57 protein-coding genes, 1 pseudogene and 1 riboswitch (1 of these 59 cut by a window edge) are annotated in these 54540 nt (G+C 64.6%); of the genes and pseudogenes, 28 read left to right on the plus strand and 30 right to left on the minus strand.

From position 1 onward, the window contains the following. Positions 1–178 precede the first annotated feature (178 nt). The gene (locus tag ACODTB_RS10770) at positions 179–1726 is read left to right on the plus strand and encodes a tetratricopeptide repeat protein (RefSeq protein ID WP_488929315.1); all 1548 of its coding nucleotides are present in this window, start codon (positions 179–181) and stop codon (positions 1724–1726) included. Positions 1727–1781: 55 nt separating this feature from the next. Here ACODTB_RS10770 and ACODTB_RS10775 read toward each other — a convergent pair whose 3' ends face one another. The 12 genes from ACODTB_RS10775 to ACODTB_RS10830 all read right to left on the minus strand — a co-directional run bounded on the left by ACODTB_RS10775 (position 1782) and on the right by ACODTB_RS10830 (position 10775). Continuing rightward, positions 1782–2336 carry a hypothetical protein gene (locus tag ACODTB_RS10775; protein ID WP_488929316.1) on the minus strand — a complete coding sequence of 185 codons (555 nt, stop codon included), beginning with the start codon at positions 2334–2336 and terminating at the stop codon, positions 1782–1784. A 27-nt stretch (positions 2337–2363) separates the two neighbouring features. After that, complete coding sequence (cadR, locus tag ACODTB_RS10780; protein WP_488929317.1) at positions 2364–2816, minus strand: Cd(II)/Pb(II)-responsive transcriptional regulator; 453 nt, start codon at positions 2814–2816, stop codon at positions 2364–2366. Between the two features lie 29 nt (positions 2817–2845). Next, the gene (locus ACODTB_RS10785; RefSeq protein ID WP_488929318.1) at positions 2846–3469 is read right to left on the minus strand and encodes an SCO family protein; all 624 of its coding nucleotides are present in this window, start codon (positions 3467–3469) and stop codon (positions 2846–2848) included. A gap of 5 nt (positions 3470–3474) precedes the next feature. Next, complete coding sequence (locus ACODTB_RS10790; protein WP_488929319.1) at positions 3475–4131, minus strand: DsbA family protein; 657 nt, start codon at positions 4129–4131, stop codon at positions 3475–3477. Further along, a complete protein-coding gene (locus ACODTB_RS10795; protein WP_488929320.1) occupies positions 4128–4580 on the minus strand; it encodes a disulfide bond formation protein B in 453 nt (150 codons plus the stop codon). The genes ACODTB_RS10790 and ACODTB_RS10795 overlap by 4 nt, the downstream gene beginning before the upstream one ends. Continuing rightward, the gene (locus ACODTB_RS10800) at positions 4564–6684 is read right to left on the minus strand and encodes a heavy metal translocating P-type ATPase (RefSeq protein ID WP_488929321.1); all 2121 of its coding nucleotides are present in this window, start codon (positions 6682–6684) and stop codon (positions 4564–4566) included. The genes ACODTB_RS10795 and ACODTB_RS10800 overlap by 17 nt, the downstream gene beginning before the upstream one ends. Then, positions 6681–6917, minus strand: coding sequence for a heavy-metal-associated domain-containing protein (locus tag ACODTB_RS10805; protein WP_488929322.1), 237 nt, complete (start codon positions 6915–6917; stop codon positions 6681–6683). Before ACODTB_RS10805 ends, ACODTB_RS10800 begins: the two co-directional genes overlap by 4 nt. 25 nt (positions 6918–6942) lie before the next feature. Further along, positions 6943–7356, minus strand: coding sequence for a methyltransferase family protein (locus ACODTB_RS10810; RefSeq protein WP_488929323.1), 414 nt, complete (start codon positions 7354–7356; stop codon positions 6943–6945). A 293-nt stretch (positions 7357–7649) separates the two neighbouring features. Beyond that, entirely contained in the window at positions 7650–9119 is a 1470-nt protein-coding gene (locus ACODTB_RS10815) for a ThiF family adenylyltransferase (protein ID WP_488929324.1), read from the minus strand. Further along, on the minus strand, positions 9116–9595 hold the full coding sequence (locus ACODTB_RS10820) for a hypothetical protein (protein ID WP_488929325.1): 480 nt from the start codon (positions 9593–9595) through the stop codon (positions 9116–9118). The genes ACODTB_RS10815 and ACODTB_RS10820 overlap by 4 nt, the downstream gene beginning before the upstream one ends. After that, positions 9592–10071, minus strand: a complete 480-nt coding sequence (locus tag ACODTB_RS10825) for a hypothetical protein (RefSeq protein WP_444691271.1) — start codon at positions 10069–10071, stop codon at positions 9592–9594. Before ACODTB_RS10825 ends, ACODTB_RS10820 begins: the two co-directional genes overlap by 4 nt. After that, a complete protein-coding gene (locus ACODTB_RS10830; protein WP_444687880.1) occupies positions 10068–10775 on the minus strand; it encodes a hypothetical protein in 708 nt (235 codons plus the stop codon). The genes ACODTB_RS10825 and ACODTB_RS10830 overlap by 4 nt, the downstream gene beginning before the upstream one ends. Positions 10776–11226: 451 nt before the next feature. Between ACODTB_RS10830 and ACODTB_RS10835 the strand changes: the two genes are divergently transcribed. Then, positions 11227–11598: a helix-turn-helix domain-containing protein gene (locus tag ACODTB_RS10835; protein ID WP_444687879.1), complete on the plus strand. Its 372-nt coding sequence runs from the start codon at positions 11227–11229 to the stop codon at positions 11596–11598. Further along, entirely contained in the window at positions 11582–12193 is a 612-nt protein-coding gene (locus tag ACODTB_RS10840) for an ImmA/IrrE family metallo-endopeptidase (protein ID WP_444687878.1), read from the plus strand. The genes ACODTB_RS10835 and ACODTB_RS10840 overlap by 17 nt, the downstream gene beginning before the upstream one ends. A 90-nt stretch (positions 12194–12283) precedes the next feature. Here ACODTB_RS10840 and ACODTB_RS10845 read toward each other — a convergent pair whose 3' ends face one another. The 3 genes from ACODTB_RS10845 to ACODTB_RS10855 form a co-directional block, all read right to left on the minus strand. Beyond that, a complete protein-coding gene (locus ACODTB_RS10845; RefSeq protein ID WP_488929326.1) occupies positions 12284–12694 on the minus strand; it encodes a hypothetical protein in 411 nt (136 codons plus the stop codon). A 274-nt stretch (positions 12695–12968) separates the two neighbouring features. Then, positions 12969–13235 carry a BPSL0761 family protein gene (locus tag ACODTB_RS10850; protein WP_488929327.1) on the minus strand — a complete coding sequence of 89 codons (267 nt, stop codon included), beginning with the start codon at positions 13233–13235 and terminating at the stop codon, positions 12969–12971. A 147-nt stretch (positions 13236–13382) separates the two neighbouring features. Beyond that, positions 13383–13802, minus strand: coding sequence for a hypothetical protein (locus tag ACODTB_RS10855; RefSeq protein ID WP_488929328.1), 420 nt, complete (start codon positions 13800–13802; stop codon positions 13383–13385). Between the two features lie 665 nt (positions 13803–14467). Here ACODTB_RS10855 and ACODTB_RS10860 point away from each other — a divergent pair. From ACODTB_RS10860 to ACODTB_RS10895, 8 genes and pseudogenes are all read left to right on the plus strand, one after another. Next, the gene (locus ACODTB_RS10860; protein ID WP_488929329.1) at positions 14468–14728 is read left to right on the plus strand and encodes a helix-turn-helix domain-containing protein; all 261 of its coding nucleotides are present in this window, start codon (positions 14468–14470) and stop codon (positions 14726–14728) included. 83 nt (positions 14729–14811) lie between these two features. Further along, a complete protein-coding gene (locus tag ACODTB_RS10865) occupies positions 14812–15519 on the plus strand; it encodes a hypothetical protein (RefSeq protein ID WP_488929330.1) in 708 nt (235 codons plus the stop codon). A gap of 18 nt (positions 15520–15537) precedes the next feature. Continuing rightward, positions 15538–16197: a DUF2971 domain-containing protein gene (locus ACODTB_RS10870; protein WP_488929331.1), complete on the plus strand. Its 660-nt coding sequence runs from the start codon at positions 15538–15540 to the stop codon at positions 16195–16197. Positions 16198–17271: 1074 nt separating this feature from the next. Further along, positions 17272–17838: an HAD domain-containing protein gene (locus tag ACODTB_RS10875; protein ID WP_488929332.1), complete on the plus strand. Its 567-nt coding sequence runs from the start codon at positions 17272–17274 to the stop codon at positions 17836–17838. Between the two features lie 401 nt (positions 17839–18239). Further along, positions 18240–19574 (plus strand): DNA (cytosine-5-)-methyltransferase, encoded by a 1335-nt coding sequence (dcm, locus tag ACODTB_RS10880; protein ID WP_488929333.1) that lies wholly within the window; start codon positions 18240–18242, stop codon positions 19572–19574. A gap of 88 nt (positions 19575–19662) precedes the next feature. Next, positions 19663–20265: a hypothetical protein gene (locus ACODTB_RS10885; RefSeq protein ID WP_444687868.1), complete on the plus strand. Its 603-nt coding sequence runs from the start codon at positions 19663–19665 to the stop codon at positions 20263–20265. 368 nt (positions 20266–20633) lie between these two features. Continuing rightward, a complete protein-coding gene (locus ACODTB_RS10890; protein WP_444687867.1) occupies positions 20634–21197 on the plus strand; it encodes a hypothetical protein in 564 nt (187 codons plus the stop codon). Positions 21198–21506: 309 nt separating this feature from the next. Then, positions 21507–22106: pseudogene (locus ACODTB_RS10895) on the plus strand (ATP-binding protein); the annotation flags it as partial. Here the strand turns inward: ACODTB_RS10895 and ACODTB_RS10900 are convergent. Beyond that, positions 22090–22395, minus strand: a complete 306-nt coding sequence (locus ACODTB_RS10900; RefSeq protein WP_291120118.1) for a hypothetical protein — start codon at positions 22393–22395, stop codon at positions 22090–22092. The pseudogene ACODTB_RS10895 and the gene ACODTB_RS10900 sit on opposite strands and share 17 nt — an antisense overlap. A 135-nt stretch (positions 22396–22530) precedes the next feature. Here ACODTB_RS10900 and pobA point away from each other — a divergent pair, with 135 nt between their 5' ends. The 6 genes from pobA (at position 22531) to ACODTB_RS10930 (ending at position 30399) form a co-directional block, all read left to right on the plus strand. After that, entirely contained in the window at positions 22531–23709 is a 1179-nt protein-coding gene (gene pobA, locus ACODTB_RS10905; protein ID WP_291120115.1) for a 4-hydroxybenzoate 3-monooxygenase, read from the plus strand. Then, positions 23709–24122, plus strand: coding sequence for a protocatechuate 4,5-dioxygenase subunit alpha (gene ligA / locus ACODTB_RS10910; protein ID WP_291120112.1), 414 nt, complete (start codon positions 23709–23711; stop codon positions 24120–24122). The genes pobA and ligA overlap by 1 nt, the downstream gene beginning before the upstream one ends. Further along, positions 24115–24978: a class III extradiol dioxygenase subunit beta gene (locus ACODTB_RS10915; RefSeq protein WP_291120109.1), complete on the plus strand. Its 864-nt coding sequence runs from the start codon at positions 24115–24117 to the stop codon at positions 24976–24978. The genes ligA and ACODTB_RS10915 overlap by 8 nt, the downstream gene beginning before the upstream one ends. Positions 24979–25028: 50 nt before the next feature. Then, positions 25029–26039 carry a Bug family tripartite tricarboxylate transporter substrate binding protein gene (locus tag ACODTB_RS10920; protein ID WP_291120106.1) on the plus strand — a complete coding sequence of 337 codons (1011 nt, stop codon included), beginning with the start codon at positions 25029–25031 and terminating at the stop codon, positions 26037–26039. Positions 26040–26044: 5 nt separating this feature from the next. After that, on the plus strand, positions 26045–29260 hold the full coding sequence (locus tag ACODTB_RS10925; protein ID WP_291120103.1) for a 4Fe-4S dicluster domain-containing protein: 3216 nt from the start codon (positions 26045–26047) through the stop codon (positions 29258–29260). A gap of 65 nt (positions 29261–29325) precedes the next feature. Beyond that, complete coding sequence (locus tag ACODTB_RS10930; RefSeq protein ID WP_291120100.1) at positions 29326–30399, plus strand: porin; 1074 nt, start codon at positions 29326–29328, stop codon at positions 30397–30399. Positions 30400–30414: 15 nt separating this feature from the next. Here the strand turns inward: ACODTB_RS10930 and ACODTB_RS10935 are convergent, their stop codons facing one another. Next, a complete protein-coding gene (locus ACODTB_RS10935; protein ID WP_291120097.1) occupies positions 30415–31326 on the minus strand; it encodes a LysR family transcriptional regulator in 912 nt (303 codons plus the stop codon). Between the two features lie 158 nt (positions 31327–31484). On the opposite strand from ACODTB_RS10935, the gene ACODTB_RS10940 reads away from it, so the two are divergent. Together ACODTB_RS10940 and ACODTB_RS10945 are read left to right on the plus strand one after the other, a co-directional pair. Next, positions 31485–32924, plus strand: a complete 1440-nt coding sequence (locus ACODTB_RS10940) for an NAD-dependent succinate-semialdehyde dehydrogenase (RefSeq protein ID WP_291120095.1) — start codon at positions 31485–31487, stop codon at positions 32922–32924. A gap of 181 nt (positions 32925–33105) precedes the next feature. Next, on the plus strand, positions 33106–33546 hold the full coding sequence (locus ACODTB_RS10945) for a hypothetical protein (RefSeq protein ID WP_291120093.1): 441 nt from the start codon (positions 33106–33108) through the stop codon (positions 33544–33546). On the opposite strand, the gene ACODTB_RS10950 is transcribed toward ACODTB_RS10945, so the two are convergent. The 5 genes from ACODTB_RS10950 to ACODTB_RS10970 all read right to left on the minus strand — a co-directional run bounded on the left by ACODTB_RS10950 (position 33536) and on the right by ACODTB_RS10970 (position 38936). After that, positions 33536–33934 carry a DoxX family protein gene (locus ACODTB_RS10950; protein WP_291120091.1) on the minus strand — a complete coding sequence of 133 codons (399 nt, stop codon included), beginning with the start codon at positions 33932–33934 and terminating at the stop codon, positions 33536–33538. The two genes, ACODTB_RS10945 and ACODTB_RS10950, sit on opposite strands and share 11 nt — an antisense overlap. A 118-nt stretch (positions 33935–34052) precedes the next feature. Continuing rightward, positions 34053–34277, minus strand: coding sequence for a hypothetical protein (locus ACODTB_RS10955; RefSeq protein WP_291120089.1), 225 nt, complete (start codon positions 34275–34277; stop codon positions 34053–34055). A 12-nt stretch (positions 34278–34289) separates the two neighbouring features. Further along, positions 34290–36986 (minus strand): methionine synthase, encoded by a 2697-nt coding sequence (metH, locus tag ACODTB_RS10960; protein ID WP_291120123.1) that lies wholly within the window; start codon positions 36984–36986, stop codon positions 34290–34292. Between the two features lie 78 nt (positions 36987–37064). After that, positions 37065–37160, minus strand: a riboswitch (S-adenosyl-L-homocysteine riboswitch). 206 nt (positions 37161–37366) lie between these two features. After that, on the minus strand, positions 37367–37876 hold the full coding sequence (locus tag ACODTB_RS10965) for a PIN domain-containing protein (RefSeq protein WP_291120087.1): 510 nt from the start codon (positions 37874–37876) through the stop codon (positions 37367–37369). Next, positions 37857–38936, minus strand: coding sequence for a helix-turn-helix domain-containing protein (locus ACODTB_RS10970; RefSeq protein WP_488929334.1), 1080 nt, complete (start codon positions 38934–38936; stop codon positions 37857–37859). Before ACODTB_RS10970 ends, ACODTB_RS10965 begins: the two co-directional genes overlap by 20 nt. 110 nt (positions 38937–39046) lie before the next feature. Here ACODTB_RS10970 and ACODTB_RS10975 point away from each other — a divergent pair, with 110 nt between their 5' ends. From ACODTB_RS10975 to ACODTB_RS10995, 5 genes are all read left to right on the plus strand, one after another. Continuing rightward, positions 39047–40618 carry a sigma-54 interaction domain-containing protein gene (locus ACODTB_RS10975; protein ID WP_291115151.1) on the plus strand — a complete coding sequence of 524 codons (1572 nt, stop codon included), beginning with the start codon at positions 39047–39049 and terminating at the stop codon, positions 40616–40618. Positions 40619–40822: 204 nt separating this feature from the next. Then, a complete protein-coding gene (locus ACODTB_RS10980; protein WP_291115153.1) occupies positions 40823–41713 on the plus strand; it encodes a sulfurtransferase in 891 nt (296 codons plus the stop codon). A 35-nt stretch (positions 41714–41748) separates the two neighbouring features. Then, a complete protein-coding gene (locus tag ACODTB_RS10985) occupies positions 41749–42324 on the plus strand; it encodes an OsmC family protein (protein WP_291115155.1) in 576 nt (191 codons plus the stop codon). Next, positions 42321–43628 carry an acyl-CoA dehydrogenase family protein gene (locus ACODTB_RS10990; RefSeq protein WP_291115157.1) on the plus strand — a complete coding sequence of 436 codons (1308 nt, stop codon included), beginning with the start codon at positions 42321–42323 and terminating at the stop codon, positions 43626–43628. Before ACODTB_RS10985 ends, ACODTB_RS10990 begins: the two co-directional genes overlap by 4 nt. Continuing rightward, the gene (locus tag ACODTB_RS10995; RefSeq protein WP_291115159.1) at positions 43625–44890 is read left to right on the plus strand and encodes an FAD-dependent oxidoreductase; all 1266 of its coding nucleotides are present in this window, start codon (positions 43625–43627) and stop codon (positions 44888–44890) included. The genes ACODTB_RS10990 and ACODTB_RS10995 overlap by 4 nt, the downstream gene beginning before the upstream one ends. Before the next feature lie 21 nt (positions 44891–44911). Here ACODTB_RS10995 and ACODTB_RS11000 read toward each other — a convergent pair whose 3' ends face one another. Continuing rightward, complete coding sequence (locus ACODTB_RS11000) at positions 44912–45313, minus strand: transcriptional regulator (protein WP_291115161.1); 402 nt, start codon at positions 45311–45313, stop codon at positions 44912–44914. A gap of 102 nt (positions 45314–45415) precedes the next feature. On the opposite strand from ACODTB_RS11000, the gene ACODTB_RS11005 reads away from it, so the two are divergent. Further along, complete coding sequence (locus ACODTB_RS11005; protein ID WP_291115163.1) at positions 45416–46189, plus strand: hypothetical protein; 774 nt, start codon at positions 45416–45418, stop codon at positions 46187–46189. A gap of 6 nt (positions 46190–46195) precedes the next feature. Here ACODTB_RS11005 and ACODTB_RS11010 read toward each other — a convergent pair whose 3' ends face one another. Together ACODTB_RS11010 and ACODTB_RS11015 are read right to left on the minus strand one after the other, a co-directional pair. Next, a complete protein-coding gene (locus tag ACODTB_RS11010; protein ID WP_291115166.1) occupies positions 46196–47242 on the minus strand; it encodes an RNA methyltransferase in 1047 nt (348 codons plus the stop codon). Between the two features lie 24 nt (positions 47243–47266). Further along, entirely contained in the window at positions 47267–48172 is a 906-nt protein-coding gene (locus ACODTB_RS11015) for a LysR family transcriptional regulator (RefSeq protein WP_291115168.1), read from the minus strand. Positions 48173–48259: 87 nt separating this feature from the next. Here ACODTB_RS11015 and ACODTB_RS11020 point away from each other — a divergent pair, with 87 nt between their 5' ends. Both ACODTB_RS11020 and ACODTB_RS11025 read left to right on the plus strand, forming a co-directional pair. After that, positions 48260–49135: a pirin family protein gene (locus ACODTB_RS11020; protein ID WP_488929335.1), complete on the plus strand. Its 876-nt coding sequence runs from the start codon at positions 48260–48262 to the stop codon at positions 49133–49135. 18 nt (positions 49136–49153) lie between these two features. Continuing rightward, a complete protein-coding gene (locus ACODTB_RS11025) occupies positions 49154–50023 on the plus strand; it encodes a pirin family protein (RefSeq protein WP_291115172.1) in 870 nt (289 codons plus the stop codon). A gap of 7 nt (positions 50024–50030) precedes the next feature. Here the strand turns inward: ACODTB_RS11025 and bla are convergent, their stop codons facing one another. After that, positions 50031–50897: a class A beta-lactamase gene (bla, locus tag ACODTB_RS11030; protein WP_291115174.1), complete on the minus strand. Its 867-nt coding sequence runs from the start codon at positions 50895–50897 to the stop codon at positions 50031–50033. Between the two features lie 103 nt (positions 50898–51000). Here bla and ACODTB_RS11035 point away from each other — a divergent pair, with 103 nt between their 5' ends. After that, positions 51001–51864 carry a LysR family transcriptional regulator gene (locus ACODTB_RS11035; protein ID WP_291115176.1) on the plus strand — a complete coding sequence of 288 codons (864 nt, stop codon included), beginning with the start codon at positions 51001–51003 and terminating at the stop codon, positions 51862–51864. A 9-nt stretch (positions 51865–51873) separates the two neighbouring features. Here the strand turns inward: ACODTB_RS11035 and ACODTB_RS11040 are convergent, their stop codons facing one another. From ACODTB_RS11040 to ntrB, 4 genes are all read right to left on the minus strand, one after another. Further along, a complete protein-coding gene (locus tag ACODTB_RS11040; protein ID WP_291115178.1) occupies positions 51874–52341 on the minus strand; it encodes a nuclear transport factor 2 family protein in 468 nt (155 codons plus the stop codon). After that, positions 52341–52784 (minus strand): cyanase, encoded by a 444-nt coding sequence (cynS, locus tag ACODTB_RS11045; protein WP_291115180.1) that lies wholly within the window; start codon positions 52782–52784, stop codon positions 52341–52343. Before cynS ends, ACODTB_RS11040 begins: the two co-directional genes overlap by 1 nt. Positions 52785–52913: 129 nt before the next feature. After that, entirely contained in the window at positions 52914–53786 is an 873-nt protein-coding gene (locus ACODTB_RS11050; RefSeq protein WP_488929336.1) for an ABC transporter ATP-binding protein, read from the minus strand. Continuing rightward, positions 53776–54540 carry the 3' portion of a nitrate ABC transporter permease gene (gene ntrB / locus ACODTB_RS11055; protein ID WP_291115185.1) on the minus strand. 99 nt of this gene lie beyond the right edge of the window, so only the last 765 of its 864 coding nucleotides appear in the window; the start codon falls outside the window, past its right edge; the stop codon is at positions 53776–53778. The genes ACODTB_RS11050 and ntrB overlap by 11 nt, the downstream gene beginning before the upstream one ends.

The following is a 54540-nucleotide window of genomic DNA, read 5'->3' on the forward strand; positions in this document are numbered from 1 at the left end:
GCGGGACATCGATGCTCACACCAACACGACGCGCGTCACGTAACAGCCTCGTGACGCATGCGTAATGAGCACGCCACAGTTTGGAAACCACCTCGTAGATAGATTTCCCGGTGAACGGTCACAAGTGTCCGCAATGGTGCGACATGAGACGCGAGACCATCTAACCGCACGGGAAAGAATGCGACGACAAGACGTACAGCTGCTGACACTTGCGAAGCAAGGCGACCGCGATGCTCTTTGCGAACTCGGGCAACGCTACTTGCTGGGTACTGACGGGTTTTCGCAGTACATCGACCTCGGGCTCAAGTACCTCTCGCATCCCTCTTTAGCGGACTCTGAGCTGTCGGCAAGAATCATCGCTGACGCGCTGCCGCTGAGCGAACTGGTTCGACGGAGTCTTGTGGTTGTGCTTGCATCAGCAGCAAACGGTGGTGCAGCTTCCGCGCGCCTCAAGCTAGGATTTTGGCGCGCGCTGACACATAGAGAGGTGGATTCCGTTCACCGTCTGTGGGGCCAAGCGAGCGCAGACGGATGCCAACATGCGGCAGCAGCAATGAACGCGCTATCGGGCGGCAAAGAAGACTCAATGAAGGTCGCCATGTCTACACTTGCCTCTCTCCCTGAGATAGACGCTAGTGGAACGATGACTCAAGCACTGTCGTCGGCTGTAAAGAGTGGCGACCTGGATATTGCTGCTCGTGTCATGGAATACGCGGTTTCAATGGAAGTGGAACAAACCCCGGAACTCTGTGATGCTGTGTGCATTGCGCTGGTCGCAACCCAAAACCAGCGCATGACGTTGCCGCAGATGGATAGTGGTCGACTGCAGTCGATGCTGGAAGACTGCGTGAAGCGGGGCAACTCATCTGCCGCCTTGGTCTTGGGTCGCGCCCTATGCGGCATCGATTCGGTGTTTGCGTGGTCCGCCAGTTTGACCCCAAAGCGGAACGTCCGTGGCGGAACAGCTCTGCTCTTTCGCGCGGCAGACGCTGGGATTGAGGAGGCGTGGTTGCTCCTCTATCGGGTACACGCGTATGGCCAGGGGTCAGTCGCCAATCCACAAGCTGCCAGATTTTTCCTGGAGAAGGCTGCTTCAAGTGGAGACCCATGCGCGCAGCGTCAACTTGGGGCCTCGATACTGAAGTCGGCGCTCGACATCGAGGCGTTTGAGGCTGGCATGCATTGGATGACGCTGGCAGCGAACCAAGGTGACGCGATTGCACGGAATCTCTTGGGCACGTTCGTGCTTCCAATTCGCGGAGAAAGGAAAAGAGCCTTCGACGCGATTGACACCATCGCTCGTCTGGATCCCGGCGTAGCTCATCGTCTCCGCATAGCAAGAAACTTTGGACTGACTCGAACAGAGGCCATGTGCGTTGACATTGCCTCAGGCTCTAGGCCCTGGGGATTCGTTGTCTCCAAAGATGCCGCTGATGAAAGACTGAGGTCTCGCTTTAGTCGCGCGATTCCAGCTCTTGAAGCAACTTTTTTGGACCATGTTCGTGAGGCTGCTGAGTTCTTCCGACAAACTGGTGAAAGCGGCTCAGTCACGCGGGGTGACCGTCGACTGAGAGAGCACAGGCTCAAGTACGTCCTTGAACTGTGCGACTTTGACGAGTCACTCTTCTTTGCACAGGTGCCAACCGCCACTATCGCAACACTTCGGCAAGGTGCAAGTTGGGCGCACAGTGTCAAGAAAACGCTACGTACTGCTTTGGCCAACTAGGCCGGGAAGCCAGGTTTGGTCGCCATTCGACACATGCTTTGGCACCGGAGCAACTTCAACGATACATCTTCCACAATCCCCACCAAGCCGCTGGTGCGAGGAAGAAGACGCTCGCCATTCCTGGAAAGTAGCCGTAGTTCTCACCCGTGAAGAATGGCAAAACAAAATGCGCTAGCTCGGTGATGCCCATCGCGAAGAAGAACGTTGATGCCAGGTAGTACCCAAACGGTAGCCTTCGCTCTACCAGCCAAGGGATGAGCAGCCACGCGCCAGCGAAGATGTACAAAAGCGTTCCCAACAATGTGCCGCTAGGAGGCGCTGGGACGCCAGTGATTTGTGACAGCGCGGGGAAGAATTCCAGGTGCCGCTCTTCCAGCTTGTGCCCGATGAAGAGCAGCAGAGTTAAAAGGAACGGAGCTCGGATATCGCGGTATGAGGCGTTGGTTGGAACCAGCAACCAGACGACTAGCCCACCAAGGAAGCCGAAAGAAAAGAGAAACGCCGCCACCCAGCCGAGAAGGACGTAGCCCAGCATCAGGACAGCTATGGTGAAAGCAAATGCCGAGACGAGCAACAAAGCTGACTTCTTTTGAATGACGTGCTCGGACATGCTCTTAGACCTTAAGGAGGGACTTCTCTATGACCGTCCAGCCTCCGCGCACATCTCAGTGGCTGAGCAACACGAGGCCCCCTCCTTCGCCGACGCGTCCATAAACGACTCCAGGATGGCACAGGCGTGAGAGGCGTCACCGTCGCAGCGGGCGCGTAGTGAGCGCAGCTGCTTGTCGAGCTCTCGCAGCGCGCTCAGACGACGATGCACATGCTCAATGTGCCGGTCGAGCAGTGTGTCGACCTGTGCGCAGGACTGGTCAGGCGCTGCAGCGTAGTCAAGCAACTGGCGAATTTCGGTCAGAGGGATTTCCAGGGACCGGCATTGCCGGATGAAACGCAGGCGCTCAAGATGGTGTGCGGCGTACAGTCTGTGGTTGGAAGACTCTCGCATAGGCGCCTCCAGCAGACCTTCGCGCTCATAGAACCGGACGGTCTGGACATCGCACTCTGCCTTGGCAGCAAGTTCGCCGATTTTCATGGTGCTGGCTCCGTCATGGGGGTGGCACGTCAACCCCGGTCGTGTTCCATCAGCGTGCGCAAGTCATTGGCCACTTGCTCAGCGCTTTGCTCGTGGCGCAGCGCCAGACGCAAGCGCCCTTGCGTGTCGAGCACGTAAGTCAACGCCGTATGGTCCATTGTGTACGAGTCACCCGCAGGCACCTTGGAGAAGTGAATCTTGTACTCCTTGGCCATGTCGGTGGTGGCCTGCACGTCTCCGCGAAGCGCAATGAAACTTGGATCAAACGCGGCTGTGTAGTCACGCAGGATTTGAGCGGTGTCACGCTCCGGGTCGACGGAAACCAGAACCACCTTCACCCGCTTGGCATCTTCGCCAAGCAGCTTCTGCACCTCCACAGCCCGCCCAAGGGCAGTTGGACAGACATCGGGGCATTGCGTGAAGCCGAAGAACATCAGAACGTACTCGCCCTTGAACGATTCCAGGGTGCGGATGCGACCTTCCGTGTCGGGCAGCGAGAAGTTGCGACCGAAGTCGGCGCCCGTGAGGTCGATGCCGGTGTAGCTCGGAGGCTTCTTGCCGCAGCCAGCCAATGCAAGCGCGGCACCACCGAGGGTGGCCACCAGGTACGTACGTCGGTTGAACAGGGTCGATTTCAAAAAGGGTGAATTCATGTCGTCTATCGCTTGTTTTCTACTTCTGCCTTGACCATGTCCAGCAGCACTCGTGGGTCTGGGCTTGGCAAGGGTTTACCGTTCACAAAGAAGGTGGGCGTGGCTCGAACGCCCACGGCCTTCACATCGGCCATGTCCTTCTCAAGCATCTTTTCAGCCGAACCAGCGGCCGCGTGCGCACGAGCACGTTCGATGTCGAGACCACCCGCCCGGGCGTACTCCCAGGCGCGCCCGATGGCGTTCACGCTGTGGCTGGCCCACACAGGTTGCGCCTCCAACAGTGCCTCCATCACAGGCTGGTACCGGCCCTGGTCTCGCGCAGCCTCGAGGATTTGGACTCCGACCACGGATGCTTCGCGGTGAAACGGCGTGTACCGAATCACCAGGCGCACGTCCTTGGGATATGCGGCAAGAATCTGCTTCACGTACGGGTAGAAGGCCCGGCAGGCCTCACAGGCGGGGTCGAAGAACTCCACGATGGTGACCGGCGCCCTTTCCGGCCCCATGATGGGAGAGTGGTCTCGGACGAGGATGCCGAGCTGGGCTTGAGCTTGTTCGAAGGCCCGCTCGCGCTCGTGGCGTTGATAGAGGAAGACTGCCGCTGCGAATGCTGCGATGGCCACGACGGCGGTGATGAGAACGATGTTGGTGCGGCGATTCATTTGTGGGCCTTCGAGCGGACAAGCAGCATCAGCAGGGCAATGGCACCAAAGGCCAGGGCCGCGAGCATCGGCAAGGGCAGACTGCCCAGGATGGTCATGTCGGCGCTGGTGCAGGAGACGCCCTGGCTGCAGGGCGTGATGCGTTCAGGAATCAGGCCCGTGTAGAGCAGGCTGTGAAACAGCGCCACGCCAAAGCCTGTCAGAGCCAAGGGCAGCGCGTAGCGCCAGGCGGAGGCGTCAGAGCGCAAGCTCGCCACGCCCAGCACGATGGCCAGCGGGAACATGAAGGCACGCTGGAACCAGCACAGGTTGCATGGCGCCTGGCCCATGACCTCTCCCACGAACAGCACGGCGAGGGAGGCTATCAGGGCGACCAGCCAGGCGGCGAACAGCGCAAGCCAGTATGGTTTGGCTGCCTCTGGCGCTGCAACTTCAGTCAACTGAGGCATCGCGGTTCCTGATGAGGCGGGAAGAGTTGGCCAGGATGCCGATGTCAGGGATGGACTGCAGGGCCGCCGCATAAATCGGTGGCAGCAGGCCAAACGCGGCCAAGGACAGGCCGACCAGGTTGTACAGCGCGGTGAAGCCGATGTTGACCCGCACCACACCCATGGTCCGGCGCGCGATGTGCACCGACTCGGCGACCAGGTGCCAATCCTCGCGCATCAGCACGATGTGGGCAGCTTCCATCGCCACGTCGGTGCCGCCGCCCATGGCAATGCCCACGTCGGCCTGGGCGAGTGCCGGCGCGTCGTTCACACCGTCACCCACCATCACGACCTTGTGTCCTTGGGCCTGAAACTCCTTGACAATGCGAATCTTGTCCTCGGGCAGCAGGCCGGCACGGTAACCCAGACCCAAAGGTCCTGCAATGGCCGCTGCCGTTCGCTCGTTGTCACCGGTCAGCAGCTCGATGCGGCTGATGCCCGATGCCCGAACTGCCGCGAGAGCGTCGGCCACTTCCGGACGCAAGGTGTCTTGCGCGGCGAGGATGCCCGCAATTTGACCGTCCACCACGACGTACAGGAGGGTTTTTCCTTCAGCTTCGAGGCGCCTGGCGACGTCTTGCGCGGCCACCGGTTCTTCCCCCGCAATGAACATCCGCTGATTGCCCACCTCCACGGTCTTGCCTTCGACCACCGCACGCACGCCACGGCCCGGCATGGCGGCAAAACGACCCGGTTCGCTCAGCGCGATGGAGCGACTCTCGGCCAGCCCACGCACGGCCTCGGCCAGCGGGTGCTCCGAATGGCGTTCGGCGGTGGCCGCCAGGTACAGCAACTGACCCTCATCCAGCGAACCGAGCGTCACCACATCGGTGATGCGCGGCTTGCCTGTGGTCAGCGTCCCGGTCTTGTCGACCACCATCACATCGCATGCCACCAACGCCTCAATGACCTTGCCGCCCTTGATGAGCAAGCCCTGCCGCGCTGCGGCACCCACGGACGCCATCATGGCAATGGGCGTGGCCAGCGCGAAGGAGCACGAGCAAGCCACCACCAGGACAGCGACAGTGGCCAGGATGTTGCCGCTGAGCAGCCAGGTGAGCAGCGCAATGCCGGCCACCACGGGCAGGTACCAGGCGCTGAATTTGTCGGCCACGCGCTGAACCTTGCCGCGATTGGCCTCAGCGTCCTCGACGAGCTGCAGCGCCCGGCCGAAGGTGGTGTCGCGCCCGATGCGGTCGGCTCGCAGCTTGAGGTGCCCCAGCTTGGCCAGTGTGGCCGCGAAGACCTTGTCGCCCGGTTCGGCCTCGACCGGCATGCTCTCGCCGGTGATGGCGGCCTGGTCGAAGGTGGCTTGGCCTTCAATCACCGTGCCATCGACGGGAACGCGCTCGCCGGGGCGCACGACCACGACGTCACCCGGCACTACCGTTTCGATGGCTACCTCTTGTTCGATGCCATTGCGCAGCACGCGGGCCGTCTCCGGCACCAGGGCCGTCATCTCCTTGAGCAGTTTTCGCGCTCGCTCGCTGGTGAAGCGTTCGGTGAACTCGCCCACCCGCATGAAGAAGACGACGATGGCGGCTGTCGCCCACTGGCCGATGGCCAAGGCGGCAACCGCGCCCACCGTCATCAGTGTGTGGCTCGTGATTTCTCGGCGCAGCGCGCTGCGCAGCACGTCCATGAAGATGGGATAGCCAAACGCCAGGACAGCCGCGAGGCCGGCCCACCAAGGTACACGGGCCGTGATGGCATCGAACAGTCCCAGGCCTTCGCCCATCACCACCACGAACAGGATGGCACCGAACAGGATGCCGAGGGTGGCGAAGAGTTGGCGTTGCAGGGCCTTGGCCTGCAGCACATGGGACGGCTCAGCGTCAGCCGAGGCGGCAACCGGTTGCGGTACGGAGAAGCCCACCTTCTCGATGGTGGCGCGCAGTGCATCAGGAGTCGCCAAGCCGTTGTCGAACTGAATGACCGCCTTCTCTGCATTGAGCAGCACGTCCGCGTTCTGCACGCCTGGCACCTTCATCAGTGCGCGCTGCGCCTTGCGGGCGCAAGCGGCACAGTCCATGCCGGCAACCGGCAACTCAAGCGTTTGAATCATGGCTGCGCGGCGGGAACGTCGAATCCGGCCTCCTCGATGGCGGTGACCAGCGCCTCGCGGGTCACGCGTGCCGGGTCGATTTGAGCCACTACGTTGGCAGACTCAAGAGAGACTTGGACTTCGGAGACACCGGGCAAGGCGCGAACGGCCTTGTCAACGCTGCGCACGCATCCACCGCAGTCCATGCCGCTAACCGGCAGCGTGAGGGTTTGGAGGTTCTGGCTTGGAGACATGGTGGTCCTTGATAGGTGGATGGATTCAGAGCCAACGGCGGACGCTGGCGGTGTAGGAGTCGAAGTCGGCGCCGAAGCGTGCACGCAAGGCTGTCTCTTCGGGCTTGATTTGCAGCTCGTTGAGGTAGAACACAAACACCGGCAGCAAGACAAATGCGGTCAGCTTGCCGAGGTACAGCGCGAGTGCGAGGAGCACCAGCAGGAAGCCCAGGTACATGGGGTTGCGGGTGTATCGGTAGACGCCGACGACGACCAGTGAGGACGCCGCAGCGGGCGTGCGGGGGTCGACCGTCGTGTGGGACTGGCGGAAAACGACCACGCCTGCGAGGCAAATGGCCAGACCAATGCCCGCGATGGCGGCTGAAAGCGCTTCCTGGCCTTGGCTCAGTCTCGGCAGGAGCATCCCGGCAGGCAAAGCCCACATGAGCACAGCAATCATCCCCGCCAACGCTAGAGGCGGGACTTTCAGGGCCCAGGCACTGGAGCCTGAAGAGTGGGGTTGATTGCTTGTTGCCATCGTCGCATTCCTGTATGCAACGATGCTAAAACCTGTAGTAGGTACAGGTACAAGCTGTGGGGTTGTCACTTCGGATGAGCGGCGCAGCGACCTTCGGAGCCAACAAGTGTGCGGTTCAACCCTCTTTTCGTGCCATCAGCGGACTCCGCATTCGGCAAGCCGAGCCCGTTGCACAACCGCCGCGTGATCGGTTTGCCGGTATTTGCCATTTGCCACTAATCCTGGGCGGGCGTGTCCTGGAGCAACTCGGCCGCAGTGCAGCGCACACAACGAAGGTGCCGCCGCTGCGGACTCATCATGAGGGGCGATGGTATTTTGAACACATGTTGATTCCAGCCCTCACTGATATCAGCACTCAACTGAACATCGCGCAATAGCATGATGAATCCGGCAACACCGGCCAAGAGCGAAGAGAAAGAGAACGGCACATCGACGGCGCCCTTAGCATCGTCTCGAAGAACCCGACCTGTTGCACAAAGCACGGGCAAGACAGAGCGCAAGGGTTCACCCTGTATGCGCTCGAGAGGTATGCCCTTTTCTGTTGAGACCTTGAGCGCCTCCTGAGCAGTGAGCTCCCGAGATGAGGAAAGCAGTTCGCGAACGACTTCTGGATTCAATCCCGTATGCCTGTGGAACCTTGCCACCTCATCCATTGGGTTGTCGACAGGTTCAGGGTAGGCGCAAAAGAGGCATCCGCGTCCTTGGCCTGGAACATACTGTCCTGCGCCGATGTAGCTCTCGCTCGTCCACATATTGATAGTGCGTTTCGGGCACTTCAATGCAGCCTGTCGACGAGCCTCTTCGGAGTCCAAGCCGGTGACAACGCGCTCGAGGGGTCGCTTGTAACCTTGGTCTCGGCAATAGGTGTTCATATCCTTGCTGTGAGGCGTCACTGTCAGCTGCGCGTGCCCGCGCAAACGCTCCGCGATTGCCTCGACCTTTGACGTCCCCGCGCTCCCCGGTCTCATAAAGGCATAACGCTGACCATTGCCCGACCCGTAGCTGTCGCTGTCGACGAGGTTCAAGTCCCCGGTAACCTTCCTGGGCCATTTCTCCAGCAGCCAGGCCATCCCGTGGGTTACGGCACCAACACCAAACACATGCGTTTCCCCAAAGTCCATGTCCGCGAGCTCGAGACCCCGCGCATTGAACAGTTCTCGCACATCAGTCGACCAGTTGCCCAAGGGCTTTGCTCCGTAACCCGCAAGCTCGCTCTCAAAGCAGATTCGAAAGACTTGCGCTGCGGCAAGACCCGCAGCGAACGCAGGCCCAACGGGGTTCAAGCTATCTCCACATGCGGCGCTTTCACCAAACGCCACGTGCCAGCCATCGGCCCCCACTTGGATGGAGGGCGAAGCTGCTTGGGGCGCGGGCACCCCGATACTCACCACCATGTCATACGGCGGCTCCCAAGCCACACGCAGCCCGTTTGTAGGAGCACCGCCAGAACGCGCGGCCTCTTCGCTGACGCTTAAGGCGACTTCAGCTTGCTCACCGCTGAAGTCAAGGTTGGGCCAGAGCCTCCCTAGCGTGTCCGAGAGCACGGTGGCAAGAAGCATGGCGCTTGGGGGTGTGCTGGCAGAAGGCAACGTGATTGCGATGCGTTTCCCGGACAACATGGCGACCAGTTTGTCACTGCCGAATAGCGCCACCAGGGCTTGGCGATTTTTTTCAGTCGCGCTCATGAGTAAACCAACCTATCCCGCGCTTCGACCGTTGACCACAACCGCCAGTCATCCTCTTCGCGTTCGTAAACATTGGCACCTTCGCCCAGTTGAAGTCCAAAGCGACCGTAGTGCGGAACGATGATGCTCAGGGCTCCGACATGACGGACGACTTCCCATTGACGGTCAAGACGGGACATTCGCACATCAGCACCAGGGTGGGTATGCAGCTGAATAACGCTGCGCCTCCCCGCTTTGAAGTTTTCGAGCTGGATCCGCTGTAGCTCACTGCCAGCGATGTGCACCCATACGCCATCGGCTTCGAATCCAGGCGTCTGTGCAGGCACGATGCAGCCGTCTACTGTCAAGTTCTGGACATGCTGGTTAGCAACGTGTGCGGCAGACCAGATGGCAAAGACCTCGTGCGCACCCACGAGAAATGCCTTCTCCGTCTGGCCTATGACGTCCAGGCTCAGTTTCCACTTTTGAATCTTCATGCTAGTGATACCCCTGGCTTGTTGAGGTCGACCTGAAGTTGGATGACGAGTTGCAGCACACTCAATCTGCCGCTCTCACGAACGGAGGCCCATGAAGTGTCCTGATGGCTGCTGTGGTCGTGATACTCCCTCCAGCCTAGAAAGCAGAACCATGGCCACGGTCGCTGGTCTTCCTTGCTAGCGTGAAAACCAAGGCCGACAGGAATCTGCTGGCGTCCAGACAACATGCGCTCTCCAGACGGCGTTACCCACCAACCGCCCACCGGTCGGTACGGGTAATCCGTACCGTCTACACGAAGCCGGATGGTCCGCCCTTGGGCCGGCCAATCCAGGTCTACGTCTAGATACGGGAACGCGTAGTCGGCAAGGCGAACCCCCACCGATGCATACTGTTCCCGACCAGTGAGCAGCGGCCGTATCGTCATCTCAAAACTGGCTTTGGCCAGCGCGGGATGGACGATGGCCACCGCGCTCATCCGCCGCCGCCGTTTTTCTTGGTAATCGACAGCACATGCCCGTCACGCACACCCGCTGCCTTCAGCGTTGCGTTTACGTCGAGCGGGCTCGTCCCCAGATTGCCGTCGACCATGTCGAACTCATGTGCATTGGGCCGGTCACGCGGGGGCAAGCTCTGGCGAATGGCCCGCAATACGGTCAAAGCTGCAGGGAAGCGCCGCACCTTGGCTTCTCCATCCAAGAGAACGGTGACCTCGTAGACGCGGTCTTCTTCCATGCGAGGCACAGAGATGAAGTCGTCTTGCGGCTGAAGCACCACACGGTCCGTGGGCAGCAGCAACTCGTCGGCCAGACCATCCAGGTCAAGCCAGATGTCTTGCTCTCCACCCCCTGCCCATGTCAAGAGCTCAGCAACAGAGGCCTTGCCTTGCCGCCCGCCGCCGTAAGCGGTCAGAGGCTGTTCGTTAAGCGTTGCACCGATGGGATTGCGCATCACCGGGTTGTCGGGAAGCTGCGGACTTCCATCGCCGACACTGAAACGCTCGCCGCCGCGAAGCACGATGATGTCGGTGGGGTTGATGGCGATATCGACGTCACCGTCGATTTCGAACACCAACTGCTGGGGCGGGACAACGCTCGCCAGGTCGATAAGTTCCTGGCCGCGTTTCGCACCAGGTTGGGTTTCCAGCTTGTCGCCGGCGATGTGGATATCGATTGCCTTCATGGCATTTCCTTTTCAAGATAAGACTTTTTGCTGACGGAGAAAGACTCCGCCACCTTCAAGGCCTTTATCTGGATGGGTTGACGCCTGGGCTGGACTCGATGACACTAGCGGCTACCACACCGGGCTCGTGTTTCACGCGTCCAACTCAGGGGGTCTATCCAACCAGGTTAGACCCCTTGTTTCATTTCAGCTTCTTCATCTTTTTCCTTTCTGGCGCCTAGGCGCCTTTTTTGTGCCGCAACTTTAGCCATTGACCATATTGGCTCTGCTCGACAGCGTCAACCACATGGATGCTATCCAAAACCGCGTATTTAGTCAAAGCATGTTGTTTTTGCAAACTCAAGAGTCATCATTGTTGACTTTGTCACGCAACTTGCGGCACAAATGTCAAAGATGTTGACATTCTGGTGCGGTGCACATAGAATTTTTTTAACTTTCGGAGAAGCAGCACGTGATTGACGAGACGCGCCTCTACCGGCTGGTTGGCGAACGCCTACGCAAGCTGCGTGAGGATTTCGAAATGCCCGAAGGGCGCATGACCCAAGCAGGTCTTGCTGCGCTAGTAAATTTGGAGCGAACATCCATCACCAATATTGAGAAAGGTGTGCAGAAGGTGAGTCTGCACGCCCTCTACGGGATCTGTGACGCGCTCCAAGCCAATGTTGCCGATGTCCTTCCGTCTCCCTCAGAGGTGGAGCGCGAGAAGGCTCTTCCTGAACGTACCGCGTTGGAGTACGGGGGACGGACGTATACCGCTCCCCCAAAAGCCCTTCAAAGAATTTCAGCCATCCTAGACTTGGACGACGATGACACGCAACCGTAACCCGGCACAGATAGAACGCTTGGCCCAAGATGTACTTCGGCAGGCCGGCGCGTTAACAATACCGACGGATGTCGACAAGGTCGTAGAAAGTTTGAGGGTGCGTGTGCACGAAGAGGACATGGAATCAGATGTCTCTGGAGTGCTCATCATCAAGGGGGACCAGCGGCATGTCCTGGTGAACAAGGAACATCCATCCAATCGCAAGCGGTTCACGGTTGCTCATGAGCTCGGTCATTTGGTGCTCCACGACGATGAAGCCGAACGAGATGAGAGTGGCAATCGGATGTTCATCGACCGGCAGATTCGGGTCTATCAACGAGTTGGCGAGCCAAGCTCTGCGGTCTACAAGCAAGAAGGCTCAATGACTGATGTCTGGCAAGAAAGAGAAGCCAATGCGTTTGCAGCTTGCCTTCTGATGCCCGCACATCACGTCACACGCGCCGCGCTCGAGAGAGATTTGTTCGACGAGCTTTCGGTCGCGTCGCTCGCCAAGAGCTTTGGGGTGAGCGAGCAAGCGATGTCTATCCGGCTCCAGCAGCTCAAATTGGTTTCTCCCGACCTGGGCTCATCGGACGACGACGCATCAGGTGCGTAGGCGTGTTTGACTGCACGCTGCAGTAATTTGGAACTGCAGGTGTCATTCACACTCGCAGGACCGCTTCTTTGAAGACTCCAAGAATGGGGTTCACGCCCTCATCTTTGCCCAGGTAGTGGTTTTTGCGTGCAAAGCGAACTCGCGCTTCGTGGCTCCAATCTTCCCTTTACGCGTCCAGGTGTCACCTGAAGGAAGCTTGTAGGTCACGCCGACTTCGGGTGCATTGCCTTCGCAGTCCAAATCGGCGCGCTCCTTTTTGGATGTGCGTCGCGAGCCTCCAACGAGGTCAGCCAGCGTGTCCTCCATTTCAGAACTACGCATCATCTTCAGCAGGTGAATGACAGCGTCCTTCTTGGTTCGACCCATGTGCTTCAGCTTGTCTGAGAGAAAGCTCATGGTGCTCTCAAACTCTCTGGTGCTTTGCTCTTCAGCCTGCCGTATCAACGAGGCAGCCATTTCGCGCAGCTCCGCTGCACTCATGTTGGATGTGTCAGTCTTCATGGTTAGATTCACTATAGCAAACGACTTCCTGTCGGCCTCCGTGCCTTGAGCTTAAGTGCAGTCCCAAGTTCGCACCCGAGGCATTCTCACGTTGTATCAACGATTTTGAGAATTCTCAAATTCATTGATACAACGTGAGCAGATTTCGCAAGTCGCTCCCTTGGCACCAGGGTTGGGCCAATCTGGAAGTCTCCTTCTGGTGCTGCGACCGCAAGGCGTCAGATGTGACTGCTAGAAGCTGGCTAGTCGTGGCGACATCAGGCTCACTTGATGCTTAAGAGCCACCCTGGCTTCCATCAATGACCCCACGAACAGTCGCCGAGCCACTCAAGCGGCTAAATGGGGGCACTGGCCCGAAGATTTCGGGATGCGCTTGATGTGCAAGCTCAATGTCCGCATAAGTCGGGTAGTGACGCAGCAGGGCGGCGGCTTCATCTCGCAGCGAGACGGGTACCTGTGCCGAATCCTTGGAACTGGCCAGTCGTTGCAGCATCTCTCTCGTGAGCAACAAGGCGCGGGTTCTCTCAAAGGGTACTGTCATCGCTCACTTCCGAAGTGTGCCCATCTCGTCTGCGCACGGCGCATAGCTCAGGCAGGTGGTGGGGGCGAAATGGCGGCGGTATGTGCACGCGGCGCCTCGTTCATGACACTTTCCGTCCCGCCCACTCGATTGGAGATGACGGTGTTGTCATTTGCGTCCGAGCAAGCGACGCACGCGCGAGTGAGATGACATCTCTCCTCTCGGAGGTGCGATTGGTGCGCTTCCAATCGGCTCGCCTTGGGCAGGGGCGAACTCGGTTGGAATTCGAGCGACAACCCACAGCACTTCGGCATCTGAGAGTCCCCATTGGACCTTCTTGCGCTTTACTGCAGCGACGACTTGCGCTCTTGTGACTGTTTTCCCCCCGGCCGCAGCTTCCCGCTGTTTGCGGGCAAAGTAGTCTTCAAGCTGATTCAGAAGGTCGAGGCACGCCGCCTGACGGATGGTGTCGACCGGGCTGTTTTCGACGTAGACGCCCCCTATCAAGCTCGTCAGGACTTTGGGCGACGTACCAGCCATCGACGCGAGCGGCTTTGGATGCTCAGGGTTGGCGGGCGGCTTTTTCATGGCGGTGTAGTTGGGCTTCAAAGACCATCAAAGGCACGCAACAGGCTTCGAGGCGAGACCATTACGAAATGGGAAAGACCTTGCGCACTACATCCAGCAGCGGTGCCCCATGGGAAATGCTCCCGCCAGCGACCTGCACCATCAGCCCTGACTCAAATCGATACAGCAGGCGGTCTCTAGTGCCCACCTGACTGACTTCCACCACCTTTTGGAAAGTGTGGCCTGAACCAAATATCGACGGCTCTCGTATGTACGCGTAGATGTGAGCCCACTCACTGGCGGTTCGGGCGTAAATGTCGCGCGCTACCCAGAAGTCCGTTGCGATTTGTCGCTTGACCTCGAAACGAGTTCCCTCGGCGTTCGTGGATACCGCGCACTCCACCATGAAGAAGACATCGCCTGGCACCTCGACGGTCGACCAGTAGCGCGAACCACGAACAGGGCGCTCAGGCTCACGCGAGTCTCGCTCCCTCGTCCGTAGCACCTGGTTCGTTACAGCGTCCATCAATGAGTGTTCATTTTAAAGAATATGAACATTATAGGGTTCAAAAAACGAAAAATGAACACTTCTCGTGATTGGAGGGTTCAAAGGTAAATTCCAGCGCTAACGGACACGCCTTTGAGTCGAGTAAGGCGTGCGTTGCCTAAAGGAAGCTCGTTCGAACATGGAGTTGGCTAAAGCGCTTGGTGTCGCCGTCGAGGAGCGTCGTCTGACCCTTGATATCAGCCAAGGCGACCTAGCCACGGCTACAGGTCTTCACAGGAACTTTGTAGGCCGCGTAGAGCGAGGCGAGGTGACTGTCTCCGTTGACACCTTAGGCAAGTTGGCGAACGCCTTGATGTGCCCTGTGGACCATCTATGGGCGGCTGCAGAGCGCATCAGCAAAGCAGCTGGTGACGCTCCCACTTCACAGCGTCCGGGCTGAGTCTCTGCCCGTCGTACGAGCCAGAGTTTGAGGCCGCTTGCAGCTCACTGAGCTCCCCGTGCACACTGGTTCGAAGAGGTGCTATGGACGCAGCTGAAAAACTGGCGCATGAGTTTCTAGTCGAAGAAGGGCGCAGTTCGATTTGCTATGAGCCCAACGGCACCTCCACCTATCCCGACTTCAGCGTTGAAGGAAACGTAGCAGTCGAAGTACGCCGACTCGACCAGCATCACTTGAATGATGGCGTGGCCGAGGACCTGCAGGATGCCGCATACCGCGTGCGGCACAGGATGGAGAAGCTCTGCGAGGAGCTCGGCGAAGGTGATGGAACAAGCTGGTTTGTCTGCTACCGCTTCTCACGCCCTGTGCCGCCATGGAAAGTCCTGATTCCAAAACTCAAGGCGGCAATGCTCGACTTCAAGGCGTTGAATTTCAAAACGAATCGCTTGCTCTACGAGGACTCGCACTTTGAGCTTGAAGTCATTGCCGCGTCAGACCGACTGGCGTCATTCTTCCGTCTTGGAGGCATGCTCGACAAGCAGTCGGGAGGCTTCGTCGTCGCTGAGTTCATTCAAAACATCGAGCGCTGCGCCGTAGAGAAAGCAAAGAAGAGGGCTCGGTGCCCCGTTGACTACATGGAGAGCTGGCTGGTTTTGGTGAACACCACGGGAATGAAGCTCGACGCACGTGACAAAGCGCAGCTGATGGAGAACATCAAGCGGCCTGCGCAATGGGATAGGGTTGTCATCATGCGGGCTATGGCCACCGATGAGAAATGGTTCGAGCTTTAGCCACGAGCGAGTCTAGCAATGCAGGTCTATCACTTCACCTCGGCCGTCCACGCGCTCTCCAACATAGAGAAGCGCAGAGTGAAGATTGCAGAGCTTTCCAAGCTCAACGACCCTTTTGAGTGGGCAGCTCCGGCTCTTCATAGTAAGGAAGACCGTTGGGCCATGAGAGCCACCAAAGAGGCAATGGGGCAGAAGGTCGGCATTGTTTGCTTCAGCGCAAACTGGAGAAATCCGGTGCAATGGAGCCACTACGCGGAGCATCATCGAGGAATCTGCCTGGGCTTCGAAGTGGCAGACGAGCATCTAACGCCCATCACCTACCAAGCAGATAGGCCCGAAATCAAAAGTCTCGCGGCGATGCGACGCGCTGGCAACCTCTCTGAAGACTGGCTGCAAAGAATGATTTGCATCAAGTTTGAGCACTGGGCGTACGAAGAAGAACATCGAGTGTTTGTGCAGCTTGACCAGGCGACCAAGGATGGGGGTATGTACTTCAAGAAGTTTGACCAAGACATGAGGCTGAACAAGGTCATCGTGGGTCCAGCGTCACCTGTCACTCGAGCTCAACTAAGTGAAGCGTTGGGGTCGCTTAGTCAGGAAGTGGAAGCAATGAAGGCTCGACTCGCCTTCAAGACCTTCGAGGTTTGCCAACAGCTGAATGTGAAGCAGTGGAGCTAGGGCTGTCGCGCACTGGAAAGAATAGCCGCCGGGAGCCTACGCCGGCGGACCGCAACCACTTGATTCCCTGGCCCAGACCTTCAGAATGTGCCAATTAGCACCATAGGGAGCGCCGAGACAATTAGGAGGAGTTCACGTGAACGGCCCCATCGACTATGACAAGCTCCCTGCAGATGTCCTCAACATGCTTGAGCAGTACCGAAGGACCTTGAATCAAATGCGTGTGCTCGACGCCCGGGCACCGCAGTACGAGGACTTTGCCAGGCGCTCAAGGAGGCTTGCCAGTGGCCTTGAACTCCGTGGAGTGCACACTAATGCGCTCTTGCACGACCGACATTGGGCACAAGTAGTGGTGCCAGGCTCGACAGTGGAACCATGACCTTGGAGGTCGCGAGTCCTGTGCTCTGACCATTGCCCATACGACGCGGCATTGCGCCAGGAAAAGGTTGTGGTCCAGCACCTCTACGGGTAGTTGGCGGAGGCTCGTAAGAGTGGTTTGGCAAGCAAACTGGCGGATTGTCTGGCGGATGTACCCAGGGGGTTTCAATGCCTTTAAGTCATTGATTTTGCGCAAACTTTACTGCTTCCACGCCGTGGACGATGACGTGCTTGGCACGAGTTTTGGCGGATTGTTTGGCGGATGTGGATGAAGTGCGTGGCGAAGGCCAAGGACCTTGCCAGAGATGCAGCAGCGGACTGCTCTCCCTCCTGCGCTCGTTGAGTGACTCAGTCTCGGCACGAAGGTCGACTTGAGCGGTGAGCCTTGAGCCAGGACTAGCTGGCCAGCAGCCAAGCGACCGACCTATACGGCATATTGCATTGAATTGTGAGACAGCTGGGCGGAGTTAAGTCGTGTTTTGAGACGCGCATGCAGCTTGGGTGTTGCCGCTTAGTTTTTTGAGGCAGGTCAGGCCCAAATGCCTCTAGCCCGCGAGCTTCCACTTGAGCTACGACCGTACAGCGTGAGAAATCTGAATACTAGAAAATTGGCTAGTTGACCTAGCTTGTAAGGCGATGCAGGCTCGGCGGGAAATGCAGCGTCGAAGTCAACCTGTATCGTCCCAACCAGTTTCCATGTCAAACAGCAAAACCGCCTCGCCACGAACTGTTTCGTCCCGCCCGTTGCTGTTCTTGGACCTTGATGACGTGCTATGCCTTAACGCACCGTACGGAGGCTATGACGTCATTGTTGAGCCTCACCCGGAGGACCTCTGGGAAAAGTTGTTCACGCAAGGTGCCGTCGATACCTTGCTGGCAGCTATTGAAGAACATCGACCGCGCGTGGTGCTCACGACAAGCTGGCTTCGGATGCTAGATAGGTCAGGCTTTGAGAAAGTCTTTCAAGCAACTGGGCTTCGACAACTATCCGAGTGCTTCCACGAGCACTGGGACGCTCCCCAGAACAGGGGGGAAACGCGGCTGGGCGCTATCGAGCGCTGGCTGTTGAACCATCATAGAGACGAGCCATTCGTGGTCTTGGACGACACGTTGTCAGGGACGGGATTGGCGGGCTCGCGAATCGACCTCATGGGATGCCTTGTTTTGTGCGACGTCAACGTCGGGTTGCACACAGGTCACGTAGAGGCCATCCGTCGGGCTCTACAAGGACGCTGGATATCCCGACGGTCTTCATCACGCTAGCTCCATCGCTGCCTTGATGCAGCAAAGCAGCGAGTTGACAAGGAGCTGTCAACCTACACCCCCAATTTCGGTCAAGTCAGTCGTCAGAGGTGCTCTTGACTTCGGCATCACTGGCCTAGCCCAAACCTAGCAGTCACGCCTAGAAAAGCTGGCAATCGCCGACCGTAGATTTAACCCGCAGCTATGGCGCATTTGAGAAGACCAGATTTTTGAGTATTGCCCTGTGGACTTGGATGTTTGTTCAAGACCGCCGACAAAAGCAAAGCCTTTCAGCATTGCGATTGACGAAAGGCTAAACCCAATTCGCTGAACCGCTGCACGGGAGGTTTGAACCGTGCGACTTCGCATGACCGACCCGTGCGGAGTCGGTTTTGCGACAGTCAGTTTCTGCACCTCTGCGGGTGCTTGAGTTCTTTGCAGGCGTAGGTGGTTTCCGTGGTGGTCTTGAAGGCTTTCCTGGCCTTGACGAGGCAGGGTCTGGGCAGCGGCAGTTTCAAGTAGTCTGGTCGAATCAGTTCGAGCCATCCACAAAACGACAACACGCGTCAGAGGTGTACGCCGCCCGTTGGGGTTCTGAGGGTCACCTCAATGAGGACATCAACCACGTATTAGCAAGCTCTGAGAAGTTCTCGCAACTCCTTGCCACCAATGCAGACGTGCTAGTCGGCGGCTTTCCCTGTCAAGACTATTCCGTGGCGAAATCTGCCAGTGCGACCGCCGGAATCGAGGGCAAGAAAGGGGTTCTTTGGTGGTCAATCCACGAGACGCTACGGCGGCACTTGGAGGCTGGACAGCCCATCAAGCATGTCATCCTGGAGAACGTAGACCGTCTGCTTAAAAGTCCCACGGCATGCCGTGGTCGGGACTTCGCCATCATCCTGGCTTCGCTTGGCCAATTGGGCTATGCCGTCGAGTGGCAGGTCGTCAACGCCGCTGACTACGGCTTTCCACAGCGTCGGCGACGGGTTTTCATCGTGGCGCATCACTACAGCACGGGCGCATACAGGACCATCGCCGACGCCAACGTCGGCAGCTCAACGTTTCTGTTGAGTGACCACATACCTTGGGACTTTGCCGAAAGCGTGCTTAAGGCTGCTCTACCGTGGGAGACGAAAAGCGCCTTGACCGCTTTTAGCCTGCCTGCTGACCCCCTTGAGGCCCAGGGTAGCTACACCAGTCTCGCTAACGGCGACACGCGATTCTTGACATCAGGCGTTTACATCAACGGCGAGGTAGCGACTTTGGAGACGAGTGCTCGGGTACCGGATGCCGCCAATGGTCAAGGCGCGTTCCCAGTTCGCACTCTGGGTGATGTGGTGAAGGCAACAGGCGAAAAAAGCATTCCTGCTGAGTACTTCATTTCGCCTGAGGAGATTTCCAAGTGGTCCTTTCTCAAAGGCGGGAAGTCTCTAAAGCGCACTTCGCGCACAGGCCATGAATACATCTACTCCGAGGGTGCCATGTCCTTCCCGGACCCGCTGGACAGGCCGGCGCGGACCATCATCACTGCGGAAGGCGGCAGCGCCGCGTCACGATTCAAGCACGTAGTTCAGGCAAACGATGGCCGACTCCGTCGCCTTCTGCCCGAAGAGCTCGAAACACTCAACGGATTCCCGCGAGGCTTCACCGCTCTTGATGGCGTTTCAGACACCAAGCGCGCGTTCTTTATGGGCAACGCTTTGGTCACCGGCATCGTGAAGCGGATTGGCGATGCTCTGGCGGCAGCCGTGCATTGACCAGCCGAGCATCTCGTGAAATTTAAAAGCTGTTTGCTACAAGTAGTTCATGGCCCTTGTAGCGGCCAGTCATGTAAGGAAAACGATAGTGAAGACCAAATCTCTGAGAAAAGAACACCTTGCTCCTGATGAGCGATTTATCAGTAGGGTTAGCCTGCTAAACCCTTTAGAGCTTGATGATGAGACTCGTAGCGGGCTGACCACTGCGCCTCATCTACCCATCTTGGATATTCCTATCTTCGAGCCCGTGACTCAACCGGGGTTTCGCATCGGCCTCATGGCCATCGACGGTTGCGACGTTCTGTTCTTCGACGTGCAGATGGGCAGGAACTACTACTGCAACGTCGCCAATCCAGGTGACCCAGAGGTCTACAACGCGATGATGGCCTGGCATAAGGCCGGCTTCATGCGCGCGAGACTGAAGGGTTCAGACGGTTTCAATCAGATTGGACGTGACCCCTTCGAGATGAACCCGGTGCTGGAGAAAGCGTATCGCGACAGCTCAGCCAAGGAGGGTCATCTGCTCGACTTCCAGGAGCGTTTTCATACGTTGCTGGAGCACGGAGCTCTGGAAGCGGTGGTGGGAGCTCGAACGAGGCAAACCTTCGCAAACATCAGCGTAGGGTTTTTGCAGACCAAGCACACGGACCCTGCGATGCCCGAAGTTGCTCTGAATCATCACATCACCTAACGCAACCTGCGGCCTCGCCGAGGCCGCAATAGATTCATACCACAGGGAGGCCATAGCCTCCCCTTTTCATTTCAACCACTTCTACGGACGGTTGCGGGACTCGACATCTCCCAAGAACAGCAAGTCTAAAACGTGTAGCTGTACAGAGATGCTGGGCAACTGGCAACACCTCAACAAATCTGAGCTTCACGACAATGACTTCGCCTTCCCCTCACACTCCTACAGAACGCAACGTCCCAATCAAGTTTCCAGCGAGCAGCATCCCGGGTCTTGCACGAGTCCGGACACTTACCCGTCGCGCATTCACCAAACAATGGCCCACTCGGCATCTCGCTCTCTGCCCACCAGCTCACGGCGCAGTTGCCCCTATGGAAATGCTGCAGTCTCCGGATTTGTTTGAGGACACAGCGCGGTCCGCACTGGTGGTTTTCCTTCCGAACGACTTCGAGCCGCACCTTGAGCATCTTGTTCTTCAGCCTCCGCAATTGCGCGTTCACGAACTGGTAGGACTTCGAACTTGCGAGGTGTACTTGTCGGTGTCAGCCCTAGCTGCCAGCGGAAAACTTCCCAAGACGTTTTGGATTCGTGCGCCTGACCTCCTAGCGAATCATTTGAACAAATCGCTGGGAGGAAGAAATCTTCGCGTCCCCGTTCTCCTGGTATCAGGACTGCAAGCAGCCGTTTGTCACTGGACCTTCGATTCGGTCTTTATGGAACAGATTCAAGTTGCCATCCGCAACTGCGTGTCTTGGCAATCCCAGGCGAGCGTGACGCAGAAGGAGCGCGCGCTTGAGGTTGCAGAAAAGTATGGTGAACGACCTTGGCTATTCATGCGCTATGACGTCACGAATCTCACGAGACGGTATGCGGTGAACTGGGCTCCAGTCTGCACCCTTAGGGATGAAGGAGCGGTCGAGTATCAGCTTGGCTGAGGCTCACCACCGAAGGGGGCGGAGTTCGTTGTACTGAGCTACGCGGTCTCTGGTGAACAAACGTTTGGCCTGTTTATCGAGGGCATAAAGCCCGCCGTGACACGGCAGCGTTAATTACCCACAGGATAGGAACAGTTTTTTCACAGGTTATCCACAAAATCCGTACCCCCGCGCCCCCAAGGCGGACTCCCTGACGCGCCCGCTTTGCGGGCTTGCCCTACCAATCGTCTTTGAAAACTGCATGAAGAAAGCCCTGTGAGTCAGTTGGCTTGGAAACCCTCGAACTGACAACCAAGTGTGCGTAAGAGCAAACTGCCGGAATTCCCGCGCTCGGCGCTGGAGGCCCTGCGCGAGCCGCTGGAGAGCGGCCACATCCGCATCTCGCGCGCGGCCATGCAGAGCGAATTCCCGGCGCGCTTCCAGCTCATCGGCGCGATGAACCCCTGCCCTTGCGGTTTTCTGGGCCACCCCACGCGCGCCTGCCGCGACACACCCGACCAGATCGCGCGCTACCAGGGCAAGCTCAGCGGCCCGCTGCTCGACCGCATCGACCTGCATGTGGAGGTGCCCGCGCTGGCGCCGGACGACCTGCTGCACGGCGCGGCCGGCGAGCCCAGTGCCGCCGTGCGCGAGCGCGTGCACTTCGCGCGCCAGCGCGCCCAGACCCGCCAGGGCAGCACCAACCAGACCCTGGCCGGGCAGGCGCTGGACGCGCACGTGAACGCCGAACCGGCCGCGCTGAAGTTCCTGCACACCGCCGCCGCGCGCCTGGGCTGGAGCGCGCGCAGCACACACCGCGCCCTGCGCGTGGCGCGCACCATCGCCGACCTGTCGGGCGCGGACGCGGTGGGCACCGCGCACGTGGCGGAGGCGGTGCAGTACCGGCGGGTGCTCAAGAGCGCCGGCTGACCGCGTCGCCCGGCACCGACGCGTTTCGGCGCGCGGCCCGTTCCAGCCGCGCCCGCAACGCGAGGTCGTCCGACGGCATGGCCTCGAGGCAGTAGCGCCACTGCGCCTCCGGCACCGGCGCACCGGACTCCATGGCATCGCACAGGCGCAACACCGCCAGCCTTCGATGGCGAAAGCGGATGCTGCGCTCCAGCAGCGCCATCAGGGCCTCCTGCGCGCGCTGTGGACTCGCCCCGGCGCACGCGGCCTGTTGCTTCATGGCCCGCACGGCCGCTCTGCTTCTGCTCATGCCGGCATTGTGGTTCCGCGTGCGCGTTTCAGGTGATCGCTCGAAGCGATCGCTATAGCGCCGCGCTGACTTGTTGCGGGCGGGGGGTCTTCCTACGATCCGCCCCACTCAACCAGCGCCTTTTTGCACATCACCATGAAAACCCAAGTCGCCATCGTCGGGGCAGGCCCGGCGGGCATGCTGCTTTCGGAAATCCTTCACCACCACGGCATCGACAGCGTCGTCGTGGAACGCCAGAGCCGCGACTACGTCCAGGCGCGCATCCGCGCCGGCGTGCTGGAGCAGACCACCGTGGACATGCTGCGCCAGTACGGCCTCTCGGCGCGCATGGACCAGGAAGGCCATGAGCACGACGGCATGAAGATCGTGTGGGCCGGTCGCAGCGAGTTCTTCATCGACGTGCACAAGCACGTGGGCAAGCGCTTCGTCGCCTACGGCCAGACCAGCATCCAGGAAGACCTGTTCGAAGCGGCCGACCGGCGCAACGCCCACGTGATCTTCAACGCGGCCCAGGTCGCGCTGCACGGTGTCGACACCGATGCGCCCAGCGTCAGCCTGGAGCTCGATGGCCGCCGCGTCACCGTCGAGTGCGACTACATCGCCGGCTGCGATGGTTTCCATGGCGTGTCCCGCCGCGCGATCCCGGCCGACGTGCTGAAGGAGTTCGAGAAGGTCTACCCGTTCGGCTGGCTGGGCATCCTCACGCCGCAACCACCCTTGCCGGACATCGTGTACGCCAACCACCCGCGCGGTTTCGCGCTCGCGTCCATGCGCAGCCCGACGCTGAGCCGCTACTACATCCAGGTGCCGCTGGACACCCACATCGAGGACTGGCCGGACGCGCGCTTCTGGTCCGAGCTCAAGGCGCGTTTTCCGGCCCGCATGGCCGCCTCGATCGTGGAGGGGCCTTCGATCGAGAAGTCCATCGCGCCGCTGCGCAGCTACGTGGCCGAACCCATGAGCTACGGGCGGCTCTTCCTCGCCGGCGACGCGGCGCACATCGTGCCGCCCACGGGCGCCAAGGGCCTCAACCTCGCCTTCTCGGACGTGCACTACCTGAGCCGCGCGCTCGATCACCGCTACCGCACGGGCAGCGCGGACCTGCTGGCCAGCTACAGCGAGACGGCGCTGCGGCGCGTGTGGCACTCCGTGCGCACGTCCTGGTACCTGACCAACCTGCTGCACCGCTTCCCCTCATCGACCGCCTTCGACCAGCGCGCGCAGGAGTATGAGCTGGACTTCCTGAAGTCCTCTCCCAGCGCGCAAGTGGCCCTCGCCGAACAGTACGCCGGCCTAGCTTTGGAAAACACCTGATGACACCCCAGACACGCGACTACCACGACATCCCGGGCACCTACGTGTTCGACGGCACCCACCAGCGCATGGGCTACGGGCTCAACATGTTCTGCAAATCGCTGGACATCGCGGACCAGCGCGACGCCTTCCGCGCCGACCCGCAGGGCTGCCTGGCCCGCTACCCGATGACGCAGGCCCAGCGCGAGGCCGTGCTCCAGCGCGACTGGCTGGCCCTGCTGCGCCTGGGCGGCAACATCTACTACACCTTCAAGCTGGCCATCTTCGACGGCCTGAGCATGCAGCACGTCGGGGCCGCCATGTCGGCCACGCCGACGACGGTCGAGGACTTCCGGCGAATGATGGTGGGCGGCGGCCGCGCGGTCGCGGGCCTTCGCAGCCGGCAACAGAACCGGGAGGCGGCCCATGGCTAAGGTGATTGGCGGCGTGGGCACCTCGCACGTGCCGGCGATCGGCGCCGCGGTCGATGGCGGCAGGACGCAGGAGCCGTACTGGAAGCCGGTGTTCGACGGCATGCAGGCGGCCAAGGACTGGATCGCGCGCACCAAGCCGGACGTCTGCATCGTCGTCTACAACGACCACGCGTCCTGCTTTTCCCTGGCGCTCACGCCCACGTTCGCGCTGGGGGTGGCCGAGCGCTACCAGCCGCACGACGAGGGCTACGGCCCCCGTCCGGTGCCGGTGGTCCAGGGTGCGCCCGAACTGTCCTGGCACCTGGCCGAATCGCTGATCCTGGACGAATTCGACATCACGGTCGTTGCCGAGATGACGGTGGACCATGGCCTGACGGTACCGCTCTCCGTGCTGTTCGGCCAGCCGACGTCCTGGCCCTGCCAGGTGATCCCGCTGTGCGTGAACGTCATCCAGTACCCGCCCCCCACGGGCCGGCGCTGCCTGAAGCTGGGCCAGGCGATCCGCAAAGCCATCGAGGCCTACCCCGCCGACGTGCGGGTGGCCGTGATCGGCACCGGCGGCCTCTCGCACCAGTTGCAGGGCGAGCGGGCCGGCCTGATCAACGCCGAATTCGACAACGCCTGGCTCGACGATTTTGTCGCCGCGCCCGAGCAGGTCGCTCAGAAGGACCACCTCGAACTCCTGCGCGAAGCCGGCTCGGAAGGGCTGGAGTGCGTGATGTGGCTCGTCATGCGCGGGGCCCTTCAAGCCGAGGTCGACGTGGTGCACCGCTTCTATCACGTCCCCGCGTCGAACACGGCCTACGGACTGCTCGTGCTCGAGGACGTGGACCCCCCGCTTCACACCACCGCCTGACGATCCGGCAACGCATCGGATCGCGCCCCCTCACCCCACCAGGAGACCACATGACAACGACATCCCCACGGCCACACCGCTCTCGACTCTCGACCTGGATCGGCCGCCTGGCGGTCTGCGCCGCGCTGCTCCCGGGCGCCCATTCCGCCAGCGCCAACACGCCCGCCGACTGGCCGGGCAAACCGATCCGCCTGATCGTCGGCTTTCCGCCCGGCAGTTCCCCGGATGTGATCGCGCGGGCCCTGGTGCCGGGGCTGACGGAGGCGCTGCGCCAACCCGTGGTGGTGGAGAACAAGTCGGGCGTGACCGGCATGATCGCCGCCGAGGCCGTCGCGCGCGCGCCCAACGACGGCTACACCTTCCTGGTGACCTCCGGCAGCGCGATGTCGATCTCCGTGCACACCCTGCCGCGCCTGCCGATCCAGCCGGACAAGGACCTGATGCCGGTGGCCGCGGCGGCCCGGATCGAACTGTTCCTGGTGTCGGATGCGCGCCTGGGCTTCAACGATTTCCAGGGCTTTCTGGCCTACGCCAAGGCCCACCCCGGCAAGCTGTCCTATGCGACCCCGGGCAATGGCAGCGCGCCGCACGTGGCGGCCGAGATGCTCAAGGAGCAGGCCGGCATCCGGGCCGAGCACGTGCCCTACCGGGGCTCGTCGCCCGCGCTGCAGGACCTGCTGGGCGGTGTCGTGCAGTTCGCCTTCGACCCCGGCATCGCGCTCGAACACATCCGCGCGGGCCGGCTTCACCTGCTGGCGGTCGGCACCACCAAACGCTCACCGCTGTTCCCGGCCACGCCCACCATCCAGGAGCAGGGCCTGGCGGGCTTCGACGCGGGCACCACGCACGGCGTCTACGCCCCCGCCGGCACCTCCGCGGCGATCGTGGCCCGGATGAACGCCGAGATCAACAAGCTGCTGGCCTCGGCCGCGGTGGCGCAACAGATCCGCGCCCTGGGCGCGGAAGCCACGCCCATGAGCCCCGCGGACTTCGGGGCGCAGATCCGGCGCGACAGCGAGCGCTACGGCGCCATCGTCAAAGCCCGCGGCATCAAAGAGTAAACGCCATGCGCCTCTTCTCCCACGACGAACGGCCCGTGCACCTGGGCGCCTACCCCAGCGAACGGCTCAGCCGCCGGGCCGCCGCGCCCGACCTGGACCGCATTCGCGAGACCGGCGTGCTGCGCCCGCCCCGCGAACCCGGGCCCCGTTCCACGCTCGCGTCCTCCATCAGCCGCTTCATGTGCGCGCTCGACCAGGTGCGCGAAGGCGACCGCAACCCGGCCGAGGCGGAGATCCCGTCGAGCCCCCGCGAGCGGGCCGAACACCTCAAGTCCGCCGCCTACTTTCTGGACACCTCGATCGCGGGCGTGTGCCGTCTGGGCGCGGGCGATCTGCTGGCGCAACCGGTGGAACACCCGGACTTCCGCACCGCGACCTACGAGCAATCGGAAACCAAGCTGCGGCTGCGTTTCAACCCCAACGCCGTGCTGCGCCAGATGAAGCGTTCGATGGCCTTGTGCGAGTCGGGCATCGAGCGGCACACGCACGCGCTGGTCCTGATGGTGGAGCACCCTCGCGACCCTTCGAAGGAAGAACCTGGTTCGGACTGGATCGTCGGCATGCAGGCCTGGCGCGCCGCGCTGCGCGCGGCCGAGACGGCGGCGGTCCTGGCCAACTACCTGCGCATCCTCGGCTACGAGGCGCGCAGCCACACCGCCACCACCACCAACGTGAACCTCCTGCGCCTGGCGGTGTCCAGCGGGCTGGCGCGGCTGGAAGGCGACACCGTCGTCAACCCCTTCATCGGCGACCGTTTCGGCCTGGCCGTGGTCACCACGAACCTGGCGCTCGAGCCCGACCAGGCCCTGGCGCCACCGTCGCTTGCCGAACGCTTCCACGCCCAGGGCCCGAGCTGGTGGATCGGCTCGGCGAGCCCGAAGAACGCCTCCAACGCGATCGACTTCCAGGGCCGCCACTACCGCGACAGCCGCTACCCGGTCGAGACGCTCAAGCGGGTCGACGAGACCACCACCTACATCGACGAAGCCCGCATTCCGCGCGTGCCCAAGAGCAGCGAGTTCTTCCTGCGGGCCGCGTTCGGCGACCTGGGCAAGACCACGCAGGACATGTCCAAGGACGGTTATTCGGTCGCCAAGGCGCCCCTGGCCGCGGCGCTGCGCCTGGCGCTGAACGTGTACTCGGTGCTGCAGCGGGGCGAGCCCGCGGCCGAGCAGGCCCCCTACAACGATCCGGCGCACAACGCGGACCTGGTGAAGGCGACGCTGCATTTCCTCGGCGCCGACCTGGCCGGCCTTTCCCGCGCGCCGGCGTGGGTCTGGTACTCGCACCGGCAGGACGGCACCGAAATGCCGGTGGCCCACCCCTTCGCGGCCACCGTGATGATCGACCAGGGCTACGAAACCATGGAAGGCGCCTCGGGCGACGACTGGATCTCCAGCGCCCAATCGATGCGCACCTACATGCGCGCGGGCCTGGTGTGCGGGGTCCTCGGTGACCACCTGCGCAACCTCGGCTTCAGCGCCACGGCCCATTCGGCGGCCGACAGCGACGTCATCCAGACCCCGCTGGTGCTGCTGGCCGGCCTGGGCGAGGTCAGCCGGATCGGCGAGACGATCCTCAACCCGTTCCTGGGTCCGCGCAGCAAGACCGGCGTCATGACCACGGACTTTCCGGTCCAGCCCGACAAACCCATCGACTTCGGCCTGCAGAACTTCTGCGACTCCTGCAACAAGTGCGCGCGCGAGTGCCCATCGGGCGCGATCTCGGCGGGTCCGAAGGTGATGTTCAACGGCTACGAGATCTGGAAAGCCGATGTCGAGAAATGCACGCGCTACCGGATGACCAACCTGGGCGGCGCCATGTGCGGCCGCTGCATGAAGGCCTGCCCCTGGAACCTGCCCGGGCTGGTGCAGGAGAAGCCCTTCCGGTGGGCGGCCATCCACATGCCGGTCGCGGCCCAATGGCTCGCGCGGCTGGACGACGCCCTCGGACGGGGCGGCATCAACGCCAGGAAAAAGTGGTGGTGGGACATCACGAACGATGGCACCGGGCGGATCGTGCAGGCCCAGGAGGTCAACACGCGCGGCCTGAACAAGCACATCCGGTTGAAACACGAAGACCAGACACTGGCGGCCTACCCCGCGCCGCTGGCCCCCCTGCCCCTGCCGATGCCCAGTCCCCTGGACCGCGAGGCCGGCATCGAGGCGTACCGGCAGCTGCTCAGCCCTCAGCAGCACCAGCAGCGCGTCAAGGACGGCGACACCGACAACCTCGTTCCACCCCTGCGCCCGCTGGTCGAGGCGCCGCCCGTGATCGTCGCGCGCATCGGCCGCCGCTGGCAGAGCTCGGCCGACGGCAAGATCGACCTGTTCGAGATCGTGTCGAAAGACGGCCAGCCCCTGCCCGCCTGGGCGGCCGGCGCCCACGTCGACGTCACGGTCACGCCGGAGTACATCCGGCAGTTCAGCCTGGCGGGCAACCCCGCCGAGCGCGGGCACTACCTGCTGGGCATCCTGCGCGAGGACCAGGGCCGGGGGGGCTCTCTCAAGATCCACCAGATGCTGCGGCAGGACACGCCGGTGGTGATCTCGCGGCCCCGCAACCACTTCCCCATCGTGCCGTCGGCCCGGCGGCACGTGCTCATGGCCGGCGGCATCGGCGTCACCCCGCTGATCGCGATGGCGCACGAGCTGCACGCGATGGGCGCCGACTTCGACCTCTACTACAAGTCCAGGACACGGGCCCAGGCCGCGTTCATTCCGGAACTTGAGGCCATGCCCTGGGCCCACAAGGTGCACTTCCACTTCAGCGATGAACGCCGGCTCGACATCGCGGACGTCCTGCGCGATCCGGTGCCGGACAGCCACCTGTACACCTGCGGCCCCTCGGCCTTCATGGACGCGGTGTTCGACACCGCCAGCGCGTTCGGCTGGCCCGAGGAGAGCCTGCACCGGGAGTACTTCTCGGTCCCCGAGGCCCCCGCGCGCGAGCGCCACCCCTTCGTGCTGCGCCTGGCGCGCTCCGCCAGGACCATTCCCGTGACCGCCGAGCAATCGGCGGTTCAGGCGCTCGCCGCCTGCGGGCTGCAGGTGGACGTCAAGTGCAGCGACGGCCTGTGCGGTGTGTGCGCCGTTCCCTATGTCGAAGGCGAGGTGGACCACCGCGACTTCGTGCTGAGCAAGGAACAACGGAAAACCAGGATGGTGCTGTGCTGCTCCCGCGCCGCCGAGGCGGATGCGGAGGTCGTGCTGGATCTGTAACCGGCGGCGCCGCGAGGCGCTGCCATCCGCGCTCGCCCCGAGCGCTTCCCACAGAAGGAGACAACATGAAGAATGGTGTGATCGGCGCGTGCCTGCTCGTGCCGCCCCTCGCGTTCGCCCAGGCCCCGGGCGGCACGTCATCGGTCCAGCTGTATGGGCGCCTGGACGCGTCCGTCAATGCCGTGCGCATGTCCGGCACGGCCGTGGCGGCCCCCCGCAGCCACACGCTGCTGTCCAGCGACACCTCGCGCTGGGGCCTGCGCGGCACGGAGGACCTGGGGGGCGGGCACCAGGCCTTCTTCAAGCTGGAGCAGGGCTTCAACGCCGACACCGGCACCTTGTCCAGCCCCACGCAGGCCTTCAACCGCGAAACCGTGGTGGGCCTGCGCCATGCCACGCTGGGCAGCCTCGCCCTGGGCAGCCAGTTCACGCCCAGCATCGCGATGTCGCTGCGCATCGACCCGTTCCAGCGCTCGAGCATGGGTGCCATGCAGACGCTGTTCCAGCGCGGGGGTGCGGCGGGCAACCTGGGCTATCCGGTTCAATACAACAACGCGATCCAGTACACCTCGCCCACCGTCGGCGGCTTCGTGGGCCGCGTGATGGTGGCGACCAACGAGGACGCCTCACCTTTTGGCCATCCCGCCAGCTATGCCCTGGAGTACGCCCAGGGCGCGCTGTACGTCGGCGCCGTCTACGACCGCCTGAACACCACCGGCGCTTCGGCGGGCCAGCCCGGACGGGCCTCGGTCTCCACCGACACGGTCAGCCTGGGCGCGAGCTACGACTTCCGGGTGGCAAAGCTGTACGGCTACCTCACCAAGTCCGATGTCGATCGATCGTTCGGCATGCGCGGCGGCTCCGTCGGCGTCAAGGTGCCGGTGGGGCCGGGCGAAATCAACGCCACCTACCAGGTGCGCAACGTCGACGACGCCGCCGGCTCGGACGCGCGCCTGTGGGCGGTGCAGTACCTGCAACCCCTGTCCCGGCGCACCTCGGTGTACGTGAGCGTCGCCCACCAGCGCAACGACGGCGCGGCCGCGTTCGGTCTGTGGCCCAGCCGCGCCGACGCGGGCGGCAGCCCGGCTGCGGGCGCCGACGTCCGAGGGGTCCAGATCGGCATGCGCCACGTCTTCTGACCCGGGCGGGAAGGCTCAGGGCCTGACGCCCAGGGCCAGCGCGCGCGCGCACGAGCGGCACATGGCGACGAAGGCCTGGGCCGCTGGCGAGAGCGGGGGCTCGCGGCGGTAGACCACGCTGTTGACATAGCGCGGCACCGCCTCCTGCAGCTGGAGGGTCGCGAGCCCGTCGCCCATGAGACCGCGGTCGATCATCACGGCCGGGATGACGGCCATCCAGTCCGTGCCGCGCACCAGGGCCGCCAGCTGGGTCAGGGACTCGCACGTGGCCGCGATGAGGGGCGCCGGCAACCCGTGCTCGATGTGGTACTGCGTCACCGTGCCACCCGGGCCGCCCGGCGAGCCCAGCAGCACCCATTCGGTCTCGAGCAGCTCGCGGATGGAGTCGGCGCCCGCCAGGGGGTGGTCTTCCCGGGCGATCACGGCCAGATCGCTGCGGAACAGCTCCACGCTCGTCAGGTTCGGTGACACGCCTTCGCCAGGCACCGCCGTGATCGCGAGCTCCACCTTGCCCTGTTGCAACGCGGACTCCAGGTGCTCGTACACCCCGCTGGTCAGGTTCAGCCGCACGTCGGGAAAACGCTTGTGGAAATCCGGCACCACGTGGTGCAGCAGGGTCGCGGTCGGCGTGGGGCCCAGGCCAATGCTGAGGTGACCGCCACTCTTGCCCCGCAGGCGATCGGCATCGCTGAGGATCTGGCGCGACTCGCGATCGACGATCTGCGCGCGCTCGTAGATCTGCCGGCCCTCCGCCGTCAAGGTGATCCCATGGGTCGATCGCACGATCAGCCTCAGCTTCAGCTCGTTCTCAAGCGCCTGGATGCTGGTGGTCAAGCCCGCCTGGGACACGTCGAGCTCTCGCGCGGCTCTGCGAAAACTGCCAAACTCGACAATGGCCAGAAAGGTTCGCAGCTGCTGAAGTGTCATGTCGTGATCACCGCAGGAAGCGGCCCTGGAATTATCGCGGACAAGCGCACGCGATGAGGCTCGAGATTTCCCGCATGCCACCGTGCCCGCGCGACCATTCGACTGCTGTTAAGGTTCCGCCTTTCCCCTCCCCGTCTTCACCGCTTCAGGAGACTTCCTTGACGTACCCCAACACCCAACTCTTCATCCAAGGCCAATGGCGCGATGCCCAAGCGGGCGAGACGCTGGCCGTGTTCAACCCGGCGACCGGCAAGGAAATCGGGCGCGTGGCGCACGCGCGCCAGGCCGATCTGGACCTGGCCCTGGCCGCCGCACAGAAGGGCTTCGAGACCTGGCGCGACACGCCGGCCATCGAGCGTGCCAAGGTGATGCGCGCGGCCGCCGGCCTGATGCGCGAGCGCGCAGGCGCCATCGCCCGCCTGCTCACGCAGGAGCAGGGCAAGCCGCTGGCCGAAGCCAAGGGCGAGGCCATGGCCGCCGCCGACATCCTCGAATGGTTCGCCGACGAAGGCCTGCGCGTCTACGGCCGCATCGTGCCCTCGCGCGGCAACCTGGCCCTGCGCCAGATGGTGCTCAAGGACCCGGTGGGCCCGGTGGCCGCCTTCACGCCCTGGAACTTCCCCATCAACCAGGTCGTGCGCAAGCTCGCGGCGGCGCTGGCCACGGGCTGCTCCATGATCGTCAAGGCGCCCGAAGAAACCCCGGCCGCGCCGGCCGAGCTGGTGCGCGCCTTCGCCGACGCCGGCCTGCCGGCGGGTGTGCTCGGCCTGGTCTACGGCACGCCGTCCGAGATCTCCAGCTACCTGATCGCGCACCCGGTCATCCGCAAGATCACCTTCACCGGCTCCACGCCGGTGGGCAAGCAGCTCGCGGCCATGGCCGGCCAGCACATGAAGCGCGTGACCATGGAGCTGGGCGGGCACGCGCCGGTGATCGTGGCGGAAGACGCCGACGTGGCCCTGGCCGTGAAGACCGCGGGCGGTGCCAAGTTCCGCAACGCAGGCCAGGTCTGCATCTCGCCCACGCGTTTCCTGGTGCACGAGAGCATCGCCAGGGAGTTCTCGGCCGCGCTGGTCAAGCACGCGGCCGGCCTCGCCGTGGGCGACGGCTCGGCCGAGGGCACGCAGATGGGCCCGCTGGCCAACCCGCGCCGCGTCACGGCCATGGCCGAGTTCACCAAGGACGCCGTGGACCGCGGCGCCACGCTGGCCACCGGTGGCGAACGCATCGGCGACGAGGGCAACTTCTGGCGGCCCACCATCCTCACCGACGTGCCGCTCGAAGCCCGTGTGTTCAACGACGAGCCCTTCGGCCCCATGGCCGCCGTGCGCAGCTTCAACACGCTGGACGAAGCCATCGCCGAAGCCAACCGCCTGCCCTACGGCCTGGCCGGCTACGCCTTCACGCGCTCGCTGAAAAATGCCGACCTGCTCGCGCGCCGGGTGGAGGTGGGCATGCTGTGGGTCAACATGCCCGCGATGCCCTCGGCGGAAATGCCCTTCGGCGGCATCAAGGATTCGGGCTACGGCTCCGAAGGTGGCCCGGAGGCCATGGAGGCCTACCTGAACTCGCGCGCCGTGGCGATCATGAACGTCTGATCGCTCGATGCAACGGCCTGGGAACCAGGGTTCCCGGGCCTGCGGGCCGAAACGGGGATGGCGAAACGCAGGCCGATGAACGAGACATCGCCCAAGTTTCTGGCCGCGACGCGTTGGAGTCAGCCGCCTTGAAGCCACATTGAAACGTGCATACTGTCGTGCCAACGTTGCGGAGATGCGTATGGACTTCTTTTCAGGTGTGCTGACCATGCGCCGAAAGCGCAAGGCCGAAGCGAGCATTCAAGCGCTGTTTGAACTGTGCCAACGCCTGGGCATCGATCTGGGTCCTCCGGCGACCCTCGCCCGGCATGCGGTCAAGTTCTCGTGCGACCGCATGCCGGGATTGTTGAATGGGCGCCTCAAGGGCCTGGTTCTCACGACCGCCGTGCTGGTCATTGCGTTCATGCGCAGCGACCAGCCCAGAGCCATGCGGGTGCTCTGTGCCGCGGCCTTGTCCAGAGCCCTGCTGGCGGCGAGCAAGGACGGCACGCTGCACACGCACGCGGATGCAGAGGGCGCGCTGCTGCAGATTGCCCAAGAGCTTATTCGGCAGTTCAACACCCAGCAGAAGACCCAGCTCCAGGCCGTCTCAGGTCGGAGCGCCCCTCAGATCACTTGTTAGGTCCGATGCGGTGCGTGAACGCCACGACCAGCGCGGTCACGAAGAAGAAGGCCTGCAGCTCCAGGCGCCAGCCGCCGGTGTTGGTGAGATCGAACCAGTGGCCCATGTGCGCCAGGCCCACGGCGAAGGCCATGTTGATCGCGATGACCAGGGCCGCCGGCACCACCCACACGCCCGCGAGCAGGAACAGCGGCGCCACGAACTCGCCCAGGTACACGCCATAGGCCAGGAAGCCGGGCAGGCCCTTGGCGACCAGCATGCCTTCGATGCCGCCCACGCCGCCGGTGATCTTGGCCCAGCCGTGCAGCACCATCAGGAGCGCGAGCGTCCAGCGCAACAGGATGACGCCGAGCCGGGGGTGGTTGAAGAGGTTGTTGAGCAGGTTCATGGTGAAAAGGTTTTAAGAAGCCAACATCAAAAAGGGGATGTACGGTAGGCAGAGCCGCCGCCGCATGAGGAGGTTCCCGGCACGCGCCGCCATGGCGCCCGGTGACAGGGTCGGTGACCTACTGGCGCTTCCAGTGTCTGTACCCGCGCCATCCCCACACCGCCAGGCACCCGGCGCCCAGGACCAGCGCCAGCCAGCCCAGGCCCGCCGAGCCCGCGACGATGTCCCGCAGCGCCGGCGACTGGAGGCGGTGGGGCGCGATCAGCACGATCAGGCCAATGGCGGCGAGCAACACGCCTTTCCAAAGCAGGTCGTCGTTGGGGCGTGGGTTCTTCGACGTCATCGTTCTGCGTCCTCACAGGTTCGGCGCGAGCCAGCGCTGCAGCTCGTTGCGCGCCACGGCGCTGCGCTCGGCCAGGTCGTCCACCTGGTCGTCGCCGATCTTGCCGACGTTGAAGTAGGTGCTCTGCGGGTGGGCGAGGTAGAAGCCGCTCACGCTGGCCGCCGGGGTCATGGCCAGGCTCTCGGTCAGGCCCATGCCGATGTCCTCGCACTGCAGCACGTCGAACATCGCGCGCTTGACGGAGTGGTCCGGGCAGGCGGGGTAACCCGGTGCCGGCCGGATGCCCTGGTACTTTTCCTTGATCAGCTCTTCGTTGCTCAGCGCCTCGTCGGCCGCGTAGCCCCAGAGGTCGGTGCGCACGCGGTGGTGCATGCACTCGGCCAGCGCCTCGGCCATGCGGTCGGCCAGGGCCTTGAGCATGATGGCGGAGTAGTCGTCGAGGTCGTCGAGGAACTGCTTTTCCTTCTTCTCCACACCCAGGCCGGCGGTCACGGCGAACATGCCCACGTAGTCGTTGGCTTCGCCCCGGGGCGCGACGAAGTCGGCCAGGCAGCGGCTGGGGCGCATCACACCGTCGATCTCGTGCTTCTCGGCCTGTTGGCGCAGGCCGTGCCAGGTCAGGGCCACGCTGGTGCGGCTCTCGTCGGTGTAGAGCTCGATGTCGTCGTCGTGCACGCTGTTGGCCGGGTACAGGCCCACCACCGCGCTGGCGCTGAGCCAGCGGCCTTCAATGAGGCGCTGCAGCATGCGCTTGCCGTCGCTGAACACGCGCCGCGCCTCTTCGCCCACCACCTCGTCCTTCAGGATCTCGGGGAAGGGGCCGGCGAGGTCCCAGGTCTGGAAGAACGGGGCCCAGTCGATGTACTTGGCGATCTCGTGCAGGTCGAAGTTCTTGAACACGCGCTTGCCGATGAACTTGGGCTTCTGCGGCGTGTAGGCCTTCCAGTCGATCGGCGTCTTGTTCAGGCGCGCGCGCGCCAGCGGCCACAGCGGCACCTGCTTCTTGTTGGCGTGCTGGTGGCGCACGCGCTCGTAGTCGGCATTGACCTCGGCGATGTAGGCCGCAGCCTGGTCGGACAGCAGGCCCTGCGCCACGCTCACGCTGCGCGAGGCGTCGGGCACGTAGACCACCGGGCCGTCGTAGTGCGGCGCGATCTTCACCGCGGTGTGCACGCGGCTGGTGGTGGCGCCACCGATCAGCAGCGGGATGCCCTTGCCGCGGAAGTGCTCGTCCTTCTGCATTTCGCCGGCCACGTACTGCATCTCTTCCAGGCTGGGCGTGATCAGGCCCGAGAGGCCCACGATGTCGGCGCCCTCGGCCTTGGCCATGGCCAGGATCTCGTGGCAGGGCACCATCACGCCCATGTTCACGACCTCGTAGTTGTTGCACTGGAGCACGACGGTGACGATGTTCTTGCCGATGTCGTGCACGTCGCCCTTGACGGTGGCGATCACGATCTTGCCCTTGGGCTTCACGTCGCCGCCGGCCGCCTGCAGGGCCTGCTTCTCGGCTTCGATGTAGGGCAGCAGGTGCGCCACGGCCTGCTTCATCACGCGCGCGCTCTTGACCACCTGCGGGAGGAACATCTTGCCCTGGCCGAACAGGTCGCCGACCACGTTCATGCCGTCCATCAGCGGGCCTTCGATCACATTGAGCGGGCGGCCACCGCCGGCCTCGATCTCGCGCCACATCTCCTCGGTGTCTTCGGTGATGAAGTCGTTGATGCCGCGCACCAGCGCGTGGCTCAGCCGCTCGCGGATCGGCAGCGCGCGCCATTCGTTCTTCTTGCTGTCGTCCTTGGCCGAGCCCTTGGCGCTCTCGGCCACTTCCACCAGGCGTTCACCCGCGTCGGGCCGGCGGTTGAGCACCACGTCTTCCACGCGCTCGCGCAGCTCGGGCTCCAGCTCGTCGTACACGCCCACCATGCCGGCGTTGACGATGCCCATGTCCATGCCCGCCTGGATCGCGTGGTACAGGAACACCGTGTGGATGGCCTCGCGCACCGGATCGTTGCCGCGGAAGCTGAACGACACGTTGGACACGCCGCCGCTGACCTTGGCGCCCGGCAGGTGCTGCTTGATCCAGCGCGTGGCGTTGATGAAGTCCACCGCGTAGTTGTTGTGTTCCTCGATGCCGGTGGCGATGGCGAAGATGTTGGGGTCGAAGATGATGTCTTCGGGCGGGAAGCCCACTTCGTCCACCAGCACGCGGTAGGCGCGCTCGCAGATCTCGACCTTGCGCTCGTAGGTGTCGGCCTGGCCCTTTTCGTCGAAGGCCATCACCACGGCGGCCGCGCCGTAGCGCTTGACCAGGCGCGCCTGGCGCTTGAACTCGTCCAGGCCTTCCTTCATCGAGATGGAGTTGACGACGCCCTTGCCCTGCACGCAGCGCAGGCCGGCCTCGATCACCTCCCACTTGGAGGAGTCCACCATCACCGGCACGCGCGCGATGTCGGGCTCGCCGGCGATCAGGTTGAGGAAACGCACCATGGCGGCCTTGCTGTCGAGCATGGCCTCGTCCATGTTGACGTCGATGATCTGGGCGCCGTTCTCGACCTGCTGGCGCGCCACGGCCAGGGCGTCCTCGAAGCGCCCTTCCAGGATCATGCGGGCGAAGGCCTTGGAGCCGGTGACGTTCGTGCGCTCGCCGACGTTGACAAACAGGCTGCCCGGCTCGATGCGCAGCGGCTCCAGGCCGGAGAGCAGCATGGGCGGCACGGGGGTGGACGACGACGGGGAAGCGGATACGGAGGACATGAGGCTCACCAAGGCAGTTTGCGAAAAACAGACCGGTGAGCGCCGTTTGGGCCTGTTCGCGCCCACTCAAGCCTGACGCACGGTGGGGGCTGAAAGCCCGCCGGCGCTGCAACGCTCCTTGAGAAGCGGGGATTTTAGCGGGTGATGACGCCAAAGCGCGTTATCCATATGTATGGAAATCGCGATTTCTTATGCACGTTCAACACCACGTGCATGCAAAAAGCGCTTTTTGCTCAGAGCAAAAGTTCAAAGGCTGGCACGGGCTCTTCTCGGCGCCGTAGGGTCGCCCCTTTCGCCGCGGCCCCGACGGGCTCGACACGCAGACTTCGCATTCAACGCAGCGCGTTCAACCTGCTTTCCGCTTCGGCCCAAGGCAGCCGACGCTTACCCGACTTCATCCCATCCAGCGCTCTCAATGCCTCATCGACCGACAGCAACTGGTTTTCAACCATGGCACACAGTAGTCCGATCGTGCCCATAACGCTGACCTGCTCCAGGTCCGCGACCGCGCGCAAATTGGCATCCCCCGTCAGCAAGGTGCAAACCTCCTGCTTCGCGAGCGCTAACGCGAGGTAGTCGTTATGACTTGGCTTTGGGCCATTTTTTGCCCGAAGCAAATGATTGTGCTGCCGTGGCAATTGCTCGGCATACGCCACAAAATCACCGCTGACCTCCATGACCAGCAAACCCAAGTCTTCAAGACCCGGGCTACCCGGCTCAATTTCTTCGTAATACAGCAGATCCGGAATGCCGAACTGCATTGGAAGTTGAAAGAGCGTTCCCATCAACGCTCCCGCTTCCATGTCGATCAGGATGTTGGCATCACTGATGAGCAGCCGCATCCGACGACTCCAACTGGCGCTCCTTGTGGAAGCGCATCATCGGGATACCCAGCAGCTCAGCTGCCTTGCCCTCAGAAATGTACTGCTCGGCCAACGCACGGTACACGAGCTGATCAAATAGCCGTGGGTGCTCTTGCGGCAGCGGATCGCCCGGCTCGTTCTTGCGCCAACCCTTCGCCGAAAACCGCTTGAACATCGAAAGATGAGCGGTCTCGGTAATCACGCTGCATTGTTTGGCTCGTTGCAACCATCCAGCCATCGACAAGCCGAACTCGTGTTTGAGTCCATACAGTTCTTGCCATTCCAACGCATGGCGCTGCTGTCCAAGAACATGGCGAACCGCGACACATGGGACCAGAAATGCACCAGCAAACCGATCGCAAGCCTTCTCTTCATCGATGCCTTCCGCCAGTCGACCCTCCAGCAGCAGGTGTCCGAGTTCATGCGCTAGCGTGAACCGCTGCCGATCACCGGGCCAGCGCTTGGAGACGGCCACGACAGGAAATTCACGTCCGTCCTCGGTTCGCGCCGTGGCGGTCAAGCCAGAAAACCCCGGGTTCTCTTCATCAACCACGATGACCAGTAAACCAAGCACCTCGAGGGTGTCCGTAAGGTCGGCAATCGGGTTCATGCCCAGCTGCCAAGCGTTGCGAACCAAGTCCGAGAATGCATCAATCTCGCTCAACGAAACCACACGTTCAGGCAGGCCCGCAGGAGGTGAAAACGCAGGAAACGGCAATTCAGGAAAGGCTCCGAGCAACTCCACACGTTTTTCTACAAGCTCGGCAACCTTGATCTTCAACGCATCCTGCGCCGTCTTGCCAAAAGCCGAAAGCTTGCGGAACTCAGGATGCAGCAGTTCTACCGTGTGCGTGCGAAAGAAATATTCGGTGCGAACCCCACAAGCTTTGGCCAGATTGAGGAGCTGAGACGACGACGGGGTCAAAAAACCCTTTTCATACTTTTGGATAGCGGTGTGCGACACACCCACTTTTTCACCCAAAGCAACAAGGGTGAGGCCTGCCGCCAACCGCGCTTGACGAATGCGATCTGCAATCATGGTGCGTCCTTGGTTGTGGTTTAAAATATCTGAAGATTTTCAGATATTTTAAACCACAACCTGTGGTGGCATACCGAATCCCCGGCGCGATGTTTGCTTGCCCGTCGCCCATGCCCACCAGCCCCAGCGACCTCGACAGCCCCGCGACCGACTGGCACGCCCAGGAGCTGCTGCTCATGCGCGAGGTGATGAAGCTGGTGGGCCGCAGCCTGGCGCCGGCCTTCGTGCTGCGTGAGATGCTGCACCTGATGAGCGAATTGCTGGGCCTGAACCGGGGCCGCATGGTGCTGGCCGGCGAGGCCGCGCCGGGCGAGGCGCGCACGGCCTCGGTGCGCCATGCCTACGGCCTCACGGCCGAGGAAGTGCAGCGCGGCGTGTTCCGCTGGGGCGAGGGCATCACCGGGCGCGTGCTGGCCACCGGCCTGCCGGCCATCGTGCAGGACGTGGACGCCGAACCGCTGTTCCTGTTTCGCACGGTGCCGCGCGAGCGCCTGCCACCGCAGACGGTGGCCTTCATCGCGCTGCCGATCGAGGTCAACGGCGCGACCATCGGTGTGCTGGCCTGCCACCGCATCCGCAGCCGCCAGCGCCACCTGAACGACGACCTGGCCGTGCTGCGCATCCTGGCCACGCTGGCCGGGCAGCTGCTGCGCCTGGAGCAGCTGGTGGCCGAGCAGACGCGCCAGCTGCTGGCGCGCAACGCGGCCCTGGCCCGCGCGCTGGACAGCGCCAGCGCCCGCTACGGCCTGATCGGCCGCTCGCCCGCGCTGCTGCAGGCGCTGGGCGAGCTCGAGCGCGTGTCGCAGTCGCAGGCCACGGTGCTGCTGCTGGGCGAGTCCGGCACCGGCAAGGAGCTGTTCGCGCGCGCGGTGCACCTGGCCAGCGGCCGGCACGACCAGCCTTTCATCAAAGTCAACTGCTCGGCGATCCCCGAGACGCTGTTCGAGTCCGAGCTGTTCGGCTACGAGAAAGGCGCCTTCACCGGCGCGAACACCGCGCGCGCCGGCTGGTTCGAGCAGGCCCACGGCGGCACCATCTTCCTCGACGAGATCGGCGAGCTGCCGCTGGCCATGCAGTCCAAGCTGCTGCGCACGCTGCAGGAAGGCACGCTGGTGCGCCTGGGCGGCACGCGCGAACTCAAGGTGAACGTGCGCCTGGTGGCGGCCACCAACCGCGAGCTCGCGCGCGAGGTGCAGGCCGGGCGCTTCCGGCAGGACCTGTATTACCGGCTCAACGTGATCCCGATCCGCCTGCCCAGCCTGCGCGAGCGCGGCGAGGACGTGCGCGCGCTGGCCCTGCACTTCGTGAACCGCGCCAACCAGGCGCACCAGCGCAACGTGAACCTCGCCCCCGACGCGCTGGCGCGGCTGGAGGCGCACGACTGGCCGGGCAACATCCGCGAGCTGGGCAACCTGATCGAGCGCCTGGTGCTGCTGGCCGACCACACCCTGGTGACGGCCGCCACGCTGGAGCGCTTCATGCCCCAGGCCCTGGGCGCGGCGGCGGCCGCCAGCGAGGCCGAGCCGCTGGTGCGCGACTACCAGAGCGCGCAGTCGCACAGCGCCCAGGCCCTGCTCGACGCGCTGGCCCGGCACCAGGGCAACCAGTCGCGCGCGGCGCAGAGCCTGGGCCTCACGCTGCGGCAGTTCGCGTACCGGTTGCGCAAGGCCGGCCTGCGCTGAAGACCGCGCAATGTGTCGACATTGTGTCGACACATTGAAGATGGCGAGGGGTTTCCGACCTCCGGCGGCCCTTGGCTCAGAAGCAAAAATCGCTTTGGAATCAAAGGCCCAAGTCGACTTTCGGTGTCTCTCACGAAGCTGGCACAACGGTTGCAAAAGACAGCACAGGCAATCCCGCCGGCCCCGTCCTTTCGTGAGGTTTCCATGAGCATCGACGCCACCCTGATCGCCCCCGCCCAGTTGCAGGCCCTGCAGTCGTCCGAACCCGTGGTGGTCATCGACACCCGCGACGCCGAGACCTACGCCGCCGGCCACATCCCCGGTGCGGTCAACCTGCGCGAGGTCTTCACCTACCTGGCCACGTCCACCCCTGAAGGGCTGGATGCCCTCAAGGCCACCTTCGCCGCCGCGCTCGGCGCCGCCGGCCTCTCGGGCAAAGAGACCGCCGTGTTCTACGAAGACGCGATGAACAGCGGCTACGGCCAGTCCTGCCGCGGCTACTACCTGTTGACCTGGCTGGGCTACCCGAAGATCAAGGTGCTCAACGGTGGCTTCAGCGCCTGGAAGGCCTCGGGCCTGCCGGTGTCCACCGAGGCCGCCACGCCCACGCCCGCCACCTTCCCCGAACTGGTCGGCACCGACGTGATGCTCACCCAGGCCGACGTGCAGGCCGCGCTGGGCACCGACACCGTGCTGCTGGACGTGCGCGACGTGGACGAGTGGATCGGCGACAGCTCGTCGCCCTACGGCAAGGACTTTGCGCCCCGCAAGGGCCGCCTGCCCGGCGCGAAATGGGTCGAGTGGTACCGCTTCATGAAGCCGTCCGCACAAGGCCCTGTGTTCAAGACGCCCGACGAGGTGAAGGCCGAGTGCGCCACCGCTGGCATCGCACCCGACGACACCGTCTACCTCTACTGTTTCAAGGGCGCGCGCGCCTCCAACACCTTCCTGGCCCTCAAACAGGCCGGCTTCAGCGACGTGCGCATGTACTTCGGCTCGTGGAACGAGTGGTCGCGCGACGAGAGCCTGCCGATCGAGACCGGCCTGCCGGTGGCGAAGTCGAGCAAGAAGCCCAGCCTCGCCCTCGCGGCCTGAACCACCCACCCCGCTTTTTCAACCCTGGAGACCCCATGTCCGCCACCGACACCCTTGAACCCACCGCCCCCGCCGCGACCGTGAAGGCGCACCTGCGCCCGATCGACGGCGCCGGCCTCGCCGCCTTCGCCGCCAAGGGCAAGGCCAACCCGGCCAGCCGCGGCACCAACAAGGTCCACACCGTGATGGAGGGCCAGTACCGCTCGCTCTCCACCGTGGGCCAGCACGCGCCGGTGGTGGTGGACGAGCCGCTGCACCTGTTCGGCCAGGACACCGCGCCTGCCCCGGGCGAGATCGTGCTCTCGGGCCTGGGCGGCTGCCTGGCCGTGGGCATCACGGCGGTGGCGACCTGGAAGGGCGTGAAGCTCAGCAAGCTCGAGGTCTTCCTCGAGGGCGACATCGGCAACCCCGCCGCCTGGGGCGCCGGTGGCGCGCTGGAGAAAACGCCACCGGAGATGGGCTTTCAAGCCATCCGCGTGAAAGTGCTGGTGGAAGGCGATGCCCCGCGCGAGGTGCTCGACGAGATCGTGCAGCACGCCAACTTCTACTCGCCGGTGGCCAACTCGATGCGCAACCCGATCCCCTTCACCATCGGCCTGGCGGACGCATGAACCCCCTCGACCTGCCCCGCGAGCTGACCCACGACACAACGGTGATCTGTTCCGCGTTCGAGGCACCTGCGGCGCAGGAAGCGGTCGAGCCCAGGGACACCGAGGGTCCGGCTTCGCCGGCCCCAGGTGTCGCCCCCCTCCCGCCGAAGGCGAGAGAGGGGGGTGCGCCGCAGGCGCGCGGGGGGTGTTTCACTTCCGCCGACGAGCTGCTGGCCGCGGTGCGCGCCGTGGCGCAAGGCCCGCTGGCCGCGGTGGTGGAGGCGATCGACCGCGAAGGCCACTACCCGCGCGAGGTGCTGCAGCAGCTGGGCGCGGCAGGGGCGTTCAGCGCCCACCTCGACGCACCCGCGGGCCGTGCGGACTACGGCCTGGCGATCCGCGCCATGGCCGAGGTCTCGCGCGTCTGCGGCGCCACCGGCTTCATGGTGTGGTGCCAGCTGGTCTGCGGCCTGTACATGCAGGCCAGCGGCAATCCGGCGCTGGGCGGCGCGGCGCTGCAGGCGCTGGCCAGCGGCGAGGCCTTGGGCGGCACCGCCATGTCCAACCCCATGAAGAGCTACGCGCAGATCGAGAGCCTGCTGCTCAAGGCCACGCCGGTCGAGGGGGGCCACCTGGTCAGCGGCACCCTGCCCTGGGTCAGCAACCTCGGCCCGGGCCATGCCTGCGGCGCGCTCGCGGCGGTGGTGGACGCGCAGGGCGAGCCGCTGGGCCGCGAGCTGATGTTCCTGCTGCGCTGCGACGCGCCCGGCGTGGAGCTGCGCGACTGCCCGAGCTTCTCGGCCATGGAAGGCACCGGCACCTACGCGCTGCGCCTGAAGGACGTGTTCATCGGCGCGAACGAGCGCATGGCCGAACCGGCCAAGCCCTTCATCGCGCGCATCCGCGCGGCCTTCGTGCTGCTCCAGTGCGGCATGGCGGTGGGTGTGGCGCAGGGCGCGATCGACAGCATGTGGGCGGTGGAGGCGCAGCTGGGCCATGTGAACCAGTTTCTCGAAGACCGGCCCGACGCCTTGCAGGCCGAGCTGGACGCGCTGACCGCGCGCGTGATGGCACTCGCCGACACGCCGTTCAACGACAGCGTGGACTTCTTCATCGACGTGCTCGACGCGCGCGCCCACGGCGCCGAGCTGAGCCTGCGCGCCGCGCAGTCGGCCTTGCTGCACCAGGGCGCGCGCGGCTACCTCATGAGCTCGGACGTGCAGCGCCGCGTGCGCGAATCGCACTTCGTGGCCATCGTCACGCCCGCGATCAAGCACCTGCGCAAGGAGATCGCGCGCCTGTCCGCCGAGGTGATGCCGTCATGAACACCGCCCCCTCCTTGTCCCCGGTCGCGACGGCCGTGCAGGCGCTCGCGCCCTACCAGACCTACCTCTGCGACGCCTGCGGCTACCTCTACAACGAAGCCGACGGCGACCCCGACGGCGGCCTGCCACCCGGCACGCGCTACGCCGACATTCCCGACGACTGGGCCTGCCCGCTGTGCGGCGTGACCAAGGCCGACTTCCGGCCTTACACGCCGCCCTCTCTGGAAGCCCTGCGCGCCGCCCTGCCCCGCAGCTCGCCGGTGGCCGCGCGCGGTGGCGCGGCCGGCGTGGTGATCGTGGGCGCGGGCCGCGCCGGCTGGCAGATGGCCGAGGCGCTGCGCGCGCTCGACGCGAAGCGGCCGATCACCCTGGTGAGCCAGTGCGCGGGCGACCTGTACGACAAGCCACTGCTGTCCGTCTCGCTGGCGCGCGGGCTCGCGCCCGACACCCTCGCCAAGGAAAGCGGCCCCGCGGCGGCCGCGCGCCTGAACCTGCGCCTGCTCGCCCACACGCAGGCCGTTCGCATCTGCCCCGACACGCGCACGTTGCGCACCACGCGCGGCGTGCTGCGCTACGACCACCTCGTGCTGGCGCATGGCGCCCAGGCCGCGCTGCCGCCGGCCCTGCCCGCCGCGCTGTGCTGGCGCATCAACCACCTCGACGCCTACCAGCGGCTGCGCGCCGCGCTGGGGACTTCACCGAAGGACGTGGCCATCGTCGGCGCCGGCCTGATCGGCAGCGAACTTGCCAACGACCTCGCGCTCGGCGGCCACCGCATCACCCTGCTGGACGTGCAGGCCGCACCGCTGGCGCGCTGGCCCGCCGAGCAGGCGGGCGCGCCGCTGCTCGATGCCTGGAAAGACCTGGCCATCCGTTTCGTGGGGGGCGTGCAGGTGGCGCGGCTGGAGCCGGTGGCCGGCCGCTACCGGCTCACCACCGCCTGCGGCCAGCGCTTCGCGGCCGACCAGGTGATCGCCGCCGCCGGCCTGCAGACACCGACCCGGCTGGCGCGCAGCGCCGGGCTCGCGTGGAACCAGGGCATCGCGGTGGAAGCCGCCACGCTGCGCACCAGCGACGACCTCATCCACGCCCTGGGCGACTGCATCGCGGTGAACGGGCAGCCGAGCCGCTTCATCGAACCGATCGCGCGCCAGGCCCGGGCCATCGCGGCCAAGCTCTGCGGCGCGCCCCCCGCGCCGTACGCACCGCGCGCGGCGGTGGTGCGGGTCAAGACCACCTCGCACCCGCTCACGCTGCACTGAGCGCAGGGGCGCGCGGGGCGCTCAGCCCTGGGTCTTCTCGTGCGCCAGCGCGAAGGCGAGGATCACCTCGCGCACCACCTTGCGCTGCCCCACCGGCAGGTTGAGGTAGGCGTCAAACATCTCGCGCTCCTCGAAGCTCAGGGCCTCGTCCCAGCGCTTGCGCTTCTCCTGCACGCGGCGGCGCACATCCGGGCCGTAGCGCAACACCTCGGGCTCCACCTTCAGGATCTCGGCCAGCAGCTGCAGCTTGTCCTGCGCGGGGATGGCCTGGCCCTTGAGCCAGCACGACACCGCCTGAAAGGACACCGAGGTCCCCCAATAGCGGGCATTGAACAGGTTGTGCAGCACGCCGGGCCGGGGCTGCAGACCCACCGCCAGCATGGCTTCGCGCAGCCGTTGAGCGAATTCGAGCTTCTGATTCATGCACCGAACGCTAGTTTTCGGCCGCGCACCAGATTAATATTCACTTGAGTTTTAAACTCATATTTTGATTGATTCGTTCACATTGTCTCAAGGAGGACAAAGATGACCCAGGCTGTGGCACCACGCCTCACCCCCACCACCACGGCCCTGCTGCACTGGTGGTTTGGCAAGGAAGCGATCTGCCTGCGCGGCGGGCAGGGCTTTGACGACCGGCAGCGCCGGGTGATCCAGGACACCCTCATGGCGCACGAAGCGATGGACCCGCCCTCGCTGCGGCTGGAGCGGCCCGTGCACCGCCTGGCATTGACCCAGGGAGAACACCAGATCGAGGTGCTGCTGGCGCTGCTGGTCTGGCAGCTGCTGAACCGCAACGACGCGCTGGCGGCAGGCGCCGATGACGCGCGTTTCACGCACCACTTCATCGCCGTGGCCGCTCAAGATCCCGTCCGCGAACGGCTGCGCCAGGTGTTCTTCGGCCAGCCGCGGCCGGGCGGTCGCGGCCAGCGCGACTTCGACACGAGCGATCTGGTGCGGCTGAGCCCGCTGCTCATCCCCACCGCCCGCCACGAGGAGGTCCACGCCTTCGTGCGCGCCAGCGCGTGCCAAGGCGCCCCACTCTTCCACCAGATCGATGGCGGCGGGGTGATCGCCCTCACCGACGGTCGCCTGGAAGCGCTGGAATGCCTGGCGCGTCTGCCCGATGCCATGCTGTTCGACGACGACACCCGCCCGCCCTACCTGGAGCGCTGCGAAGAGGATCGGCACGGCCTGGCCTGGCGCCACCACGTGCGCCGCTTCGCCACCGCGCGGCGCGGTTTTGGCGTGCAGGTGGTGTTCACGCCGCCGCCACCGGAGCACGGCCCCGGGCAGCCCTGATCACCCTCAGGCGCTGCGGGTGCTTGTCGCGCGCAGCGGGATCGTGCGCCGCGCGGGCTTTTCCGAGCGCGCGCGCAGCTGGCCGCAGCCGCCTTCCACGTCCTGCCCGGCCGACTGCCGCAGCTTGGTGAGGATGCCGCGCCGGTGCAGTCGGCGCGCGATCTCGGCCGCCTGCGCCCAGCTCGGGCGCCGGTACGGCAGGTCGTCCACCGTGTTGTACGGGATCATGTTGAGGATGGCGTACTTGCCGTGCAGCAGACGCACGATGCCCTCGATCTCGTCGTCGCCGTCGTTGATGCCTTCGAGCAGCGTCCACTGGTATTGAATGGGGTAGCCGGTGGCGCGCGCGTAGCGCTCGCCCGCGTCCACCAGTGCCTCGGGCGTGAGGCGAGGCGCGCGCGGCAGCAGCTGCTCGCGCAGATCGGCCTTGGTGGTGTGCAGCGAGAGCGCCAGCGCGGGCTTCACCCGGCCCTGCGGCAAGGCCTCGAACACGCGCGGGTCGCCCACGGTGGAGAACACCAGGTTCTTGTGGCCGATGTTGCCCACGGTGCCCAGCAGGTCGATGGCTTCGAGCACGTTGTCCAGGTTGTGCGCCGGCTCGCCCATGCCCATGAACACCACCTTCTTCACCACGCGGCGCGTGCGCGCCAGCGCCACCTGCGCCACGATCTCGGCGCTGCCGACCTGGCGCACCAGGCCGCCCTGGCCCGTCATGCAGAACACGCAGCCCACCGCGCAGCCCACCTGGGTCGATACGCACAGGCCATCGCGTGGCAGCAGCACGCTCTCCACGGTCTGGCCATCGGCCAGCGCCACCAGCAGCCGCGCGGAACCGTCTTCGCCCGGGTGCTCGGAGCGCAGCACCGCCAGGCCCGCCAGTTCCTCGGCCAGCGCCGGCAAGGCCGCCACCAGGGTGGCGGGCAGGAAGTGCTCGACCTGGCGCCGGCCCGCGTCCTGCGGCAGGGCCTGCGACCACAGGCGCAGCACGCGCTGCTCGTGGCGGGGGTTGGCGCCGAGCGCGCGCAGGCGTTGGCGGATGGCTTCGATTCGCATGGGGCCAGAAGCTTAGCGCGGCGCTCAGCGGTCGAACAGGGCCGCGAGTTGCGGACCGGCCTCGTCGATGAAATGGCGCAGCTTGGCCGGCACGAAGCGCTGGCTGGGGTAGACGAGGTGGATGGGGTCGGTGCGCGCGTGCCAGCCCGGCAGGAGCGGCACCAGCTGGCCGTGGTCGACCTCGCGCCGGCACACGTAGTCGGGCAGCAAGGCCACGCCCTGGGCGTCGAGCGCGAGGCGGCGGATCAGCCGCATGTCGTTGGCGGCAAAGGCGCTGCGCAGCGGCACCTGCACCCGGGCCTTGCCGCGCGAAAGCGTCCAGTTGTCGCGCCCGAGCGGGCTGAAGCACAGGGCGGCGTGTTGCGCGAGGTCTCTGGGCTGGCGCAAGGCGGGTGCGCGCGCCAGGTAGTCGGGGTGGGCGAAGGGCGCCCAGCGCGCCTGGCCGATCTGGCGCGCCACCAGGCTGGAGTCGGCCAGCTCGCCCGCGCGCAGCGCCAGGTCCAGACCCTGCTCCACCAGGTCGAGGCGGGCGTCGGAAAACACCAGCTCCACCGCCACGCCGGGGTGGCGCGCGCGGTAGCCGCTGAGGATGCCCAGCAGCTGCTCGTCGCCCATGTCGATCGGCAGCGTGATGCGCAGCAGGCCCTGGGCCTCGTGCCGGCCGGCGTCGAGCTGGGCCTCGGCCTGCAGGATCTCGTCCAGCCCGCGCGCGGCCTGGCGCAGGTAGGCCTGACCCGCCTCGGTCAGGCGCAGCCGGCGCGTGGTGCGCTGCAGCAGCGTGACGCCCAGGCGCTGCTCCAGCCGCGACACGCGCACGCTCAGCGTGGACGTGGGCATGCCCATGAGCCGCGCGGCGGCGCTGAAACCGCCGGCCTGGGCCACACGCACGAACACCAGGGTGTCGTTCAGGTCGGGGGGCTGATTGTTCATCTCATTGAAAAATGATTTGCGATCTTACCGGCTTATCAAGGGAACGCCAGCCCGGTACAGTGCTCCTTCATACAGGAGAACACCCCCATGAAAACCGTTTCTTTCATCCAACGCAGCGCCGGCGGCCACTGGGTCGGCGACGGCTTTCCGGTGCGCAGCATCTTTTCGTACAACGGCGCGGCGGAGCGCTTCTCGCCCTTCCTGCTGCTGGACTATGGCGGCCCCACCAAATTCGAGCCCACCACGAAGCGCCGGGGCGTGGGCCAGCACCCGCACCGCGGCTTCGAGACCGTGACCATCGTCTACGACGGCGAGGTCTCGCACAGCGACTCCAGCGGCGGCGGCGGCACCATCGGCCCCGGCGAGGTGCAATGGATGACGGCCGCTTCGGGCATCGTTCATGAGGAGTACCACGGCGAGCGCTTCGCGAAACAGGGTGGCCCGTTCGAGATGGTGCAGCTCTGGGTGAACCTGCCCGCGCGCGACAAGATGGCCGCCCCCGGTTACCAGGGCATCACGCGCGACCAGATTCCGCAGATCGACCTGCCCGATGGCGCCGGCACGGCGCGCGTGATCGCGGGCGAGCTGCTGGGCACGCAAGGCCCGGCACGCACCTTCACGCCCATGCAGGTCTGGGACCTGCGCCTGAAGGCCGGCCACACCGTGACCCTGCCGGCGGCGGAAGGTCACACCACCGCACCCTTCGTGCTGCGCGGCCGGCTGCGCCTGGCCGACGGCAAGGAAGTGACGGCGGCGCAGATGGCGGTGCATTCGCGCGACGGACAGGACGTCACGTTCGAGGTGCTGGAAGACGCCACCGTGCTCTGGCTGGCCGGCGAACCGATCGACGAGCCCATCGTGGGGTATGGTCCGTTCGTGATGAACAGCGAGGCCGAAATCCACCAGGCCTTCGCCGACTTCCAGAGCGGCAAGATGGGCCGCATCGCTGGCGCCACGGCCTGAACCCCGAAAGGACACGAAATGCTTGAGATGGTGATCACCGCCCGCGAGGCCGACCTGGGCCACGGCCTGAAAGTGCGGCGCGTGCTGCCCTACGCGAAGCGCCGCATGGTCGGTCCGTGGATCTTCGTGGACCACGCCGGGCCGGTGACACTGGCGGCCGAGGACACGCGCGCCGCCGATGTGCGGCCCCACCCGCACATCGGCCTGTCCACCGTGAGCTACCTGCTCAGCGGCCAGGTCTCGCACCAGGACAGCCTGGGCGTTCACCAGCTCATCAACCCCGGCGATGTCAACTGGATGACCGCCGGGCGCGGCATCTCGCATTCCGAGCGCTTCAAGCACCCGGACTCCTTCGCCGGTGGCGGGCTGGAGCTGATGCAGCTGTGGGTGGCACTGCCCGAGGCCGATGAAGAGACCGAGCCGGCCTTCACCCACTACCCCGCCGCCGACCTGCCGGTGCGCGACGAGGGCGGTGTGTGGATGCGCCTGATCGCGGGCGAGGCCTACGGCATGAAGAGCCCGGTGCGCACGCACTCGCCCCTGTTCTACCTGCACACCGAGTGGCAGCCGGGCGCGCGCCTGGCCCTGCCAGGCGGCCACCGCGAACAGGCGGCCTACGTGGCACGCGGTGAAGTCGAATACGGCGGCCAGACCTATGTGCCGGGCCAGCTGCTGGTCTTCGGTGACGACACCGACGCCGTGATCACCGCGCTCACCAGGAGCACGCTGATGATCTTCGGTGGCGAACCGCTGGGCGAGCGCCACATCTTCTGGAACTTCGTGTCCTCGCGCAAGGAGCGCATCGAGCAGGCCAAGGCCGACTGGGCGGCCGGCCGCATCCCGCTGCCACCGGAGGACAACCAGGAGTGGATTCCGCTGCCGGGCTGACCGACGCTCAGAGCTTGGCCAGCAACCGCCCCACGCTGGCCAGCGCCGCCTCCCGCGTCGCTCCGTCGGTGACGCTCTCGGCGAGGTAGGCGGTCACGATCACCGGCGCGCGCTGCGGCGGGAAGGCGATGCCGATGTCGTTGGCGTCGTCGCCGGCGGTGCCGGTCTTCTCACCGATGCGCCAGTCCGCCGGCACCCCGGCCCGCAGGCGCTTGCCGCCCGTGGTGTTGGCCAGCAGCCATTGCAGCAGCCGCGCGCGCGAGGCCGGTGACAGCGCGTCGCCCACCAGCAGCGCGCGCAGTGTGTGCGCCATGGCGCGCGGCGTGGTGGTGTCCAGCGGTTCGCCGCTGGCGGCGCGGCGGTTCAGCTCGGGCTCGGTGCGATCGAGCCGCGTCACGCGGTCGCCCAGGCGGCGCGCGTAGGCGGTGAGCGCGCCCGGGCCGCCATAGCTGGCCAGGATCAGGTTGGCGGCGGTGTTGTCGCTGGTGGTGATGGTGGCTTCGCACAGCTGCGCCAGGCTCAGCCCCTCGCCGCCCACGTGGCGCTCGGTCACGGGCGACCACGACACGAGGTCCTGCCGGCGGTAGCGGATGCGCCGCTCCAGCGACTCCTCGCCCCGGTCGGCGCGGTCCAGCACCAGCGCGCTGGCCAGCAGCTTGAACGAGCTGAGCATGAGAAAGCGCTCGTCCATCCGCCAGCCCTGCTCACGGCCCGTGGCGGTGTCGATGAGGTGCACGCCCAGGCGGCCCCGCGCCTTGGTTTCGATGTCGCGCAGGGCGTCCTGCAGGGGCTCGGTATCGGCCCAAGTATTTCCGTGGGTCAAGCCCAGCAGGGCAGCGCCGGAGGCCAGGCAGAAAGTGCGTCGGTCGGTCATGGTGTTTCCTTGTGAATCAGGCCCGCATCGTAGGCAGGACGGCCTGCGCGATCAAACGGGAATAATCAAGGTCACACCACGGAAAAACTTGGGGATCGATGCCATGGACCTGCCACTGAATGCCCTGCGCGCCTTCGAGGTGTCGGCGCGGCACCTGAGCTTCACGCGCGCCGCGCAGGAGTTGAACCTCACGCAGACCGCCGTGAGCCAGCATGTGAAGAACCTGGAGCAGCGCCTGGGCAAGCCGCTGTTCCGCCGCGTGCCGCGCGGCCTGGCCCTGACCGACGAGGGCATGGCCCTGCTGCCCACGCTGGTGGACGCGTTCGCGCGCGTCTCGGCCACGCTGGAGAGCTTCAAGGGCGCGCACAAGCGCGAGGTGCTGTCGGTGGGCGCGGTGGGCACCTTCGCGGTGGGCTGGCTGCTGCCGCGCCTGCGCGACTTCCAGGCGCGCCATCCCTTCGTGGAGCTGCGGCTGTTCACGAACAACAACCGCATCGACCTCGCGGCCGAAGGCCTGGACTGCGCAATCCGATTTGGGGACGGCCAGTGGGCGGGACTGCAGACGCGGCACCTGCTGGCCGCCCCACTGGCGCCGGTGGGCGCACCGGCCCTGGCGCACCGCATCCGCGCGGTGGCCGACCTGGGGCGCGAGACGCTGCTGCGCTCCTACCGCTCGGACGAATGGGCGCAGTGGTTCGAGGCGGTGGGCGGGCGCGCGCCGTTGCTCACCGGGCCGATGTTCGATTCCTCGCTGGTGCTGGCCGACGCGGCCGCCCAGGGCGCGGGCGTGGCCCTGCTGCCGGTGTCGCTGTTCACCCGCGACCTGCAGAGCGGGCGGCTGGTGCGCCTGTTCGAGGCCGAGGTGGACGTGGGCGGCTACTGGCTCACGCGCCTGAAGACGCGGCGCAAGAGCGCGGCCATGAAGGCGTTCCAGGACTGGCTGGAGCAGCAGGTGCCGCAGGCCTGAGCGCCGCGCTCACAGCCCGAGCGCGCTCAGCCCCGGGTGGTCGTCGGGCCGCCGGCCGAGCGGCCAGTGGAACAGCCGCTCGCTCTCGTGGATCGGCCGGTCGTTGATGCTGGCGTGGCGCTGTTCCATGTAGCCCAGGTCGTTGAACTGCCAGTTCTCGTTGCCGTGCGAGCGGAACCAGTGGCCCGAGTCGTCGCGCCATTCGTAGACGAAGCGCACCGCGATGCGGTTCGCCTCGAAGGCCCACAGCTCCTTGATGAGCCGGTAGTCCAGCTCCTTCGCCCACTTGCGCACCAGGAAGGCGTGCACCGCCTCGCGGCCCACCGGGAACTCCGCGCGGTTGCGCCAGCGCGTGTCCTCGGTGTAGACCTTCACGACCCGGTCGGGGTCGCGCGAATTCCACGCGTCCTCGGCCAGGCGCACCTTCTCGATGGCCGACCCGCGCGTGAACGGCGGCAGCGGCAGGCGCGGTTCCATCAGTACTGCTTGTACGGCAGAAACTTGCCGGACAACACCACGTTCACGCGGTCGCCTTTCGGATCGGCCTGGCGCTCGATGTCCATGCTGAAGTCGATCGCGCTCATGATGCCGTCGCCGAACTCTTCGTGAATCAGCTCCTTGATGGTGGTGCCGTAGACGCTGACGATCTCGTACCAGCGGTAGATCAGCGGATCGGTCGGCACGGGCGTGGGCAGCGAGCCCTTGTACGGCACGACCTGCAGCCACTTCTGCTCTTCCACCGAGAGGCCGAAGATCTTGCCGACCACCTTGGCCTGGGCGGGCGAGGCGGTCATCTGGCCCAGGCACAGCGCCGTGGTCCATTCCTTGGACTGGCCCACCTTTTTGGCCACGTCGGCCCAGCTGATGCCTTTGGACACCTTGGTGGAAATGATCTTTTCGGTGACGTCGAGTCGGTTCATGTGTTGCCTCGCAAGAAAGAGTGGTTGGGTGAAGGGGAGTGGTCCAGAGACACCGCGGGTCCGGCTCCGCCGGCCCCAGGTGTCGCCCCCCTCTCTGAGGGGGGAGGCGCCGAAGGCGACGCGGGGGGGTCAATGGGCTCGCGCACGCGAGACCAAGAAGTCCACGATGTGGTTGCGCAAGTCGTAGTAGCCGTCGAGGTGGTGCAGCTGCGCGCGCGTGCGGCTGCGCGGCAATGGGTTGACCACCACCTCGGCCATGCCGCCGGGCACGTAGCCGTTCGGGCCTTCGCTGCCGTTGCTCATGAGCAGGATGCGGTCGGCCAGCAGGATGGCCTCGTCCACGTCGTGCGTGATCATGAAGACGGTCTGCCGCGTCTCGCGCACGATGCCCATGAGCTCGTCCTGGATGGTGCCGCGCGTGAGCGCGTCCAGCGCGCCGAAAGGCTCGTCGAGCAGCAGCATCTTGGGCTGGATGGCGAAGGCGCGCGCGATGCCCACGCGCTGCTTCATGCCGCCCGAGAGCTGGCTGGGCTTCTTGTCGATGGCCGGGCTCAGGCCCACGAGCGCGACGAACTTTTCGACGTGGGCGTTGAGCTCGGCGCGCGGCATGTCGGGCCAGCGCGACTTGACCGCGAAGGCGATGTTCTGCCGCACCGTGAGCCAGGGCATGAGCGCGTGGCTCTGGAACACCACGCCGCGCTCCAGGCTGGGGCCGGCGATCTCGCGGCCGTCCATGAAGCAGTGGCCGGAGCTGGCCGTGTCCAGGCCCGCGAGCACGTTGAGAACGGTGGTCTTGCCGCAGCCGCTGTGGCCGATGATGCAGACGAACTCGCCCTTGTCGATGGCGAAGGACACGTCGGCGAACACGGGCTTGTCGGCCTGGTAGGCCTTGGCGAGGTTTTCAACCTGGAGGAAACCGGTCATCTTGGGGGCTTTCGTTGGGGCCGGTGCGGCGGGCCGGGCGGCCACCGCGCCTTCGCGCACGCTGGACTCACTCCACATAGGTCACCGCCTTCTGGAGCTGGGCGAACATCAGGTCGAGCAGCATGCCGACCACGCCGATGAGCAGCACGGCGAAGATCACGTTGGTGAGCGACAGGTTGTTCCACTCGTTCCACACGAAGTAGCCCACGCCGGTGCCGCCGACGAGCATCTCGGCGGCCACGATGACCAGCCAGGCGATGCCCATGCTGATGCGCATGCCGGTGAGGATGGTGGGCGCGGCCGCCGGCAGGATCACCTGGAGGGCCTTGCGGATCGGGTTGACCTCCAGCGTGCTCGCCACGTTGAGCCATTCGCGCTTGACCGAGGCCACGCCGAAGGCGGTGTTGATCAGCATGGGCCAGACCGAGCAGATGAAGATGACGAAGATGCCGCTGACGTCCGAGTCCTTGAGCGTGTAGAGCGCCAGCGGCATCCAGGCCAGCGGGCTGATGGGCTTGAGGACCTGCACGAAGGGGTCGAAGGCCTTGCGCATCAGCGGCGACATGCCGATGAGAAAGCCCAGTGGAATGGCCACCGCCATGGCGAGCACGAAGCCCAGGCCCACGCGCGCCAGCGAGTGCGCGAGCTGGATGCCGATGCCCTTGTCGTTCGGGCCCTTGTCGTAGAACGGGTCGGACAGCTGCGCCCAGCTCGATTTCGCCACCTCGATCGGTGGTGGGAAGCCGGTGCTCTTGGCCGCGCCGGGGTCCTTGCCCATCATCTTGGCGTACTCGATCTCCTCGGCCGACATGCCGGCCGAGGAACCGCCGAT

This window comes from Hydrogenophaga sp. FG152, from assembly GCF_057809615.1.

What these genes read in the sequence shown, in the direction of transcription:
- ACODTB_RS10775 (WP_488929316.1), bottom strand. Translation starts at nt 2,336, where the DNA reads ATGTCCGAGCACGTCATTCAAAAGAAGTCAGCTTTGTTGCTCGTCTCG.
- ACODTB_RS10915 (WP_291120109.1), top strand. Translation starts at nt 24,115, where the DNA reads ATGGCTAAGGTGATTGGCGGCGTGGGCACCTCGCACGTGCCGGCGATC.
- ACODTB_RS10965 (WP_291120087.1), bottom strand. Translation starts at nt 37,876, where the DNA reads ATGCGGCTGCTCATCAGTGATGCCAACATCCTGATCGACATGGAAGCG.
- ACODTB_RS10770 (WP_488929315.1), top strand. Translation starts at nt 179, where the DNA reads ATGCGACGACAAGACGTACAGCTGCTGACACTTGCGAAGCAAGGCGAC.
- ACODTB_RS10825 (WP_444691271.1), bottom strand. Translation starts at nt 10,071, where the DNA reads ATGAGCGCGGTGGCCATCGTCCATCCCGCGCTGGCCAAAGCCAGTTTT.
- ACODTB_RS10805 (WP_488929322.1), bottom strand. Translation starts at nt 6,917, where the DNA reads ATGTCTCCAAGCCAGAACCTCCAAACCCTCACGCTGCCGGTTAGCGGC.
- ACODTB_RS10995 (WP_291115159.1), top strand. Translation starts at nt 43,625, where the DNA reads ATGAACACCGCCCCCTCCTTGTCCCCGGTCGCGACGGCCGTGCAGGCG.
- ACODTB_RS10925 (WP_291120103.1), top strand. Translation starts at nt 26,045, where the DNA reads ATGCGCCTCTTCTCCCACGACGAACGGCCCGTGCACCTGGGCGCCTAC.
- ACODTB_RS11005 (WP_291115163.1), top strand. Translation starts at nt 45,416, where the DNA reads ATGACCCAGGCTGTGGCACCACGCCTCACCCCCACCACCACGGCCCTG.
- ACODTB_RS10815 (WP_488929324.1), bottom strand. Translation starts at nt 9,119, where the DNA reads ATGAGCGCGACTGAAAAAAATCGCCAAGCCCTGGTGGCGCTATTCGGC.
- ACODTB_RS10860 (WP_488929329.1), top strand. Translation starts at nt 14,468, where the DNA reads ATGGAGTTGGCTAAAGCGCTTGGTGTCGCCGTCGAGGAGCGTCGTCTG.
- metH (WP_291120123.1), bottom strand. Translation starts at nt 36,986, where the DNA reads ATGCTGCTCTCCGGCCTGGAGCCGCTGCGCATCGAGCCGGGCAGCCTG.
- ACODTB_RS10785 (WP_488929318.1), bottom strand. Translation starts at nt 3,469, where the DNA reads ATGAATTCACCCTTTTTGAAATCGACCCTGTTCAACCGACGTACGTAC.
- ACODTB_RS10985 (WP_291115155.1), top strand. Translation starts at nt 41,749, where the DNA reads ATGTCCGCCACCGACACCCTTGAACCCACCGCCCCCGCCGCGACCGTG.
- ACODTB_RS10795 (WP_488929320.1), bottom strand. Translation starts at nt 4,580, where the DNA reads ATGCCTCAGTTGACTGAAGTTGCAGCGCCAGAGGCAGCCAAACCATAC.
- ACODTB_RS10900 (WP_291120118.1), bottom strand. Translation starts at nt 22,395, where the DNA reads ATGAGCAGAAGCAGAGCGGCCGTGCGGGCCATGAAGCAACAGGCCGCG.
- ACODTB_RS10800 (WP_488929321.1), bottom strand. Translation starts at nt 6,684, where the DNA reads ATGATTCAAACGCTTGAGTTGCCGGTTGCCGGCATGGACTGTGCCGCT.
- ACODTB_RS10970 (WP_488929334.1), bottom strand. Translation starts at nt 38,936, where the DNA reads ATGATTGCAGATCGCATTCGTCAAGCGCGGTTGGCGGCAGGCCTCACC.
- ACODTB_RS10990 (WP_291115157.1), top strand. Translation starts at nt 42,321, where the DNA reads ATGAACCCCCTCGACCTGCCCCGCGAGCTGACCCACGACACAACGGTG.
- ACODTB_RS10855 (WP_488929328.1), bottom strand. Translation starts at nt 13,802, where the DNA reads ATGAAAAAGCCGCCCGCCAACCCTGAGCATCCAAAGCCGCTCGCGTCG.
- ligA (WP_291120112.1), top strand. Translation starts at nt 23,709, where the DNA reads ATGACACCCCAGACACGCGACTACCACGACATCCCGGGCACCTACGTG.
- ACODTB_RS11035 (WP_291115176.1), top strand. Translation starts at nt 51,001, where the DNA reads ATGGACCTGCCACTGAATGCCCTGCGCGCCTTCGAGGTGTCGGCGCGG.
- ACODTB_RS11025 (WP_291115172.1), top strand. Translation starts at nt 49,154, where the DNA reads ATGCTTGAGATGGTGATCACCGCCCGCGAGGCCGACCTGGGCCACGGC.
- ACODTB_RS10810 (WP_488929323.1), bottom strand. Translation starts at nt 7,356, where the DNA reads ATGATTGCTGTGCTCATGTGGGCTTTGCCTGCCGGGATGCTCCTGCCG.
- ACODTB_RS11050 (WP_488929336.1), bottom strand. Translation starts at nt 53,786, where the DNA reads ATGTGGAGTGAGTCCAGCGTGCGCGAAGGCGCGGTGGCCGCCCGGCCC.
- ACODTB_RS10930 (WP_291120100.1), top strand. Translation starts at nt 29,326, where the DNA reads ATGAAGAATGGTGTGATCGGCGCGTGCCTGCTCGTGCCGCCCCTCGCG.
- ACODTB_RS10830 (WP_444687880.1), bottom strand. Translation starts at nt 10,775, where the DNA reads ATGAAGGCAATCGATATCCACATCGCCGGCGACAAGCTGGAAACCCAA.
- ACODTB_RS10945 (WP_291120093.1), top strand. Translation starts at nt 33,106, where the DNA reads ATGGACTTCTTTTCAGGTGTGCTGACCATGCGCCGAAAGCGCAAGGCC.
- ACODTB_RS10935 (WP_291120097.1), bottom strand. Translation starts at nt 31,326, where the DNA reads ATGACACTTCAGCAGCTGCGAACCTTTCTGGCCATTGTCGAGTTTGGC.
- ACODTB_RS10975 (WP_291115151.1), top strand. Translation starts at nt 39,047, where the DNA reads ATGCCCACCAGCCCCAGCGACCTCGACAGCCCCGCGACCGACTGGCAC.
- ACODTB_RS10845 (WP_488929326.1), bottom strand. Translation starts at nt 12,694, where the DNA reads ATGAAGACTGACACATCCAACATGAGTGCAGCGGAGCTGCGCGAAATG.
- ACODTB_RS10865 (WP_488929330.1), top strand. Translation starts at nt 14,812, where the DNA reads ATGGACGCAGCTGAAAAACTGGCGCATGAGTTTCTAGTCGAAGAAGGG.
- ACODTB_RS10850 (WP_488929327.1), bottom strand. Translation starts at nt 13,235, where the DNA reads ATGACAGTACCCTTTGAGAGAACCCGCGCCTTGTTGCTCACGAGAGAG.
- cadR (WP_488929317.1), bottom strand. Translation starts at nt 2,816, where the DNA reads ATGAAAATCGGCGAACTTGCTGCCAAGGCAGAGTGCGATGTCCAGACC.
- cynS (WP_291115180.1), bottom strand. Translation starts at nt 52,784, where the DNA reads ATGAACCGACTCGACGTCACCGAAAAGATCATTTCCACCAAGGTGTCC.
- ACODTB_RS10980 (WP_291115153.1), top strand. Translation starts at nt 40,823, where the DNA reads ATGAGCATCGACGCCACCCTGATCGCCCCCGCCCAGTTGCAGGCCCTG.
- ACODTB_RS10955 (WP_291120089.1), bottom strand. Translation starts at nt 34,277, where the DNA reads ATGACGTCGAAGAACCCACGCCCCAACGACGACCTGCTTTGGAAAGGC.
- ACODTB_RS11040 (WP_291115178.1), bottom strand. Translation starts at nt 52,341, where the DNA reads ATGGAACCGCGCCTGCCGCTGCCGCCGTTCACGCGCGGGTCGGCCATC.
- ACODTB_RS10875 (WP_488929332.1), top strand. Translation starts at nt 17,272, where the DNA reads ATGTCAAACAGCAAAACCGCCTCGCCACGAACTGTTTCGTCCCGCCCG.
- ACODTB_RS10890 (WP_444687867.1), top strand. Translation starts at nt 20,634, where the DNA reads ATGGAAATGCTGCAGTCTCCGGATTTGTTTGAGGACACAGCGCGGTCC.
- ACODTB_RS10820 (WP_488929325.1), bottom strand. Translation starts at nt 9,595, where the DNA reads ATGAAGATTCAAAAGTGGAAACTGAGCCTGGACGTCATAGGCCAGACG.
- ACODTB_RS10870 (WP_488929331.1), top strand. Translation starts at nt 15,538, where the DNA reads ATGCAGGTCTATCACTTCACCTCGGCCGTCCACGCGCTCTCCAACATA.
- ACODTB_RS10790 (WP_488929319.1), bottom strand. Translation starts at nt 4,131, where the DNA reads ATGAATCGCCGCACCAACATCGTTCTCATCACCGCCGTCGTGGCCATC.
- ACODTB_RS10920 (WP_291120106.1), top strand. Translation starts at nt 25,029, where the DNA reads ATGACAACGACATCCCCACGGCCACACCGCTCTCGACTCTCGACCTGG.
- pobA (WP_291120115.1), top strand. Translation starts at nt 22,531, where the DNA reads ATGAAAACCCAAGTCGCCATCGTCGGGGCAGGCCCGGCGGGCATGCTG.
- ACODTB_RS10950 (WP_291120091.1), bottom strand. Translation starts at nt 33,934, where the DNA reads ATGAACCTGCTCAACAACCTCTTCAACCACCCCCGGCTCGGCGTCATC.
- ACODTB_RS11010 (WP_291115166.1), bottom strand. Translation starts at nt 47,242, where the DNA reads ATGCGAATCGAAGCCATCCGCCAACGCCTGCGCGCGCTCGGCGCCAAC.
- ACODTB_RS10840 (WP_444687878.1), top strand. Translation starts at nt 11,582, where the DNA reads ATGACACGCAACCGTAACCCGGCACAGATAGAACGCTTGGCCCAAGAT.
- ACODTB_RS11000 (WP_291115161.1), bottom strand. Translation starts at nt 45,313, where the DNA reads ATGAATCAGAAGCTCGAATTCGCTCAACGGCTGCGCGAAGCCATGCTG.
- ACODTB_RS11020 (WP_488929335.1), top strand. Translation starts at nt 48,260, where the DNA reads ATGAAAACCGTTTCTTTCATCCAACGCAGCGCCGGCGGCCACTGGGTC.
- bla (WP_291115174.1), bottom strand. Translation starts at nt 50,897, where the DNA reads ATGACCGACCGACGCACTTTCTGCCTGGCCTCCGGCGCTGCCCTGCTG.
- ACODTB_RS11015 (WP_291115168.1), bottom strand. Translation starts at nt 48,172, where the DNA reads ATGAACAATCAGCCCCCCGACCTGAACGACACCCTGGTGTTCGTGCGT.